Here is a 41,389-nt window from a genome sequence, read left to right as displayed (position 1 = left end):
TCACCCTCGTGAATGGTGCCTGATCTCACCTACTCGTTCACGTAGTTCTCAATCGCCGGCAGAACAACGTCGGAGAGGGTTTCGTTTCGGCGCTTGGCTTTCGCAATCGCTGCCTTCCCGAGATCCTTGGGGATGTAGATCGTGTGTGGCGCGCTGTCTGCCTGGGTTATCGCGGTGGCGATGTCGCCTTTGTCGTCACGTTCGCGGCGCAGTTTCGTGAGCAGCGCTTCGGCTGCTTTCTCCTGCTGCTTCGGTGTGCCCTTCGCGGGGACTGTGCGTGTGACCCGGCGTGGCTTACCCGCGTCGGAGGGGAGCGATAGGGACGCGCACCACCTTTGGTCCGAGGCGCGGTAGTACACAGAGCCGTCGCCGTTAACACGCTTACTCATCGCTGCCCGGAGGCCGGAGCGCGGTAAATGCGCCCTCGCCGTTGCCCCTCACAGTGTCTTACGTCCCGCGAGGCAGTCCGGGCAGACCTGTGAGCGCGGGACCTTTTCTGTTCCGCCATGGAATCCGATTCCGCCGCCGCACTTGATTGGCTGGAACATTGCTTCATTTTCATCTGGCCCATCAGGGAGGTGGTAGATCACATGCTCGGGCCCTTCAGTGCGCCAAGGAAGTCGCGGGCGCTCGGCAATCACAATTCGCATCTGCTCACTCATTTCTTACTCCCTGCCGCGTACCGTTCCAGAAACTTGCGTACTTCTTCACTGAGGTTTTCGTCACGCTCAATGGATGCTTGCATGGCCGCTTCCCACACCTTGTCCGGTATGCGGATACCACGGACCTTCATCGGGGTACGGGGGCTCATTTGTGCTTGCCCTGATTGCCCCAAGCTTCGACGCGCTGGGCGATCGCAAAGTATTTGGCAGCTTCGTTGCGGTTGGCGATCTTCCCCAGCTCGGTCGGTGCGCTCTCCGCGTATTGCAGGTAAGAGTTCCCCACGGCGCGGTAGTAGGCGGCTGATTCGTCGGTTGTTGCACTCGTTTTAGTCATGCTTGATTATCTCACACGTCGCAACGTTTGTATATACGCCACGCGGTCTATTTGGTAGCGGGAACGCCATTGTTCCCTCGGCCTCTATCGTGGGCCACCCACACCCCGTCACTGAGTACACCTGAGTGCTGGGTTCTTCTGAGGATGAGCGTTGGGTGCTTCATCACGATCACTTCCTATCTGTTGTCGGTGTTGCGGGGGAGGCCCAGAACACGGGGCCTCCCTTTGGTTTATGGGCGGTCGCCGCGTGGGTGGAATTGCTCGGTGGGCTGGCCGGGGATGGACTCCGAAGTGCAGGATTCGCCGGGCTGGGCCTTGCAATAGATGCACGGCTCGGAGCGGATGCGGAGGCGGATTATCGTTGTCATGTTGCTCACACTATCCCTATAGCAACCCTCATAGCAACCCTTATAGAAACTTATGCCGACTTATAGAAACCAGTTCCGCGTGATTCTGCGGAAGTTGGCGTAATGACGGGCCTGAAATTACCCAAGCAGGAGCCTTCTAATCTCTTGGTCGCAGGTTCGAATCCTGCCGGGGGCACATATAAACACTGGGAAGTAGGGTCAAGCCACACACTGAACATAGCAACGGTCACAGCAACGTCACCCAAAAAGTGTTCCGTTGAGCCTCAGAACTCACATCCCCAATGTTTAGCCCACAGCCTGCTCTAGCGTGTCCCGTCCCACAGGTGCAGAATCGCCTCCATGGACAACATCACCCCGAACTGTCCGCAATGTTTACACCGGTTGCAGGTCGCCGGAACCGTTGACCACCCGTACCTTGTATGCCCCGAATGTCGGATCGTGTATTTGGCCGGTACGCAGACGGGGGCTTTTAAAGAACCGTCGAACTAGTTACGCTCACGTTTGAGCAGGGGGCACTGCTCGAACGCAAAAGAACGCCCCCATTCTCCCGACAAAGGAGAATGGGGGCGTTCTGTCGTGATGCGCTATTTGGTCATTCGATCCGTGAGTGCCCGGGTCAGATCCGACCAATCGGATTCACTAACCGCATTCACCCCGATTGACCCCTCCGCGTCCCGCAGATGGTGGCCAGCTCCCCACGAAACCTGCGCGGGGGGATCTGCTCGATACTCGTACACGATGCCAGTCACGTCGCTAACCTTTCGTCGGGGTCAATCTCAATCTACTCGGAGCGTCTGACAAACGAACTCACCGAACCGCGCCCCCATTCTCCCGACAAAAAAGGAGAATGGGGGCGTTACTTGTGTGCGGCAATGTGTGTTGCCTTGCCGTGTTACGGCAGCGAGATCCCATACGTGCGCGCGATCTTCATCTGCGCGGCCCGGAACTCGCTGACGTTCAACCACGAGTCGAACAGCATCGTGTCTCCGATGTACCCGCCAAGGTACTCAGTGAGAGAGCCGCCTGAGTACCGTGCGCCGAGGAACCACGGGGCCGCAGTTGCCATGCCCGTTGTCGAACCTGACGGCGCGACGGCATGAGCGGCCACCTGCACTCCGTCGATCCACAGTTCATACTCGAACTTGTAGCCCGACCATGTGCGGCGTCCCGCGATGACGTGCGCGGTCGGTGCGGTGATAGGAGCCGACACTTCGTTGCTGCCACCAACCGCAGTCCGTGACACAATCCGCGCCGAAGTGGCGGGGTTGTCGTAACGAACCTGAATGTTCGGCGGGGTGGCGTTGGACGAGTCCCACGCAGCGAGAATTGCTTGCTCGTCTGGCGGGGTGGCATCCGAGAGGGCGACCGTGACAAACGCATAAGAGTTCCCCAGCGTGAATGCCGCCGACTTGAGCGCCTTGTTCTGTGTGAACCGGGCGGCAGGTACACCGTTGATCCCAGCCGTCTTGAACAGTGGCCCAGTGCCCGTAGCGGCAGGCGCGAGGGTTCGCCCGTTGCCCGACGAGTCAGCCACAGCCGTTATCTCCGCGTCGTTCGCCAGCCCGAGGGTGGAGAACCGCCAGTACGCCGCAAGATGCCCCAGCGCCCCAGCCAGCCCCGTCTTCGTGCCCGTGTAGGCGAGCGCTTTCGAACCGGTCATGATTCGTGCCGTTTCCACGCCGAGAGCGGGTGCGGTGAATGATCCACCGGCACCAGCCGCGTAACGAGGAATAACTTGCACACCCGATGTGAGGTCGTCAATGTCGGGTCGAATCGGTTGCCACGGAGTTTTGCGCCCCGTCTGTGGCCCGTTCGCAACCGGCAAAGATCCGACCGCGATGGCACCCCCGGAGTTCATCGGACGCTGCGAGAGCAGAAGGTTCGCCGGCGTTGTTCCCGCCGACGCTGCGCCCACGATCCGCGCGAGAACAATATCTGTTGTCGCTTCGACAAGGGGAATGCGCCCGGTGCCGTCCGTCATGGCCGTGCTGGAAGTGGATGCAACCGCATCCGAGTTGGATCGAGAGAACTCGAGCCCTGGCACGGGCACCTCACCGGACGCAACGGACTCAATCTGTGCAAGATCAATGGAGAGGATAGCCCCCCACTGTGCGTGCCAGTTCTCGTCACCGGTCACCTGGTTCGGGTCGCGGTACGTCGGGGTGAGCAGCATGTGCAGCTTCCCCGCCAGCATTGCGTCATAGTCACATGACGGCTCCCACCCGCCAAGGTCAACGTTCGCCAAAGAGAACCGGTCAAGGCGTGTCCGACCAGAGCTCGCGTCGGTGACGTACAGCGCCCCCGGTTCGAGGACACTGTTGCGCCACACGACGAGTACCCGCCCTGATGGGGTGACGATGAGCATGGGTCGCGCGATGGCGATGGTGCCCGTGGAGGACACTGGCATTCCCGTGAGCGTGTGCAGAACTTCCGACACCCAAGCGGTGCCGTTGTGCCAGAAGTGATGCAGACGATACACGGACTTGTCAGTGAGGTCGTACAACCAGCGAGCCGTGTGCGGTCGCCCCGCCTTGTCGATGACAGCACCGGCTTGGTTGATCAGTCCGGCGAGCGACCATGCGGGGTGAGCAAACGCGATAGGAGCAGTTGAGCCCGCTCCACCAGTCGTGCCGGGAGGGCAGATAGGCAGAGTGAGCGCCGCACCGTCGATGCTCGCCCATGTGGTGCCGTGGTCGGTGGACTTCACGTAGGTGATGTCGTGCGTTCCCCGGAAGTCGAGGCCCTGACGCCACACGACGAACATTCCAAGAGTGCCGTCCGGGGCAACCATGACCTGATCGTTGTACCCCGATTCGGCAGGATCGAAACCCGTACCCGAGAGCAGCTTCGAAACCCGCGTCCACGTTTTCGTCGTCGTGTTGTACCGGTTCAAGAACGAGTCGCCGTTGCCCGAGCCGCCGTTGCGGTACAGGAACAGGAGGGAACCATTCGCAGCCGAGATGAACTGCGGGTAGGTGATGCTGTCCTCGTTGGTGCCGACCATTCCCGGAGCGGTCCATGCGGTGATATTCCCCGGGGTGGTTGAACGGACGTACCGAAGCGGGAAGTTGTGCATGTTGCCCGAGACGTGAATGAAACCGTCCGAGTCGATGGCGACGGCGAGCGAGTTGTGGCCGTCGTCCACGGTCGGGGACACCATTGGGTTCGCGGGGATGTTCGCCAGTTCGTAGGGCTCCCACGCGCCGTCCGGCAAGGCACGCTTCCCGATCATGGGGCGGCGTCCTGCGTTCCACCAAACGGCGTACTGAATGCCGTCTTTCGTGGCGATGTTTGACCGGCCGAACGCAACCGAGTTCGCCTCAATAGGGTTGTAGAGGAACGTCGGAACAGCGGTGAGCGTGAGCGCTGCGCCCTTCGGAATCGTGGCATCAACCGCACTGGCAATGGTGGCAGTTAGTTGCGCTTCTGTGGGTACTGATGCTGCTGCTTCGATAGCAAGTTCAGCAGCAGCTACAGCTTCGTTCTTCGCGGCGATGGAGGGTGCAGCAGCAGCCGCAGCCTCGAGCAGGAGTGGTTGCACCCAATCGGGTACTGCGTAATCCGTCCCCGATTCAACCGGCACAACATCAACGAGCGCATCCCACGTAACCGTTGACTGGTTCGGGGTCGAAACGGTGCGCGCAATCCGGTGCTTATCCCGACGGCCACCGGGACCGTCCTGCACGATCTCCACATAAATGTCCAGTGCGACACCCTCAGGCGTAACAACCAGCAGCAGCGGTGTGAGGTCAAGATCCTTGAACTCACCATCGATGATCTTCCCGTGCTCCTGGAACGGGGCAACAATCCCACCATCCAAGGTGATGTTCGCTGTAGAGCGAACGTAAATGTCACCGTTCGCCGGCTTCCCAGTAGGACCAAGCAGCTTCGGTGGGGTAACAAGGGCAACAAAATCGACCATCAGGGCGCTCCTTTAAATGACGAAACCGCCCTGAGGCGGCATGAATAGTGGGGTAGGTCGAACAGTTACTTGATAGTTTCCGTGTGCGTCAGTGACGGACCATCGCCCGTGACAGCACCAGACGCAACAGAGGTCAGCACAGACACCAGCGCGGCAAGACCCGACACCGATGCGAGCTGCACCCAATCAACATCAAGGAGGCCGGTGACGTTACCGACGAGAACGGCAACAGCGGCTTGTGCGAACGTCTTGATAGCGCGCTCGAGAGCAGCAATAGCAAATGATTTAGTGAACATGGGAGTTCCTTTCTGTTAGTAGGCTCGGGGGCAACCCGAGAGGGCTAGGGGTTCGGTGTTCCTAGTACGTACACCGAACCCCGCTAGGTTCGCCGGGGAACAGTGTGTTCCAACAGCTCACGCTCAGCACGAGTCAACGACGGCTTCACGTCATGACCCGAATCCCACGCAAACTCAACCCGTTCAACGAACTGGAAAAACAGCTTCCGAACATCGGACAGCAACTTGTTCGTCGCCGCGAGTTCGGATGCCTGCTCATCGATGGTTGTCTGTTTCGCACGGTCGCGGTCCTGAAGGTCAGCAATAGTCGCCTTCATCGCGTTCATATCCGCGCGCAGTTCCTTCACCAGCGCATCCAACCGTTGGATCTCACCAAGACGGCGGGCAGCGATCTTGTCATCAGTCTCAACATCGGTCGCTTTTTCGCTGTTCCTCGTAGCGCGACGGTTGTTGATAATCGCGCCAAGGCCAATAACCGCAGTGACAATAAGGCTTACTAATCCGAGGTCCATTTACGGCCCCGCTTCTTCCGCTCCTGCTGCTTCCACTTCTCGCCAACAAGATCATTGACACGCCAAATGGGGAGCAGAATCAGGATGACAATGAGGCCACCTGTTGCGAGCACTTTCGGGTCATCAAGCCCGCGTGCGGCATACAGGAAAATGTACGCAGACACCATGCCGATAAGCAGCACTTTCGCTGCCTGTTCAGCCGCCCACAACCTCGGGAACCCCACACCGATGAGGCAAACGAACGCTGACACTGCGATCAGGACCGACCACCAGAACTGCCATTGCTGCCCCGCTTCTTCCTGCACGGAGCTGACGCCGTTGATAGCACCGACGATTCCGAACCACACGAAGAACAAGTCAGTGAGCGGCAACACTACCCGGAGGATATTTCGAATGCGCCAATCCTCAGGCCCAACGCCACCCTTCGCCCACACCGATGATTTAGCTATTCGCTTCAACATGCGGCCCCCTTATTTTTGTGTTCGGGCGCACTCGCATGAGTCGCAATTAGATGAGTGCTGGCATTGACCGTTGCCGAGGCACCCGGAATGACGGCAACACATCAGCTCGCCAAACGCTTGTAATGCTCATTGACGACAGCCTGAGCGAACTCTTCAACGTTGACGCCCTCGAACTTCACCGCATCAAGAGACTCACGAATGGCAGCAATCAGCGGGGTCAGATCCACCGGGGCAGCAACAGCAGCACCCTGCACATCCAGTTCACGGCGAGACACGTTCCACAGGTAACCGTTCATAATGTCGATCTCTGCACGGTTGAACGAACTCTTCTGATGGTCAGCAGGGTCACGGTTCAACAGCCGATCAAACAGGGCAGCATGTGCCGGGTCAGGGATCGCAATGAACCCATCCTCAGTGACCAACCAAATCGTGTTCGTCGTAACGTCATGGGCGAGATACATGCTTGCTCGTTTCTTCTTGATGAGAACAGGAGGTGCGGTGGTCAACGGTTTCGAGCCGCCAGAAGCAACACCCGAACCGAGCACCGACAACGGGTTATAGAACGTGTTCGGGCTTGAGGTCTTCGTGGTCTGCAAATGACCATGCGGGCCGGTAGACCAAAAACCGGTACGACCCGAGAACGCAATGGTCTGCCCACGATCAACCCGCGTGCCCACGATCACAGCGAACCCGTTACAGGCGTGCCAGCGGTAAAACCCGCCCACGTCAGCACGGACAGTGATGAACTTCCCGAACTTCTTCGTCTCACCAATGTCAACCACAACACCATCAGCAAGAGCAGGCAGCGGAGTGTTCAACGCCAACCGGTAATCGATGCCCTCATGGAACGTCCCGCCAGCAAGTGAACGCATCCCATACTGCGAACTGATCTTGCTGTCAGGGAACGGTTTCGCATACATGAGTTACCACCCGACAGCCGTGTAGTTGATGCGCTGAGTAGCGGAACCAACACCAGCACCAGCCGACGTGAGAACCTGAACGATCAAATCCGCTTTCGTGGAGCTGGCGTTAATGACCGCTTTACCAGCCGTCAGACCGTCACCAGGGGTCGCAGCAACCGAAATGAGGCCATGAGGGAACGAACCCTCAACCCACGGCTGCACAATCACCGACGATGCGTTAGGGACCGCTGTGATCGAAGCGTGCTTCATGATGATTGGCGACACACCATCCCACGCAGGACCGTCAAGAGGCGTCCCACCAACATGCTGAATGACGGTGACGCCCTTCCACCCGCTGCCGTTGTGAATCAGCGCAGAGTCAAGAGTTGTGTCATACCACTCGAGTCCTTCACGCCCGTACTCGTACGCGTTACGCTCCGCAGTTGTGCCGACTAGGCGAGTGCCAACCTCCGCAGCGAACCGCGCAACCTGAGTCGGGTTTACCCCGGGATCAGGCTCGTCCTCGTCGCGGAAAATCGGTGCGCCAGTTACTGGGTCAAAGCTTTTTGCAGCCATGCGTGGCCTCCAATAGAAAAAGCCGCCCATGTAGGACGGCCGAAAGATGAGAAAGTGTTAGCGGGTGCCAGAGAAACGCATAGCACCGGAGTAGGCATCAGAGCGCCCCCGCCACCGGTTGTCGCCGTTAGACGAATCCACGACCACGCCACCGATGTTGTCGCGCAACCACTCAGCGAACCCGGCAGGCAGTTTCACCCACCCGTTAGCGCCCTCGAGAGTTGTGAACGATGTGCCACCAGGAGCACCACCCGGTTGTGTCGCGTGAGTGTGCAAACCCATCTGCACAGACCCGGCCACGGCGAGCGCTGGCAGATAGATTTCCGCAGACGTGACCGTTGCGCCAGCCAGCGAATCCCGAAGCGCGGAACCGTAGAACCATGCGCCCCGGTTGTTAGTGGAAGCGCGCGGGTCGTCGCTATTCCAACGACCCGACCAGAAGTTACCCGACCCGATAGCCTGCACAACCATGTTCGAAAAGCTCGAACTCGGCCCGCTACTAGCAGGAGGTTGCACAACAGCAGGAGTAGCCGTCACATCACCCTGAATGATGCCCGTAGCCCAGTTGATTTCAACATCATCACCCACCGTTGGTGAATACCCGGCGCGCATCCCCAACAGGTAATCGACACCATCAACAGTGACCGTCGCTTTAGGAGTACCAACCGCTTTGATCTTCCCCATCGGGTTCAACTGTTGCGCCGGACCAGACAGGATCATCACACCGTTAGTGACCTCGATCTGCACAAACATGCCCACAGTGGGCGGGTAATACCCAACCGCCTTGATAGGCACAGTTGAAGGGCCAATGTTCACAATCGCAAACTGGCCCTCCATCCGCACAAACTCGCCCACAAAACGACCCACACTAGGGACACGCGCCAACCGGTCAACAATCAGCGAAGTGGTACTCATGACAGGTCCCGGCGTGCCTCGAGTGTGATATTCATCAACTCAGAATCGGAAAGGCTGTACTTCACAACACGGCCCTCCAACTTCCTCGAATGACCAACAACCTTGATCACATCACCCAACTCAATAAGCGGGTTGATGATGCACTGAATGGGCACCTCATACGTCTGCGAACCAATCGACTGAGACAACACAGCCTCAACCGCCTTATTCGCCTGCTCCTGCGTCTTCACCAACGGCGACGAGTAATACCGGGTGTTCTCCGGATACAAACCATCAACCGCCAAATCGCCAACCTTCACCTCAGCGACCGCATGAATCGGAGTACGATCATCCGTCTCAAACGTCCCCACAACAGCGGTATACACGTTGGCCGTGTCCACCTCATCAGCAAGATCGATGACAGTACCGTTCGCGCCAATCGTGATCTCACCCACAACAGCGCCCCACTTATCAGGGACAAGAGTGAGAGCGCCCTCAGGGTTCACAACCATCCGGCCGCCCAAGATCGACGCCAACGTTTGCACAGCATCCAACCGGCCGCCCTGCTTCGCCTCCCAAACCGTCCCCTCAGGTATCGGCTTATCCTGCGCATTCGCAACCACCGGGAACCCAGTGATCCGACGGACTTCCTCCCAACAAGAGTTCAGAGACGGCGGCGCTTCGGGGAAACGGAAACCACGACGCTCGAGCTCAACATCCAGCCCGTCCCACTCAATAGGGATGCGAGACGCCACAACCCTCGTCACCCCATTCACCGTCACCGTCTCGTCACGACCAGGAGGGTTCGCAACCACACGACCCCACCCCAACGTGATCCGCTCCGAAAACGTGCCAGACGAAACCACAAGAGTGAACAGCAACCGTGCCCGAAACGCAGACAAAGCACCCTTCGTGCCAACCGGCAACAAAGACTCACCCCTCACAGACGGGTAAACGATGGCACCCTTCCCGCCCGTCTTCACCTGCGCCTCAGAATCGGCCTCAAAAGACCACGACTCAACCGGCACATCCTTCAACACCCGGTTCGAACCATGAAACACATCAACCACCAGCCGGCGAGTGAAAGACTGGTTCAAAACCTGCTTCAGTTGCCCAGAATGTTTCCTCATGCGCCCGCCCGTCCCGCAAGGTCGTACCTGCGCAATAGATCACCGTTAGTAGCGTTATCGGCTCGCATCGCGGCATTCGACGCGTAGTAAGCCTTCAGATCCGCATTCGTCAAAGTCGGAATGAACAAACCAGGAAGTGGCGGGTCAACCTCGTCGCCCTCAATGAGATGGTCAATCTGCTCACCCCAACCGCTGGCGTAGTTCACATCCGACTCAACAATGTCCAACACACCCACGAACAACGGGGAAGGAAGCCGAATGCGGTCAAGCGCGCCAATACGGAAACACAGAACCGGAACCGTCGTCGTCGTGTAATCACCCAACAACGCCCGAACCCTATCCGCGTCCTCAATCGTGTCCGTCACCACATCCAGGTTCACACCCATCAGGCCCTTACGCTCAGTGCCAACAATCACACCAACACGACGGCCCTGCGGATGAATAACCTGACCAGCAACCGGACGCGACAACGCCCGCGTAGCCTGAGGCCGGAACATCACACGCACAGCGCCCCGAGGATCAAGCGGGTTATGCAACCACGTATCCTCAAACCTTGCCGTCACCGAAGTAGAACCCGTGACACCCAACGACAAGCCAGACGAATCGAACATCTCAGCCCAAAACGACATCTCCGCAGCCGGAATCTCATGATCAAACCGCGACAACGTACCCGCCGTCAAAGCATCCACAGCACCACGCACCTGATACGTGCGCCCACCCGACTCCCGATACACCGTCACCGACGCCGTACCCGGTGCGAAAGAGCCAAAGAACACTTCCGCACGCGGGGCCGGGTCGTCATAGAACAACGAAATGGTTGGTTCGTAAGCCACGGTTATACCTGCTTCCCGCGACGAATTGCACGCGCATTTGATTGGTCGGTCTGCTCGATACGAACATCCACGTACTTCAGGAGATCCACACCACCCTTCGGCTCGAGAATCACCCGCACCTCAGGAGAAACAGAGACAGAGGTTGAGCCAGCGCCGGCCGTTGCGTATTGAGGCGAACTCGCGTAACCGATGGTCCCGCCGCCGGCGAACCGGTTGCGGTTCAGATACGCGCCCACCTGATCCGAGTTGATCGCCTTGAGCAGTGGGCGGTACTTCTCAGCCGATGAAGCCTTGATGACTTCCTCGCCGTTCGACAGCCAAGACAGAATCGAATCCGATGTGCCCGTACCCGGCCCCCGAATCGTCCCGCCCTCCGCGTTATACGCAGCCTTCACCTGGCCCGGATCAGCACCCGTCTCCCTGATCTGCGCCTGAATAATCGCAGTCCGGTTGCGGGCAAGGTTCGCCAGGATCGCCTCAGCCGTTGCCACTTCGGTGATCTTCGCCGCCGTGTACACGTTGTCTGGGATCAGGCCAAGCTTGTCTGCGTAATCCTCCGCAGCCTGACCCGTGATGCCGAGTTGCCCCAGCATCTCGATGAGCCGAGCGCGCCCAGTCGCAAGCACGTTGTTCGCCTCAACCTGCGACCCGGTTTGATCTAGGGTTGCAGCGGATGCCTCAAGAGCAGCCCGCGCAATCCCATCAAGAGCCGCCTCGTTAGCGCGGCCCTTCTCAGAAGTGATGTCGAGCGTGGTGCCGTTGTCCTTGATGGACTGCTCCATCGTGTCGTACGACTCTTCAAGAGCACGGGCAGCATCACGAGCAGAAAGCGTTGTCGAAGCGAAACCACGAATCGCATCCGACAGTTCATCCATCGTGTCGCCGGTATCCGCCGCAGCGCCCTGCAATGTCTCGAGCGCCGCAGCGCTTTGCTCCGCAGGATCAACACTCTCCGTCTGCGCCTCGTTCATCTGAAGCTGCTTACGCTGAGCCTCAGTCAAGCTTTCCGCGTTCTCATCGATCACATCGCGGAGAACCTTGTATGCCTCAACGGTGTCAACGTTGCCGTCGTTCACCTTGTCGTAAGCAGACTTGACCCGCTCCAACGCATCCTCGTTACCGAGGGCAGCGTCAGTAACGTCATCAAGGCTTATGCCCAGCTTCTCGGCGGCGTCGAACGCGCTACCGCGACTCATCCAGAGAAAAGAATGCTCAGCAGCAAGGTTCGCCTGAACTAGTTCCTCAGTGGAATCCGTCAGAGATGCATTCTGCTTGTCGAGAGTGTCAGTGAACGCATCGACTCGAGCCTTAGCGTTCGCCTGCTCGCCCGCATAGATGGCGAGAGCGACACCAGCAGCAGCAAGCAGGAGCCCAACCGGCCCAGCCGAAGCCGTAAGTGCGGCACCGGCCTTCTGTGCACGCGGCCCCATCTCGCCAATAGCATCATTGAAGGCTGCAACCTTGGGCACGGCGAGGAAGAACGCGCCGCCAGTAAGCCCAGCCGCGGCAGTCAATGCGCCGAGGCCGAGTGCAATGAACTTCACCGGTTCGGCAGCACCGTTGTACACGTCTACCATGTTCGTGAGCGTCTGCGTCATAACCCGCAACACGTCGTTGCCCGCAGCGCCCGTCTGGATCAACGCAGTATCGAACGCCCCGCCGAGCGCTTCAACGTCACCCTTCAGGTTGTCGAGACGTTCGCGCGCCATCTGAGCGGCATAACCCGAATCGTCAACAGCCTCGGTCCACTCGCCAACACCACCAGCACCAGCCTTATACAAAGCCGTCGCGGCAGTGATCGTTTCGCGGCCGAAAATGATGCCCATAGAAGCGTTGCGGGACGCATCATCCATACCCGAATAGGCATCGGACAGTTCACCCGCAGCGTTCTTCATCCCAAGGAACTTGCCGTTGGAATCGTAGAGCTCAAGGCCGAGCTTCTCGATCTCCTTACGCGCCAGAGCAGACGGCGACGTGAGAGACGCCAACACACCACGGAGCGACGTACCAGCCTGCTCGCCAATGATGCCCTGCTGAGCAAACAGCGCCAGGACGCCCGTCGTTTCCTCAAGAGAAACACCCATCGAGTTAGCGACAGGACCAACGAACTTCAGACCGTTCGCAAGATCCTCAACGGAACCCATCGCCTTACCAGCACCAGCCGCAAGAACGTCAGCAACATGCCCCGCCTCGGAACCCTCAAGCTCGAACTGCTGAAGGGCCGTAGCGGAGATTTCAGCCGCCCTAGCCACACCCAGTTGCCCAGCCGATGCAAGGTCCAGAGAACCCGTCAGAGCGCCGCCTAGAATGTCGCTAGTGGACAGACCAGCCTTAGCCAGTTCCTCAATAGCGTTCGCAGACTCAGTAGCCGAAAACACCGTAGACGCACCAGCCTGAAGCGCCGCAGCACCCAACTGATCCATTCGCGCCGCAGTCTCAGCAGTTGACTCCGAAGTGTCAATAGTCGCCGCTTGGACATTCGACATCGCCTGATCAAACTCGGCATACTTCGCAACAGCCAAAGCCACACCAGCCGCAGCCGCAACACCAACCGCAAGAGACGCCTTACCCAGAACGTCAAACGCTTCCCGCTTCTGAGCAAGCTTCTCAGCCTCAGAACCCGTATCAGCCGTAGCCTTCCGAGCCTTCTCCATCCCCGCGAGATAATCGGCAACCTGCGCCCTAAGGGTTACGCTAACTGTCCTGTCGGCCATGAAGTATCCCTCTGTCTGTAGTTTTCGTTATGCTTCAAGGCATGACTGATACGGCCACCCGCAGCACACCCCGCGCCATCAACATCGCGGCAGGAATCTCAGCGCTCATCGCAGCGCTCGGACTGTTCCTCGGTGCGTTCAGCGACCTAGCGGAAATGGCACCGTGGATCGTTGGTATCGGTGCGTTCTTCGGCCTGATTACGTTGGCCGCTTACTTCTTCACAAAGCGCTAAACGCCGTGCTTTCGAACGGGGAAAATCAACCCGTTCATGTTCGCGTCGTCGCCCTCAGCAGTTCGCCACGCAGCCTCCGCGTCGAGCTGAGCCTTACGCGCCCAATCCACAACCGGAGCCTCAGCGACGAACCGTAACGGGTTGTCGTACTCGTTCGGATCAGCACCAGGATCAGTCGCCTCCGACATGAGAAAACCGTGCGGCCCAACATCATCCGCGAACCGCTTATACGCGGTCAGCAACGCAACCTGTTCTTCATCCCACTCAGGCTCTCGATACTCGAGCGACCGAACGACATGCCCGCCACTGTCGCGTTCGTACTCAACGAGAGTGCGCGGCTCCCAACCATCCAAACGGCGGGGAGCCACACGCAACTCAAATGCGAGCGCTAGTTTTTCTCGGAGCGCGCTGCTGCCCCGAATGCTTTTCCCAACGTGTCGAGCTTCTTCTTCGGCAGGAAAACGTTCAGCCCCCACACGCCGTTACGAATCTCAGTAACCTCATGCCCTGACACGCTTGAACGCAGCTCGCGGTACTCATCAGCCGTCAGGGGAACCTCATCGTCACCCTCAAGCCGAACACCGTACGAACGGCCGGACTCATCGACGTACGTTGCTGCCTCATCGGTCGCCGCATCAAAGTTGAAGCCGTGGCTCTGATCCACCAGATTGTCCGTACGCGGCAGGTGGCGAGCAGCAATGTCAGCCCAAGCATCACCAGGCAACTGCGTGAACCGCAAAGTAATCATGCCCTCACCCGCACGCGCCTGAAGCTCATCCAAAGCCTCACGCGCCTCATCAGCCGGCGACTTCGCGCCCAGACGCTCATCCCCATCATCAGCCGCAATAATCGCCTCAAGCCGTGCCTTCTCAGCAACAAGCTCAGCAATCAGCAGAACAGGAACATCGACATACGGGCGTGCAGCACGAGCCGCCGCCATCTTCTCCGCAAACGTAGACATCAAAAACCTTTCACCGTTTCACCGTTATTCACCGTTGGGGTAGAACCTGCCGGGGCGACGGTGAGGCACCCCGGCAGGAGTTTGTTACTGGTTACGCGGCGAGAACGGCCTCAACAATGGGGCCACTGATAGCGGCCTGCTGCGTGAGGTTCGACTTGCCAGTACCGAGGATCTGGCCGCGAATCTGCGGACCAACCGTTGCGGGAACAACCTGAACAGGCTGACCAGCAGCAGCAAGAACACTGTTCGAGATGCCCTCACGGATAACGAAATAACCAGACTTCGACTTCGCGGGAGGGGTCGGCTTCAGAACAACAGCAGCCGACTTCGGAGTAGTCGAGTTCACGTACTTCATGCCAGAACCGAACGTCTGAGTAAGCGTGTCCAGCGACTCAAGCGGCGACTCAAGAGCAAGACGCTCATCAAGAGTCGTAGCCTGCGAACCAGTCAGTGGCCACCCATCCGACGTGAACGAGTGAGTGATGCGGGCCGAGCTTGTCGCGCCGATCTCGGTGGAAGCCTTCGGAGCGAGCACGTCAGCGATGGTTTCAACCCACCAAATAACCGTGTTGCCCTTCTGGTCGAGCGCGGGTGGAACTGTATCAACTACATCGGGCATAGTTGCTTCCTTTCTTCTCCCCGGAAATCGGGGCTCGATAACCCCCTGGGAGACAGAGGGAGACTTAAATGACGAAAGCCCCCACGCAATGTGAGGGCTTCCGAGTTCTAGGGGTTACGCAGGGTCAGACGACCACGACACTTCCGCGACGTGATAACACAGAGGCGGTGACACATCACGGTCAACCTGAATCGGAGTCGGGGACGAATACTCGAGACGGCTACTGTGCTCACCCGGAACAGTCGGCGTCACACCAAACCCGCCAACCACCAAACGCTTCTTCACAGCCTCAGCAATCGCCGCACACTGCTCATACGTCGAACCCACAGAATGAATCACAAACCGTGGATGCTGCGTCGCATTCGGACCAGCAAGACGTGTCGACTCATCAGTACCATCCATCGGATGAATCACCACATACGGGACAGAAGTATTCGTCGCCAAAGTCACAAACGTCTTCGTGGCGAGCGCCGGGACAGCCTGGATCTCAGCCTTCAACCACGCCGTATGCTGCCTCACAGAATGTCACCGATAGCCATACCGAGGCCCTTCTCGAAATCAGGAATGTTCTCCTGCAAAGCCGCGTGACCGTAACCACGGGGAGGGTGATATGTGGTGCCGAACTCGGAAATGTTGGCGAGCTGCGCGGAAGGATTCGACCGGTTAGCGCCAATCTCCGACGTGATCACACTCGTACCGAAAACCGTGTCGCCTTTGATCTCGTAATCAATCGTTGGGGCAACCTGACTAAGCCCCTCAGAGCCAGACAGCTTCTTGCTCCAACCGTCCTTGACGTAACGCGAAGTCACCTCGACGGCCTTGCGGATACCCTTCTTCGCCTCACGCGGAGCTTCAGCAATATCCGCCGTCAAACGGTCGAACTCGGCATAGTCGAACGAGAACCCATCAGCCATCAGGACACCTCTTCCAACGGGAACCTGCGCGCCGTAGCGAACGTCTGATGATGCCCACCCTCAACACGGAACTTGCGACCCACAAGAGCAGGATCATTCACACAATCCGTGATCGTCACAACATGCCCCTCACGCACATCCCCGGAAGTATCAACAGGGACAGACAGGGTTGCACGTTGCGCGATAAGCATTTGGCCAGCAGCCTCAACAGTCTGCACAGCCGTAGCCGCGAACCGCAGACGGCACGGGCCTTCATACGAAACAGCCTCAACGGTCACGTACTCAAACGTGTCCTCATCGAAAACCGTCTCAGTGCCACCCGTGATCCGGCATGCGTCGATCATCAACGACTCAGCAGCGTCACGGAAACTGGGAAGCGCCGCCTGGACATCTCCACCGAGGCTCACACGCCACCACCCTCAAAAATCGGAGTGCCGGCGATGTCAACACCACACGAGCAATACAGCGCCGCGAACATCAGCGAACACCACGGAAGATGCACCGTCGATGAACCAATCATGTCCACCGAAAACGCGCCCCCGTTGGCCTCAACGAGCCCAAGCAGCGCCCACCACTCATCAAGGATCGACACACGACCCTTACCCGACTGGTACGTGCGCGACGACGACGCATCATCAACCGAAATGGTCACCTGCGTGGCATCATCCGGCTTCCGAACATGCGCCACGACAGCCTGCCGCACCACATAATCGAGAACCTTCTCACCGGGAACGGCGGCATCAAGCTTCAGCCGCCGATCCTCAATGAGCATCAGCGCGTCCTCAATCCACATCTGCCACTGCTGCTCAGTGACAGAACCAGGAACGGGGGCGGCCTGCCCAAGAGCAACCGCAATCATGTTGGGAGTCACAGACATGACCGCCCCCTTTCACTATTTACTTATCGGATTTCTTCGGACGGCCAGGAGAACGCTTCGGCTCAGCATCGGGGGTCACCCAACCGAGGCCGAAACGCTCATCCTTCGAGTCGTCAACCGAGACGACAATGCCGGTTTCTTCGTTACGGAACCTAGACATTCGCCACCTTGTCAACGATGGTGCTGAAGCCGTCAAGGTCCATGACGCCCCAGCCGTAAACGATCTCCGCACGAAGCGCAATCTGGTTCTTGCGCTTCAGGTCACCCTGACCATCGGGGTCACCGAAGCGGATCAGCTCGACCGGGATCGACTTCTGGACACCCCAACGGAGCAGCGACCAGTCACCAAGGATCGCCTTGACGCCAGTGTTCGCCGTAGCCTCAGGAACACCCGAAACAGTGGTGGACGAGTACGCCTGAAGACCCTCGAACGAGGTGATGCTTCCACCGAAACCAAGCTCAGGGAACTTCTTGCGACCGTCAGCGTAACGAGCGGTCGCAATGTTCCATGCGTAGGTCGGGTCGAACGCGATACCACTGGGCAGGTAACCGTCAGCGATAACCAGACCAGCGGCCTGCTCAATGACGAGATCCGGGGTGCCAGCGGTAGCCGTGGTCAGCTCAATCGAGTTCGTTGTGGTGCCGATACGGTCACCAGCAACAATCGACGGAATCGCAGCGCCGGTCAGCGGGTTAATGCCGTGGAACACGCCAAGGTCAAGCGCGCGAGCCAGAGCAAGCCCACCCTCAGAAGCGAGCGTGGAGAGAACACCGAGCTGGTATTCCTCATCAGCCCACTGAACTTCCTCGTTGAACCGCATCGTGACCTGCACCTTGTGGGGCGAAACGGTCTTGGTGCCGAACGTCGCGTTGGTAGACGCCTTGTCAGCGCCCTCACCGACGTACTCAGCGCGCGGGCGACCCGTGAGGGTCATGTGGGTTGTCTCACCGAACTTCTGAGGCTCAGCGCCCGACAGAGCCGCAACAGCGGAACCCGTCAGAGTCTTCGAGAACAGACCCTCAGCAATGTTCTTCGGGAGGGTCAGATTGGATGTGGCAAGAATAGCCATTGGTCAATTTCCTTCTGTTTAGTCGCTCGAGCCGAACAGGTTCTTAGCGAACTCAGAGTCGCTATTCAGCTGTGGCTTAGGCGAGTTGCCTTCGGTGGGGACGTGCAGCCCGTTGCTGCCCTTCTCTCCCCGGAACGCAATAAGTGACTCGGCGTAAGCGGCCAGATCCTCAGGAGACGAACTCGCAGGACCAGCCAGAATCGCTTCAGGGATGCCATGCTCATTCGCCACAGTCGCGCGGTTAGCGCGGGCCTCAAGCTCAGCCGCACGCTTCTCAGCAGCAGCAAGCCGTTCGTTGGCCTTTTCCTCAGCGGTCTTAGTCGCTTCCTCGATCTCCGCGAGCCGCTGTGCAGCAGTCTCGTTAGCCTTCGCCTTCGCAGCATTTTCCTTAGCGCGAGCTTCATGCTTACGCGCCTCAGCCTTCCAGTCGATCTCCTTCGGCTGCTCAGCCTCAGAACCTTCCGGCGCTTCTACGATTGCGTCAGTAATTACGGATTCACTCATTGCTTACTCCCATGCGGGTTTCCCTCAGCCATGCGGCCTCAGTGGATTTATCGGATATGCCCATGCGGGCGATGAACCCACCAGGACGGCGGGAAAATTGGTTAGTAATAGGTGTCGAGATAGTCACGAAGATCCGCACGCTGAGCAGCAGTGCGGCTACGGCGTGACGCCTTGTACTGCATCACTGACGCCTCTTCGCCAACATCGGTCTTGAAGACTGGTTGAGCAGTGCAATGACAGTTCGGATGAGTGGCAAACGTCGCGGTAGCCTGCCGATACACAGCGCCACGATCAGCGAGCATCCTGCATAGTTTGCAGCCGCCGTTAGTGATGCGTCGCCAGCCAGCCGACTCAGGATCGTTCCGCCGATTCGTCAGAATCGTGTCCCGATACGGATTCGCAACCTCAGGCTGCACGACCTCCGTCAACCGGGCAGACGCAGTAAGCAAATCGTCCGGGTCAAGGAACAACGGCGCAGTAGACCACGCAACAGCGCGACGAATCTGCACCGTCCGATCCTCAACCACAACATCAGACGCAAACCGCGACCGAACACCAGCCAACTCACGCTGATCCTCATAAAAATCAGCCGCGAGGGTTGCTGAGCCCAGCGCGTAATAACCGATCAGCTCAGGCACACCATCCAGCAACGCGGCGCGACGAACCTCAGCCGAACCACGAACACGCGACAGCAAATCCACTGCCGTGTCCACAGCCTCACCAGTCAGAAGCTCAAGCGCCGCCTTCGACTCACGCGGCGTCGTCACTAGGGACCACAGCGGCCGGCTTCAGAGCAGCAAGTACCGCACGCCCAGACGCCTTACGCCTCTCAGCCATAGCCCGACGAATCTGCTGCTCATCCAGACCCAGAAGCTCAAGACCAACCTCAGTCTCGGCAAGCCACGGGACAGCACCAATCTGCTTAGCACCAGCATCCGCAGCAGCAGCCTTCGACAGATACAGCGGCGAACGCCACTTAGCCTCAATGCTCGCCCATTCCTTCGGGACAGAACTAAGACCGTTCTGGATAGCCAGAGCCCGAGCAGTCGAACGACGGATCGAAACCGACCAATCCTCCGTAGCGCCCTCAGCCTCAGCAATCAGATTGTCCCGGCCAGCGATATACGAACCCTCACTCGTCGGGTTTGCCATGTCAGTCAGGGCAAAATCGGCATCCGGCAGATCAGTCTCACGGGCAGACAGTTTCGCCAGAGCATTCAAGTCCGACAGGTGCGAATCAGGAGACGTAGCATCAACCTGCTTCACATCGGCGCGCGGGTTAGTCGCATCCTCATCATCAGGAAGACCAAACGACCGAGCCAACGCAATCTGCCACGCAGCCTTAGGCGAACCATCAGGATTCTTGAACACCGACTCGTCAGCGCCCAACAGGATCAGCTTCGGAATCGTGTAGATATCCATGTGCGCTTCGAGGCGCACCAGGGCGCGCAAAGCAGCATCCTGGTAACCCATCAGCGGGCGCGTAATGCGCGACTTACCCATGCGACGAGACGAACGTGGCTGGTACACCAAAGGCTCAGCAGGAACACCGAACCCATGCGACCGCTTATCGACGGCCCATCCGCTCGAGTCCTTATTCGCGCTGATAGTTACGCCATCCAGGTACAGGATGAAACCCGTGATCTTGTCCTCATCACGAGCCGTAACCGACAGCAAGCTATCGAGCCCACGACGACGGTTATTCCAATCGCCAGTAGCGTTCAGGCCCGACTTCGCGTGAACCAAAGCAGCCGGCTCGCCATTGCTGGTATCGCCCGCCGTCGTGATCAAGTAAGAGACACCATGAATGAGGGAGTCCTTGAGCCCCGCCGCGATCTCCGAATAGAAGAAGTTGCTATCAGCAAGCTCAGTCATGCCCAGCGAATCAACGTCGCCGCCAGTCCACACCATGCGCTCAAGATGAGTACGACGCGCCAAACCGTCAACACCCTTAGCAGCCCACCCCAGGGCAAGCCCCAACTTCGCATACTGCGGAGGGATGACCGTGCCAACCTGCTTGATCGCCCGCTTGCCGTCGTAATACGACGAACGCAGAAGATTCCGTGGAGCCTTCGCGTTCAACTGCTCAATAAGCAGATTCAGGGTTGCAGTTTCATCTTCTGAGAGTCCAGCGATGCGGAGAGATTCACTCACATCACCACCGCCGTCCTTGTGCTAGTACGCCTCGTAGGACGCAATACGTTGTCGTTTTGAGCGCCCCAAAGGGCAAGAGTGCCTGCCACGATGGGGGTTATATCTGATGCAGCATCCTTGCGATTCCATGCCCAACCGCCCTGAAGGGGGCGCTGGCGGGCAACCGAGAGCGCAACGTTGACCTGCGACTGATCTGTGTGGAACAAGGTCTTGTCCTTCACGCCGTCGTAGAACTTGGCACAAGCGATAGCCATGTCACGCCCTTCAGCCCCAGCAAGAGTTACGAGAATGTCCGTACCGATCAGGTAGTGGCGGTCGCGGCGCTTCTCTACGAGCCCGGACATTTCATCCACCACCACCGCGTGCAGCGGGTTCTTCGCCGCCCTAGCAACCACCCAAGGGATCACCCAGTCAACATCCCGATGCTCTTCGTCCATCTCAACGTGCCAACGACCGTCAGCGCGCAACCCAGCAAGAGATACACACGCATTACTGCGGTTCGGGGGCACATCAATACCGAGCGTGAGACGATCAATGGGCATGGAAGTCACATCCGCAACCGCATCCCAGTCCTCTTCACTGATAACCCGGTGGTGAGAATCGGCATCCCAAATGCCCATACCCTCACGGAGAAACGAATCCTCGGAAAGCTGCTTACGCATCCGCTGGATCGCCTCGAGCGGCGTCCGGTGAGGGAAGGAAGGGTTTGCCTTCTTTTGCTGCTCAAGATCATCAGGGTTTGCGTCCTTATCGGCGCTGAACTCGATATAAAGCGTGTCGCCCTTGCCTGAGCCTGCCTCAAGCGCCTCGAGGCGCATCCGGCTGAACACCTCGCCAGGGTCAATCGGCCTAGGTGGGGTGCCGGCGAAGATCGCCAAAGCGTTCGGGGCTGCGTTCATCGCGGGGAGCATGTCGTCAAGTGCGCGCTCGGTAAGAATCTGAGCCTCATCGAAAACTTCGATGTCAACCTTTGCGAAACCACGGCCAAAGCCAGTCTCGCGCGCACCGAACATGATCCGCGAACCGTTGCGGAACATGATCTCTTCGGAGCCGGAAGCCGTGAAAACCTGCTCCACAAAGGGCGCGATCTTCCGGCGACGCGCCATGCCCTGCATTGACTTGAACGTTTCCTTAGCCGTCTTCAGCCGGTGGGCCGTCCACAGCACGGTCATGCCCGGGGAGAGCAGGCAAAGCGCGAAGATAATCGCACCCAGTAGGTAGGTCTTGCCCGTCTGTCGGCTAATAGAGAGCGCAACCCCACCCACGGTCGCGGCATACTTTCCGTCTGGCCTCTTGGCCAGGATTGCGCGCCCCGCGCCGTCCTGCCAGCCATCGAAAACGAGTCCGAGATCCTTGCACTTGTCACGCACAGAAGGCCAGCCAGTAGTGGCAACGTCTTTCGGGAGGATCAAGTGACGAGCGGTATCAGATAGCCTCTGCGTCCCACTCTTCGTCAGGGGTGCGGCCTTCGCCATCTTCAGTCGCCTCCTGCTTAGCCTTCACGTCCAAAGCCTCGATCTCCTTGCCAATCTCCTGAAGGCGACGAGTCAAAGCCGCTAAGTCACGCGGTGGGCAATTCGGGTCCTGCACAGTCGAAGCAACACGACGACGCATCGCAACCAGAAGTTCGCGGTGATCGCCATCCTCGGCAGCCTCAACAATGGATCGCTGCGCAGCCGGCTTAGACCGCTCATCAGCAGCAACAGCCCTCAAAGGGTTCTTACGTGGAGCCACGAGAACACCTCCAAAGGGCGAAAAGGGGGGGATGGGTTGGTACAAAGTGCTTGGTACAAACCGACAGCAAAGTGGAAAAAATGCCAAAACTGTACACCGCCTACACCCGGAGGGGCTATAGGTGAGTCTTGGGGGTGGCTTCCCCCTGGGTATGTATCAATACATGAGTTGCTACAAACACTCTGTATCAATACACTCGTTAGTACAGTCAGTCGAGTGCGCCGCTGCGTCGAATGATCGGCGCGACGAGGCGAGCCCGCTTAGTTGAGTTGCACGAACGTTTGTCTTCGATGCGCTGCCTTGATATTGGACAGCGCATCTTCACCGCCTTTGGCTAGCGGGATGACGTGATCGATAACGAACGACAGAGGGTCCATGTGGTGCGCGTCGTACAGGATGGGCTTGCCGCATAGGTGGCAGGCGGCACCAGTTGCCTTGATGCGGGCGCGGTGCCTGTCACGCTTCGAGCTGCTGCGTTGGGGCTTGCTCATCCGTACACCTCGGTTGCGTTGATGCGGGCCAGGTCGAAGCGCTTGTGGCAAGGCACGCATCGCGGCTGGTAGTGGGATGGTTCGAGACTGAAGGCGATGCCTAGGGTGCGCGGCGCTGTACTCAGCCGCTCGTTCGGGTCTTCATGGTCGTATGACCAGTGGTAGGCGCGGGTGCCACAGTCGATGCATGAGTGCTCACTGGCTGAACCGTGGAGGTTCCTTACTCTGCTGTGAACTGCGGTGTAGTCAACGTCATCAGATAAGTGGCTGGCTTTCGTGCCGCATGTGTTCTTGTCGCCTGTGCGCCTTAGCTCGCCAATGCTTACCATCCGGGCTTGTCCGCAGTCGCAGGCGCACAACCAGTAGTTGCCCTCGGGCCTCTTTGCCACGAGTGTCCCGAAGCGCTGTCCGGTTAGATCCGCACGGGGGAAAGACGGTTCGCGTTCGCCGCGTGATACAAGAACGCGCGTGGCCTCCAGCGTTCCATAACGGTAGAGGCGGTGGTAATGCATGGGGCATAGCGTTGCGTATTTGCTTCGCGGGGCCTTGTCGCATTCGCCTGCTGTGCATGTTTCATATTGCGCCTTTGGCTGCTGGATAAGCGGCTTGCCGTGGAGCTTTCGCTGGTAGTGCAGATTGCACATTCCGAGAGCGGAGGAAGCGGTGTTGCACTTCTCCACGTTGCAGGTACGCTTGTTCATAACGACTCCTTTACCGAGTTGTTCACGCCCCTGACTGTTAGCGCAGTGCAGGGGTTCTTCTATGTCTCAGCCTAGCGACGGCGTATGACACTCACCTCTCGAGCAGGTCCTCAATGACATACGCGCGTTCTTCTGCCCTGGTCCTGCCTGCTTGTTGTATCGCAGCTATGAACAGGTCGCTGGTCGCGTCGTCCCATGAACTAACAGCGGCAGCAATGGCGTTGTCGCGTTGGTCGCGTTCGTCCCAGTAGTTGTCTTCGTACTCTTGTTCACGCCAGTCAGTCATCGTCGCCATCCCAGAGTGAGTCGTCGTAGCAGAGACAGCCGCAGCATGAGCAGCATCCACAGTCCAGCGATTCGTCGTCGTAGTATTCGTCGTCGTCTTCCTGTTCCTCAGATTCTGAGGTCCATACGATTTCGCTACTCATACGTCTTCACCTACATGTTCAGCGTTGCCTTCGAGCCATTCGCCTTCGTCTTCAAATAACATGTCGCACTTCGCTTTCGCTGTGGGCGGTTCAGGGTTTAGTTGCGCTCGTCGGGTATGCCGTCGTGTAGCGCGCCGCAGAGGTCGAGTAGGATCTCGCGTTGGTCGTCGCTGCATGTTTGCGCGAGTTGTTGGATGACGATGTAGGCGTAACCTATCCGCCAGTCGAGTGACGCGATTTGTTCTTGGTGCTCGAGTTCTCGATGGCGCACCCAGTCGAGTGCGCCGTCTATTTGTCTTGCTGCTTTGCCTGTTTCGGGAAGCATCTCAATGCGCCGCCTTCAGTTAGCGTTACGTTTTCCCGTTCACCCGCACTCGCCTCGGTTCTGCCCGTGATGAGGCAATCAGTATTCGAGGGTTTGGGTGAACGGAAGTTGTTGGTCACAGCACTTTGAGGTTGTTCCACTCGTTGTTGGCTGTGGTGAACGACAACATGCCCGATTCGGACTGTTCGCCTTTCGCGTTGGTGAACCAGGATGAGCCGCGATCTGATGCGGGGCCGACCATGATCCATCGTGCGTCACCGGACTGTTGCACTCTGAGCGAGTGGAAGTGGCCGGCGATGAGGATGCGTGCTTCAGCGACGGGCATTCGACCGTGGCTCTGGCCTTTCCACCAGTCTCCGATGCGATCCGGTGAGCCTGCTTGGTGGCCGTGGACTACACCTATGTCGGTGCCTGATGTTTGGAAGTAAAGCGATTCCATGTACGGTTCGGGCACTTGGATGGTGACGTGTCCGAACGCTTCAGGGTTGAGTGTGAGCGCGTTCCTGAGCATCTTGGCAACGGCTAGTCCGTAGTCGGCGTGTACGTCGCCTGCTGGCGATTTGGGGCCGAGTCGGTGTGCGCCGTGGTTGGAGCTGACGGCTGCGTATCGGAGCGAGTTGGTGTGTGGTGCGAGCATTTGCAGGCCGCGTTGCATCGCGTAGGCCGCTTCGACAACCTGGTCGGGTAGTGACAGGTCGTTGGTGGCGAGTTGTGAGCTGGTCGAGTAGATGTTCTCGATGATGTCGCCGGCGTCCACGATGCACACTTCACGCGGGCGGAACTCTTTGATGAAGTCTTGCGCTTTACCGAACGAGTTGAGGATCTGCTCGTGCGTTTCAGCCGAACCGCCATTCCAGTCAACCTTGCCGAATTGAAAGTCGGTGGGCACGATGACGAATGACTCGTCAGCGTACGCAACAGGCTGGGGGATGTACGTGAAGCTCTTGATGGCTTCAACGACGTCTGAGGTGGACACCATGCGACCGCCAGCAATGGCAACCTTGGGCCGTACATTGTTGAGCTTGTTCCAGAACCCGCCGTTGGGGTTCGATGTCCAACCCCAGGTGAACGTCACATCGTCGGGGTTCTGGCCTTTGGAGCGGATGAAGTTGCAGTAGTCGTCGTAACCCCAGGCGGTTTCACTGAAGCGCACGTAGGAGGCTGAACCGTCTGCGTTGTGCTCTTCTGATTCGCCGCCGTTGGTGTCGAGTGGCTTCACCGGTTGCGGTGTTGCGATGCCGAGTTTCTTGCGGTGGCGTCGTGGGGCTGATTCGTCCTTGTCCCATTTGTCACCGATGGCGACGTTGGACAGTTCCGAGTTGAGGTCTGCGACGTATGCAGGATCATCGAGCAGGGACACAGCAGCCTCCATCGTGGGATTGAAAAAAGCCCCGTGCGAGTGGGGCCAGGCTGCGTTTTTTGCCCGCCGAAGCGGTATGTGGTTTTGTGTGCAGGCCGGACGTACGTGGGGCAGAGTCCGTTTAAAGCGCCTTTTCACCCCTGGCATACCTGCGTTGCTCGTTCTCTTGCACCTGTGGTGAGCTACCACTTCATGAAGGACCCAACAGCCCCGGCAAGTTAGTTGCGGTCGGCAGCCGAGTGTCCTATTGCGTAACCCAAGGACTCCACTGCTTGCCCGGATGTACGAGTCACGGGGCTTGGTGGGTGTTGTCGGGTTCGCTGTGGGGATGAGTGGCGCTGCGCCGCAAGTGTGAATGATTTTGGGCACAAAAAAAGGGCCAGCATCCGTAGACACTGACCCTTTCTCTGTGAGTTCGTACCGTTTTGTTGCAGCACGAAACAACGTGGCTCCATTATTGCACACACTTGTGGTTAATTGCAACACAAGACACAACATTTATGGCGATTCTTTTTTATCCGGCCTGTTTGTCGCGCAACTCGTCCATCAGCTCACCGATGGCTTCCGTCCCATCCCACACGTTCATGCAGCGGCGACAGAGGGCTTGTGCGGTGCCCATTGGGTCGGACTCCCGATACTCGACAACTACCGGGTACGGGATCTCATTGTCCTCAGCGTCCAAAAAAGTGACCCCTCCACAGATTGTGCAGGGGTCTTTGATGGGGACTGGTTTGAGCGGGTCCAATACGTTGCGTATCTGGTCCGCCCAACCTCGCATCTGTCTCGCATAGAACGCGGCAGATTCCCCTTCCCCGAATGCTGTATGCCATTCCAGCAGCGACGTGCGCAAGTCTTTCGACGGGCGAATGCCGAGCGCGTGGCACCAGGACTTGATTGCTGAACCCATCTTCATGGCTTCGAACAACGCGGCACTGTTGAGCAGCAAGCCGGTTTTGGACTTCCCGCCTCCGCCTGAGTCACGGCTGAGGGATGACCCGACTGCTGTTGCCAACTGGTCGAGCAGTGGCGGGAGTTCCGCCGTGTGCATTCGGACGATTGCGCCGGCTTCGTCCTTGATTTGATGGTTGTAAACGACGGGGTTCGTCAGTGCTGCAACCGCGTCAGTGAGTTCAGTCATGTTGTGCCTCCTTGATGATCCATTCCACGGCGTGCGCAATTTCGCGGTCGATGTGCTGCTGCTCGATGCAGTGCGCTTCGGATGCTGGGCCGCCGAATGCGCAGTCGAAGCAGGACTTGTATTCCGCAGTAGTGAGATCGTCAGTCACGTTTCTCCCCAATCTGATCGAGGTCATGCATGAGGCCTTCGAATGTGCCCGCTTTAGCTGCTGCTGCACCGACTCGCTTTATCTCGCGGTCGATGTACCACGCAGCTTTTTTCAGGTCCTCGATTTCCTTGTTCGGGTCTTTCGCTCCTGCCCTGGCGATGTACTTGACCGCATTGCCGCGACAGAAGTTCAGGTGCTCGGTTAGCTGGATGACTTCGACGGGGAACCTTGTGTAGTGCGGCGGGTTGATTGGGTCAGTCATGCAGAAGCCTTTCTCCGTAGTACCGATAGTTGGGCTGTTTCGGCTTGTCCCCGAAATCGCTCTTATCCCCTCGTCGCATGAGCACACCCAACAGTTGCGCGCCGTAGATGTGGAGGAAGATTAGGAGAATTGAGGCGGTGAATAGGCCGGAAATGTAGCGGGTCATGAGGTGTACCCCCAGCCGGGAAGCGACCGGTATTCAACGGGTCGCCCATCCCGAGAGGCGCGGTCGATGCCGTATTGCATCCCACGGCTGATACCGAGGTCGTAGTAAACAACGGTCTTCTCGGCAAGGTCGCCCCAGATGAGGCCCGCTTCGATCCCCAGTGTTCGTTCCTCGGGAATGGTGTCGTCCAGTACGCCGGGTTGCGTATAGAGCAGGTGCGAGGCGATGGGTGCTTCACCGCGCGTAAGGCAGTCGTGCAGTGCAGCCCGCGCGTATGTTTCGTGTCGTTCAACGTCGCCCGCGTACGGGGACTCAACGATTACCTTCAGCATGATTCTCCTTGGGTGGTCGGGTCTTTCCAAATGAGCAGGCAGCACCCGAATGGTGGGCGCTCGTTGGGGCCGATGGCTGTTTGACCCGGTTTGATGAACCGCATGCGTCCGGGCAGGAACTCAACAGTCAGGGGCGAACCGGGCTTGTCGCGGAACGGTTCAACGTGGTCCTGCCACCAGCGCTGTTCAACACGATTCGCGGGGAGCAGCATGACGATGCCGCGCGTGGTCGGGTATTCCTTCCACGCCTTTTCCAACCAGTCGCCCAGCCCGCTATACGGCGGGTTGCACCACACACGCTCACCAGCCCATGACTGTTCAAGCCCGTTGTCAGCGCGAGTAAAGAACCGTTCGCATTTGGTGTTGTGCGCAGCAGCGGCAACGTCGAGAGTGAAGCCACCGAAGCGCTCATTCCACGGGTTGAAGTTGTCCGGGTGCGTGCCTCTGTCATCCACCTCATCGAGCACGCCGTTCGCGCTGGTCTGCTGCGGGTGGTTCTGCGCTTTGAATCCGAGCAGCATCACGCAACCTCTTTCTGTTCTGACCGCAGCAGCAGATGCGAGGGCATCGGCTCGCCGGGGTTGTCTTTCCGCCAATCGGATCTCGCGTTGTATATCGGCTTGCACGCTCTGCATCCGAGGGCATCCCGCTTTCGCCCCCTCTTGTCGGTACCGGTAACCCGCTTCAACATCTCTGGCGAGTGGCCATTGGCGCACTGTCCCATCGGCCAGTCGAGGCCGTGAACCCTCCGCGCGTTCTCGAAGTTGGGCAGCATACGCAAGTGGTCGGGGTTGACGCAGCGCCGCTCTTTGCAGAGATGGTCAAGCGTCATCCCAAGCGGAACCTGGCCATGCACGCCAGCCCATGCCGCTCTATGCCCGAGTACGACGTGTCTTTTGCCGCCGTCCTGCCATCCGACCTGCGAGTAGCCGTGCGATGCGGTTGAGTATCGACTGATCCAGCAGCCATTGGGCTGCTTATCGACGTTAGTAAGTGCCCGTTCAGATACGCGTTCGGGAACTGGTACTGAGTTCCAGCGTTCGGGGCTTCGGAAGTTACTAGGCGTGTCCGGGGTAGAATCCATGACAGCCCTCCAATCGGTAGTGACGATCTGGTGGGTTAGTCCCCGTCCGGTGTTGGTAGCACCTCGCGGGGACGTTCTAATTTTACCGCACAATCGGTTAAAACTGGTCGCACCCACGGTCAAAATGGGGTAGAATCTGCGCCCGTTGTGGGCCATGAATCCGAGGTGGGCGCACTGAAGTTGCCGGAAGCGGCCCAAGGCTCGTCAGCGGGCTTCTGTGGCTCCTGAGACCGTGCTCTGCCACCGTCAACACGGGCACCATTCACGGATACCTTCGCGGTGTGGCGTGTCTGGCCTTCTTTGTCCTGCCATTCGTCCACTTCGACCCCGAGCATCCCCGAGAACTTGCCCGTGTGACCCTCGCTGAGTCCGTGTGCGTCGTTGAACCAGAGCGTGTACCGTTTCGTGCCTTCGCTACCGTCACGTTTCTTGAACGACTCGGTGACTTCTGCCCCCTTGCCGTTGTAGAAAACGCGGGAGATTGTTCCTTCGATGTTGATGAATGCCATTAGTTTGTCTCCTTGATTTCGATGCTTACGGTTGGTCGGTATTCGTCGGATAGTTCGGTTATGAGCGAGCGGCACGAGTAGACGTTGACGTTGCGCGGATTGCCCCAAGTGCCGTCCTTTAGTCGCTGCTGACGGTCGGCGGTGATATCCCACGGGTTCTCCCACTTGCCCCGTCTCCACCGAAATACGAGAGAAGCGGCAGTCAACTGGTACTGCTTGCCGTTGTCCTCGTACCGGGGCAGGTTGTCGGGGTCAAACTCGATGTAGACCGTGCGAGTTATGACCGCTGCCAGCTTTTCTGTGATGGTTGGCATCAACTTGCCTTTCGTGTGTATTTCTTCGTCGGGTGGTATCCGGTGACCGCATCAACAAGTTCGTTGATCTGCTTCGGTGTGCCCGGTTCGGTGTCAGGGTCAGCGCGTCCGTAGAACTCGCGTACCCGTTCGTTGTGTTCGGTGAGCATGTGACGGTGTGCAGGGTGCCCGAACGATTCCCGCCATGTTCTTTGGACGGCTGCGAGTCGTTCGTGCTCGAGAGCTTTGGTGATGTGGCCGGATGACAGGTAGGCGGCTAGGGTGTCCACTAGGGCACCTCTCGAATCACGTTTCCGATTTGTGCAGCGATACGCCACGCCTCATGCGCCTCAACCGAGTGGGGCAAATCAGCGAACTGTGTCGCCTGTTGCCGTGCAGCCGTCAGCGCGTCCATAACATCCGGTGACAGCATTTCGTCCTCAGGCCATTCACCAATCAGCCCCCGTGCCTTAGCCGCTCGAATGTCTGTCGCCAGTCGCAACTTCACCCGTGGAATGTTCTTCGTGATGTGCGCCGGCATGAGGTAGTCGGTTGACTCTCTCCTGTGCAGGGACATGGCCGCTTTAGCCAGCCCGTACGGCAGGTGACCTAACACGTCATGCCACGCTTCGACTGTTTCCGGTGCGACGGTTCGGTTGTCGATCATGGATGCGATGGTGAGCAGTTTCGCGGTTTCTGTTTTGTTCACTGGTCAATCTCCAATTGCGCTTCTTGTTGCGCGAAGTATTCGACGGTTGAGAGGTTGCGTTGCGCGGCGGTTGGTTTCGGTTGGCGTTCCTCAAGTCGCCGGTTTGCGTCAAGCCGTAGCTGGTCGTACTTGGCTCTGAACTTCGGCATGGACAGGATGTTGGTTTTCCAGAAGGGGTCTTCCTGGCACCAGCGGATGAGTCGGGCTGCATGGTCGAACTCGCGTCCGTCCTTGTCGAGCAGCAGCCGTGCCTCTGTCAGCCACTTGTCGTTGATGGTTGGTGGCTTGGACCCGTTGGCCACAATCAGCGATTGCAATAACTCACACAGCTCTCGGATGTCGTCACGAACCTCGTTCGCTGACGTTGTGAGGTGTGTGGAGTTAGGAGATAGGAGTAAGGAGTTAGGAGTAAGGAGTGAGGGGTCAAAATCGGAACCCTTTACCGAACCCTTTCCGAAACCCTTTGAAACCAACTCGGAAGGGTTTACTGACTGTTTCGTTAGGATTTCCTGAACCTCAGGAACACCAAACGCCTTCCATTCCGGATACCTTTCGTGGAGCCTGTTCAACTCGTGAACAATCACCCCGCGAAGGGTTGGCGAGACTGCTTTGCCGTAAGCGGTGACCATTGCCTTAGCCACGTTCGGTTTGTGCAGTAGCCCGTCGTGTTTCAGGAATGACCGGATAAGGATTTCTTCTGATTCGTCGTCGTAAACCACGAACAACGCAGCAGCTAACTCGTCACCAGCAGCACGAACAGACGCAGCAGTAGCGCCTTGGGATACGCCAGCGATACGGGCAGGTCGCCAATCGGCAACACCCGCATACGAAAGCGTCGGGGTGGACAGCAGGTGTAGATACAAGTGCTGTGCGGGGACACTCAACGACCGCCATTCGTCGTCACCCCACATGTCCAGACGAATAGCGGCATGTTCTCTCGCCATTACGCGACTTCGATTCCGAGAGCGGCCCGAGCTTCGGTCAGCGTGATCGGCTTATCCGAGCGGAGCGCACTAGCGGCCCACTCCATATCGTCACGACACCCGCGCCCGTCGAAGTCAGTCCAATCCCACTGTTCTCGCCACGCATTGCCGTACTCGATGAGAACCTGAGCCACAACTTCCGCGTTCATGACAACACCCCCTCCCTGATTTCCTTGAGCACGAGAGCCCAAAGGCCCTCGCTCATGCCATCGCGGATGCGCTCAAGCGCCGTCACCGCTGCTTCGACTTCGGCTTCCTCGTGTGGACGCAACTCGGTGCCGTCCGGTACGTCGTAGTAGGCGTCAGCGGTACTCATGCCAACATCCCCTCAAACAGCGTTTGCTGCGACAGTCGCTTGACCATCAGTTCGCAGTAGCGTTCTTCAAGTTCAACCCCGATGACCTTGCGCCCCAGGTTGCGAGCAGCCAGCAAGGTTGCACCAGAGCCCGCGAACGGATCGGCTACAACTCCGGTCGTTTTGGCGACCAGCGCTTCCATCAGCCCAACAGGCTTGGGGGTCGGGTGGTCGGGGCGATCCTTCGAGTTCGACATGAGGCCATGCGAGCGGAGGATGTTTGATCCGCGCTCACCGACGAAACCGGTTCCGAGAACGTAAATCTCTTCCTCGGTCGGTCCCCACGGAAGCGTCAAGTCGCCCATGCCGTGATACATGCGATCCCAGATCAGACGCGCTCTTGTCTCGACGGGGCGCGTGACGTTCCATCGGCCGAACACGAGAGCGGGGCCTTTACCCCAGAGCGCCAGTGCGGCATCCCGAACAATCGGCGTATCGTCTCCCGCCACTGAGCGCCCAACCTTCTGAGTGCCCTTGATGCGGTTGAAGTTGGATTCGTACGCCATCCCATAAGGGGGATCGGTTACGAGCACATCGGCATCAAGCCATGCGGTGATCTTGAGGCAGTCCCCGTGGTAAAGAGTGACAAAATCGTCTTCGTAGTACGGAACTGGGGATGGTCTTTCGGGTACACTCATAACTGAGTCCACGTCCTTTGTCTTAGTCGGCAGGATGTGGGCTGAATCCTCAGTTGTTTCCGCAACTGGGGATTCCTTTTTGCCCATCATCATCCTACCAGTTATCGAAACTTTGTTCGGGGCTTATACCCCGTTTCGTGTGCACATGCGCCCTGCCTGTTAGCACATCCGTTCACCTACGGGCGGCTGGTGGTTGCGAGTTGCCCCTGAACCTCAATGAGTGCGTCGGGCAAAGGTCGCCTACTGCGGATATCCAGCGCCATCCCATGCGTTGCGGCTGAACACCACTCGTCTCGGAGGGCAGCCACTCGAGGAAGGATGCGCAGGCCTCTTCGTCACAACTGAGTCGAGTAAATGTGCTCATGTCTCCTCCTTTCGGGTACTAAAAAAGCGCCTACCCTGTGTGGGATAGTCGCTTCAGGTTCAATGTCATCCACCGCCGCGCAATACGTGCCCGCCATCAGTTGCGCCTCGATTTGGTGGCGTGTTGTGCGGATGGCGGGGAGGTCATGCCAAGACACGCGCGTTGGCTTCGAACACTGCACGCGCGAACCCCATCGGTGTTGCTGATCGGAAGTTCATACGCTCAGGCCCTGGTGGTGCTTTGTGGATACGGTCGTCAGGTTCACCCAACGATTCGTCCCGTTGCGGTGCCGGCATCCTGAACCCGCCACCAGTCCAGAGGCAGGTCTTCTTCGTGTAATTGTCGGCCGGTTCGAATGCGGTGAAGTCGTGCGGGTGGAACGTGTGCTGTGGTTTACCGAAGATGGAAGACAACACGCTCACCGGGTTCTCAACGAAATACGGTGCACCGCTGAGCTCGCCCAACGTGCGGCACTGCTCAGCGACAATCGCCGCCTTCGACTGGAACTGTGCATCAGCGGCCCGTTTGGATGCGAACCACCGTGAACCACTCACAGCCATGTCGGTGCAAGGCGGGAAGCCGGCGACGAAAGCGACGTTGCCTGAGCGGATCACTTCGCCCAGTACGGTGAACGCTTCATCGATGGTGTTCGCCAGGCGGGTGACTGTTGCGCCGTTGGGCAGAACCTCCGTTGACGTTTCCCCATGCTGCGGGTCAACGAGTATTGCGTCGTAGCCGGCGTCCGTCCAGGGTTTCACGAGTGCGCCTGTTAGATCGCACAACGAAATGACTATGTTTCTCATGCCGATCTCTCCAGCCGTGCGCGTTGTTTGGGACTGAGCCCGCCGTAGAACCCGTCGTAGATTTCGTTTCTCAACGCGAAATCGAGGCAAGCGGCAACCGCAGTGCAGCTCCCGCAGATCTTCGCCGCCGCGTTGTAATTGCCACCGTTACCTTCGAGCACGAACAAGTCGGGGTCAGTTTGGGCACAGTTCGCGTCGTCAAGCCACGCTTCACGGTCGGTGATCATGCGGCTTCCTCCCTGTCTGGATCGATGGTGTAAAGGAACAGCTCGGTTCGAGCCCGCGCCTTTGTGGTGTGGAACTTTTCGATGCGGCTGCTGTAGATGCGCCAATCGTCCTCATACGCAACCTTGTTCAACGCGTCCTCAACGAGCTTCGTTAGGTTCGTGTTGTCTGCCCGTCTCCTTGTGCCCAAATAGAAATGGGTGTCGAGCCGGAACGTTGCATCTAGTGGGTAATCGGCAACCTCAGTGGCAATGAACTCGGCACGCACTTTGTCGGTGTGGTTCTTCGTGTTCTCTGGGGTGTACGTGCCGTAGCGGGTTACGCGTGCTCGAGCCTGTGTGTACGGGTCGCCAGGGATGACGACGTGGGCGACAAGGGTTCGTTCGCTACTCACGATGACTCTGTGTCGTTCTCGTGGGCGCCGACTTTGGCTGCCTGCCTCTTCTGGCATGCAGCAAAGTTCGAGCAGTAGAGTCCCGGTTCATGGTCAGACGAGAACTGGCCGGTGCCTTCTCGTCCACACTTCCTGCACGCGCTCATGAAATCTCCTTCACTTCTTCCGGGAACGCCCAGTAATCAACCCCGTCATCGAAGAGGATGCGGAGTTGACCGTTGGGGTGCGTTTCGAGTACCTGTGCAACATGTGAGTCCTTCACGTCGCCACCGAACGCGTTCGTGTAGATGACGCGCACAATCTCGCGGATCATGACAGTTCGGCTTTGCGAGCGTCTTTCGCGGCGAGGATGGTGGTGTTCGTTGCGACGTTCTGTGCAACGGCTTCCTTCCATAAGCCAGCGAGTGCGGTGATGTCGGCTGCGTCTTTGAGCGATGCGACCCAATCAGCGACGGCTTCAGCGGGGAGAGCGGGGGATGTTGCGGGAGTGGAGGGTGCGTCCGGCAGCGGTTTGACCGTGAAGTTGCGCCGCTTGCCTCGAGACACCGTGAGCGCAATCGTCAGCGGCTTATCGATGTGGCTCATACTCGAGATCTCGATGCCGCCAACGACATCTTTTCCGAACCGAATATCAGGGTTGCGAACGAGGGTGAGTCTGCGTCCCGTGTATGCGGATGCTTCAGGTCCCCATGCGCTGACCATGAGCCTGCGCATACTCTTTGACGGGCGATAGGTTCGGCCAGGGAACTCCTGAAGATGCACGAACACAGGTTGCTCACCCGTGCCCGCTTCAACGCCCGTGATAGTCACCGTGCGAGGTGAAGCAATCAGATCCTCAGCGTTTACCTGCTGGCTGTTCGGTTCGATTGACTGCGAGAGATCCATTAGGAAGCCTTCTTTCTGTTTTGGTGAGTGATGCGGCGGCAGGCTTTGCACTGACGGCTACCACTGACGACATTTATGTAGAGGTTGTCTCCAGAGAGCGGGTGGCCCCGGAAGCACTCGGTTATGCCCTTGCGGGGGCGCACACCGCGTGCCGCCCGCTCCGCCCGGTCTTTGGCGTTCGTTTTCTCGCTGTTCGCCTGCTCCCGCTCCCGCCTGCATCGGCGGCAACCCCTTTGCCCCGTACTGGGCGTTACGTAGAGATTTGGTCCCGAAAGCGGGTGCCCGTTCTGGCACTCGGTTTTGCGGGCGTTAGCTGCCGATATACCGACCCCGCGAAGAACGTTTTCGGCCGGGGTTACCGGCTCTAGGTGGCCAGGGTTCACGCAAGAGGTGTTGCGGCAGAGGTGGTCAATGTGGAGGCCGGCAGGAATCGGGATAACGAAATGCGTGTATGACCAGCGGTGCGCATATACCTCCCGATTCTCGGTCGTATTGCCCGCGTAGAAGATCCCGTATCCGGCGCTATTCACGGCCCCTCGCCATTCCCAGCAGCCGTTGCTTACTCTGGCGAACTTCTCCGTGAAGCGTTCTTCAGGGGGCCTTACCTTTGGCTCGGGGTGTTTCATCTCAGATCCTCATCTCCTCGAGTTCGATAGGCCGTTCGGTGTCAGGCATGCCGGTTGTGGCTGCCTCATAGTTGGCGATCATGGTGGCGGCTGATTCCTCGAAGGATCTGGCCGCCTCGATGATGGCTTCTTGCCATCGCGGGTCGGGGTAGACGCGTTTGACCCAGAGCTTCATTCCGCCGCAGTAGCTGACGTAATCAAGCCATTCGCGTCCTGAGATAAGGAGCCCTGCTTGGCACTGCCCAATGTTCTCGGCTGGTACTTCATCGGCCAGGATCGTGGCGAGATGCTTCTTCTGCGCCCGGCTTTTCACTTCGATCAGACCGTTCTCGCCTACAACCCCATCGGGTGAATAGCCGATGCGGAACCCGTCAAACTCGCGCACCATGAACCCGACTTCGGTAGCAGGTGCGAAGTTCTCGCTGTAGATGTCTCGAGCTATGGGTTCCTCAATGTGGCCGTCTTCCATGTCGGCTGACGAGTAGCTGGGCTCCGTGTATCCGGTTATCCGCTCGGCAACCAACTGATAAGCCATTGCGCGGGTCTTATCGTTTAGCGCTGGCTTGATGGTCTTCGGGGTGATGAACTGGCCCACGACTGAGGCGGTGATGATGCCTTGTCGTGCGGCGTGCCACTCCGGGCTTCCCTGCTCCAACGTCTCGTAAACAGTGACCGTCATGCCCCCGCCACCTCATATTCCGCTGCGTCTCTCGCGTCGTCGCCAACTACTGCCAGATCGTCGTCATGGTCAACGATTTCGGGGCGGGTGAATCCCCAAGCGTTGTACCCTTCGTAGGCGCTCACAGTCCCAGCCCTTCTCGAATTTCAGCGGTCAACGTGTCGTATTGGATGACCACTTGTGAGTTGCCGCTGCGGTCGATTCCGTTGGCTTCCATGTACCGTTCGAGGCGGTCGCGTTCGGTTTGCAGATTCGAGATTCGTAACTGTGCAGCTACTGCGTCACGTCCGAGGTCGTAGCCGGTGGTGAATGCGTCTTGTTCGTCGTAGCTGGTTGGTACGTCGCGGTTGTGGGGGATGGCTTCGTAGCGTTCCCAGGCGGCGAGTGCGTCGTTGCTTGTTGCGCGTGTCCTGACTGTTTGCTGTCTGAGGTCGCGTCGTTTCATTTCGGCTGCGAGGTTGTCGAAGTCGCCCATGAGTGTTCCTTCTTTTCGGAATTGGTCGAGTGTTTTGTTGATGAGGTCGCGTCGTGGATCGATGCCGGGAACGTTGAAGTCAGACACGTTGCCGCTCCTTCCAAACGTCAAGCACCCAGAGGATGGCTGACCCGATTACGGCGAGGATCATGGGCGGCAACCAGATGTAGAGGACGCCGGCGAGTAGGGCGAGTAGGAACCAGAAGCCCGGGTAAGTGTTCATGCGAACATCCCCGCAATGGTGACGATGGCGAATATGACCACACCGAGGCTGACTAGTCCGACAGCGAATGCGAGTGCGCTGCTACCTTCGTCGGGTACACCGTCGCGTTCCATGCGATCCAGGCGTCCGAGGTAAAGGTTGTCGCGCCATTCCTGCTCGGTCATGCGTTTCGCCTTCCGCTTGAGTACTGCGCGAACGCTTCTCGAATGTCTTCCAGTTCGTGACGGTTGGCGATCTGGTAGATGGTGTTCGGTGCACGCTTCAACTGTTTGGCGATTTCGAGTGCTGGGCGACCGAACGAAAGCAACCATCTGGTTTCAGAAACGATGTACTCGGTTTGAGGCCTCATGATGCGTGCTCCGTTTCGGTGTCGTTTGCGTATGCGGCGCGAACCTTTTTGACCCACGCTTCGTGTAGTGATTTCGCGGCGTATGTTTCGCCCCGCTCGCCGTCCTGATCCCGCAGACCCTCGACCGTCACGCCTTCATCAATGAAGATCAGCGTTTCGGCCATCTGCCGGTTAGCGACCCCGGAGAAGCAGAGGATGGTGGAAACTTCGACGGCACCGATGCGGGTCTTCTTCACCGGGATGGGTATGTACTGCGCGTATTCGAATGACATTTGGATCTCCTTTGATTCGTGGGGTGGATTGGTTTGGAGGGCGGCGCGATGAGTTCGGGTCGGATCGCGTCGCCCCTGTGCCCCTGCCGGAGTTCGCATCCGGGCATTCCTGAAATCGACACAGGGGCTAACTGCCTCGTGACCGCTTAGCCCTCACCGGGTACCCATATGCGGGCCGTCTACAGTCATGTGTTTCGTGTCACCGTCGATGGATTTGCCCGAACCTTCGGACTGGCCCTAAACGGTGATGCCTGGATCTGCTGTGGAATTGTGACCGGGTGTTGTATTGATCGCCGTGGTTAGGGGGGTCAACATCCGGAGGCGTTGAGTCGTTTTTGGGTGCGACAATCACCGCCCACCACTAGGTGGGCAAGATCAGTGAGGGTTACTCGCCTGTGCGGTCGGGTTCCTCGAAGTCGAACTCGGGAAGATCATCGAGCCACTTGGTTATGTAGTCGTCGTAGGCTTTGTCGAGCTGACGCGGGTTATCGGGGAGCATTAGGCGACCTCGAAACCAACGACGCGGGCGTAGAGGCCCAGAACTCGGAGCGCCTGTGCATCGCTGCGGGCATCTTCAAGCTGGGATGCGGTGCCGGGTGTGTAGATGATGACCGGGAACCACTTGCCCGTTCCGGCTTCCTGGGTTTCAACGGCGCTCATGCTGCAACCCCGTCCCCTGCGTAGTACCTCAAGCGGCGCGCCCTTTCGCATGTCAGGCACGTGCGGCGATTCCGATACACGCGAGTGTTATCCGCATCAAATGGGTGCCCGCGCTTGCAGCAAACCTTGGAGGCATTGTTGTGGGTGCCGTGGGCGATCGAGTCATGCGTGTTATCGCTCTTCGACCCGTACGCAAGGTTGGCAACGGCGTTATTGGCCGGGTTGCCGTCTAGGTGGCGCACCTGCTCAGCGGTGGGCTCTCCCAAGAACGTGAGTGCCACTATCCGATGAAGCTTGAGGTACCTTCTCTTGCCGCCGATGGTGAACGTCAGTTGCAGGTATCCGCCACGTCGCATTTGCGTTGGCTTCAAAATACGCAGATCACCGTCGCATCTGGAGCGCACTCGTCCGAGGCTGCTGACCTCATATCGGTCAGGCCGGAGCGGGAATGGACGCCATTCTTCTGCGCCGGTCACGCGGCTGCGCTCCGGTGTGCGGCTTCAGCCTTTTCCCGAGCGATGCGCTCAAGGGCGTGCATGAGAATGACGGCGGCTTTGCGGCATGCCTCTTTGGAGGGGCCGGCTGAGGTGGCGGCGTTCATGACGCTGCCTTTGCGAGCTCTCGGAGCCATTCGGAGTAATCGGCTCCGAGAGCTTCGCTGATTTTGGCGAGTTCGGTTAGGCGGAAGTCGTCGTGTCCGTCGAGCTTGCGCCTAAGGGTGGTACGGGGGATTCCCGTAGTTGAGGACAGTTGGGAGTCGGTGAAGTTCGCTCTTCTTCGGGCGTCCGCAACCAGCCCAAGGGCTGTGTGAGTGATTGCTTGAGTGACCATATGGACACTGTAGCGACAAATATGTCACTCCACAACCACCAAACTGGAAAAGTTTGGGAGGTTGGGAAGCGGGCACCATAATGACAGAATGGACACTCGCAAAAAGGAGGTGGACGACGCCTACAACAAAGCCGTCGTTCAGCTACTACGGAATGAACGCGACCGACTCAAGTTGACTAACCAAGTCATCGAAGAGCGGTCTGGTATCAACCTGCGCACAATCAACCGGTTGATGAACAATCAAAGCCCGCTAACGATCCCTCAGTACATCGCTTTGGCAAAGGCCCTGGAAGTCAACGACCCCGGAAGGTTCTGGGACAAGGCTGTAGCTGCCGCTGAAGAGGTTGACGCCGCTGATGCCTAACCCGGACGCGGCCCTCATTGCTGCCCCCAGATGCACCGCATGGGGCTCGCCCCCCAGATCGGCGTGCGCTTCACCCCCTGCCGCCTTGAGTAGCGTGACGATTCCGTGCGCGTGATTCCCCATGTTTTTCGTATCCCCGTTCGAATGTGCGTCACCCTCGACGCCTTCTGTTAGGTACATATATACATGCCCCCTCGGACAGTAAATGCAGGACAGCCCCCGAATCGTCCCACCCGCTGTGTGCTCTACCTTAGGCAGTCGGTATCACGAGAAGACTCAATTTCTCTCGAGCTCCAAGAACACGAGGGAAGGCAGTATGCTACGCGCTGCGGGTACGAGGTGGTCGCCGTGGAGTCAGATCCTGGCATCAGCGGCAGGACGTTCAACCGCCCTGCGGTGACCCGCGTGATGGCGATGCTCGAAGCCGGCGAAGCGGAAGTCATTGTGCTTTGGAAGTGGTCGCGCCTTAGTCGCTCACGCCTTGACTGGGCTGTTGCTGCGGACCGCGTTTCCCTTGCTGGCGGGCGTATTGAGTCAGCAACGGAGCCGATTGATGCCTCTACTTCGACGGGTCGTTTTGCTCGCGGGATGATGACCGAAATGGCCGCGTTTGAGTCGGAGCGGATTGGGGATACGTGGAGGGAGGCTCATGCGCGGCGTCTTCGTAATGGGTTGCCTATCAATGGGAAGCCCCGGTTTGGGTATGTGTATGACCGTGAAACTGGTTTTTCGCCCGATCCCGTAACAGCCCCAGTTTTGGGGGAGTGTTACGCGCGGTACACCGCTGGCGAATCTGTGTATTCCCTCATTCAGTGGTTGAACCTTGGCCCAACGCGGCCTGTCGGCGGGTATGGGGTGAAGAGCGGTGACGGCCTGTGGTCAGATCGGACTTTGCGGCGCGTCATGGATTCAGGCTTCGCGGCCGGGTTCATCAACAGCGGGGGCGAGCTGGTGCCGGGTGTGCACGAACCGATCATTTCTGCGGAGCAGTGGGATGCGTACCGGGAGGCGCGCACACGCAGGCGGTCGATGCGTCGAACGGAAAGGTCGGAGTACGTCTTCAGCGGCCTTGTGTGGTGCCACTGCGGGTCGAAGATGCACGCAGGACAGTTCGGTGCAGTGCGCACACCTAAATACCGCTGTAAGGACGCTCACGACAAGCGCACTCACGCGGGTGGCTACGTCACAGAGACGGTCATTGAAGAGGCGGTGCTGGGCTTCCTGGCGGAGTGGGAGCCTATGGTCCTCGAGGAAGCGGGGGGAGTGGCCGTCACCCCTAAAGCGCGCAAGGTCCAAGCCTTGAGCATTGACCGTCGCTTGGCGTCTCTCGCGGGGAAGATGGATGCCCTTGCCGAACGCCTCATCGATCCGGGCATCCCGCACGCGACTTATGTGCGGCTGCGGGACAAGTATGAGTCTGAGCGGAAGGCGCTCGAAGACGCACGCTTGACAGCTGTCGTGCAGGAGCGGGTGGAGGTCGGCGCGATCATCCCGGCCTTACTTGAGAATTGGGGGGACATGCTAGTTACAGAGCGGCGCGAGATTTTGCGCGCCCTGATTACTGGCATCGAGGTGTGGCCCGGTCGCCCGAAATCGCGGGTCGTTGTCCACCCTCGCGAGTAGGTGAGATCAGGGCCTATTCACCCT

63 protein-coding genes are annotated in these 41,389 nt (G+C 58.5%); 3 read left to right on the top strand and 60 right to left on the bottom strand.

Annotation, left to right across the window (positions count from 1 at the left end; all coding sequences use genetic code 11):
* Positions 1-29: 29 nt before the first annotated feature.
* The 14 genes from AC1C2N_RS16170 to AC1C2N_RS16105 form a co-directional block, all read right to left on the bottom strand.
* Positions 30-389, bottom strand: a complete 360-nt coding sequence (locus AC1C2N_RS16170; protein ID WP_495434586.1) for a hypothetical protein — start codon at positions 387-389, stop codon at positions 30-32.
* Between the two features lie 48 nt (positions 390-437).
* Positions 438-662 carry a hypothetical protein gene (locus AC1C2N_RS16165; RefSeq protein WP_495434585.1) on the bottom strand — a complete coding sequence of 75 codons (225 nt, stop codon included), beginning with the start codon at positions 660-662 and terminating at the stop codon, positions 438-440.
* A gap of 145 nt (positions 663-807) precedes the next feature.
* Positions 808-996 (bottom strand): hypothetical protein, encoded by a 189-nt coding sequence (locus AC1C2N_RS16160; protein WP_495434584.1) that lies wholly within the window; start codon positions 994-996, stop codon positions 808-810.
* Positions 997-1,226: 230 nt separating this feature from the next.
* Positions 1,227-1,364, bottom strand: coding sequence for a zinc finger domain-containing protein (locus tag AC1C2N_RS16155; protein WP_495434583.1), 138 nt, complete (start codon positions 1,362-1,364; stop codon positions 1,227-1,229).
* Positions 1,365-2,256: 892 nt separating this feature from the next.
* Positions 2,257-5,286, bottom strand: a complete 3,030-nt coding sequence (locus AC1C2N_RS16150; RefSeq protein ID WP_495434582.1) for a BNR repeat-containing protein — start codon at positions 5,284-5,286, stop codon at positions 2,257-2,259.
* Between the two features lie 65 nt (positions 5,287-5,351).
* On the bottom strand, positions 5,352-5,582 hold the full coding sequence (locus AC1C2N_RS16145) for a holin (protein WP_495434581.1): 231 nt from the start codon (positions 5,580-5,582) through the stop codon (positions 5,352-5,354).
* 83 nt (positions 5,583-5,665) lie between these two features.
* On the bottom strand, positions 5,666-6,094 hold the full coding sequence (locus AC1C2N_RS16140) for a hypothetical protein (protein ID WP_495434580.1): 429 nt from the start codon (positions 6,092-6,094) through the stop codon (positions 5,666-5,668).
* Positions 6,079-6,555, bottom strand: coding sequence for a hypothetical protein (locus tag AC1C2N_RS16135; protein WP_495434579.1), 477 nt, complete (start codon positions 6,553-6,555; stop codon positions 6,079-6,081). Before AC1C2N_RS16135 ends, AC1C2N_RS16140 begins: the two co-directional genes overlap by 16 nt.
* 101 nt (positions 6,556-6,656) lie before the next feature.
* Positions 6,657-7,475, bottom strand: coding sequence for a M23 family metallopeptidase (locus AC1C2N_RS16130; protein ID WP_495434578.1), 819 nt, complete (start codon positions 7,473-7,475; stop codon positions 6,657-6,659).
* A gap of 3 nt (positions 7,476-7,478) precedes the next feature.
* Positions 7,479-8,033, bottom strand: a complete 555-nt coding sequence (locus AC1C2N_RS16125; RefSeq protein ID WP_495434577.1) for a hypothetical protein — start codon at positions 8,031-8,033, stop codon at positions 7,479-7,481.
* Between the two features lie 57 nt (positions 8,034-8,090).
* A complete protein-coding gene (locus AC1C2N_RS16120; RefSeq protein WP_495434576.1) occupies positions 8,091-8,948 on the bottom strand; it encodes a hypothetical protein in 858 nt (285 codons plus the stop codon).
* The gene (locus AC1C2N_RS16115; protein ID WP_495434575.1) at positions 8,945-10,057 is read right to left on the bottom strand and encodes a hypothetical protein; all 1,113 of its coding nucleotides are present in this window, start codon (positions 10,055-10,057) and stop codon (positions 8,945-8,947) included. Before AC1C2N_RS16115 ends, AC1C2N_RS16120 begins: the two co-directional genes overlap by 4 nt.
* The gene (locus AC1C2N_RS16110) at positions 10,054-10,890 is read right to left on the bottom strand and encodes a hypothetical protein (RefSeq protein ID WP_495434574.1); all 837 of its coding nucleotides are present in this window, start codon (positions 10,888-10,890) and stop codon (positions 10,054-10,056) included. The genes AC1C2N_RS16115 and AC1C2N_RS16110 overlap by 4 nt, the downstream gene beginning before the upstream one ends.
* A gap of 2 nt (positions 10,891-10,892) precedes the next feature.
* On the bottom strand, positions 10,893-13,604 hold the full coding sequence (locus AC1C2N_RS16105; RefSeq protein ID WP_495434573.1) for a phage tail tape measure protein: 2,712 nt from the start codon (positions 13,602-13,604) through the stop codon (positions 10,893-10,895).
* Between the two features lie 41 nt (positions 13,605-13,645).
* Between AC1C2N_RS16105 and AC1C2N_RS16100 the strand changes: the two genes are divergently transcribed.
* A complete protein-coding gene (locus tag AC1C2N_RS16100) occupies positions 13,646-13,837 on the top strand; it encodes a hypothetical protein (RefSeq protein WP_495434572.1) in 192 nt (63 codons plus the stop codon).
* Here the strand turns inward: AC1C2N_RS16100 and AC1C2N_RS16095 are convergent.
* The 46 genes from AC1C2N_RS16095 to AC1C2N_RS15870 all read right to left on the bottom strand — a co-directional run bounded on the left by AC1C2N_RS16095 (position 13,834) and on the right by AC1C2N_RS15870 (position 39,023).
* A complete protein-coding gene (locus AC1C2N_RS16095; RefSeq protein WP_495434571.1) occupies positions 13,834-14,025 on the bottom strand; it encodes a hypothetical protein in 192 nt (63 codons plus the stop codon). The genes AC1C2N_RS16100 and AC1C2N_RS16095 overlap by 4 nt on opposite strands.
* 200 nt (positions 14,026-14,225) lie before the next feature.
* Complete coding sequence (locus AC1C2N_RS16090; RefSeq protein ID WP_495434570.1) at positions 14,226-14,798, bottom strand: hypothetical protein; 573 nt, start codon at positions 14,796-14,798, stop codon at positions 14,226-14,228.
* A gap of 91 nt (positions 14,799-14,889) precedes the next feature.
* Positions 14,890-15,417 (bottom strand): phage tail tube protein, encoded by a 528-nt coding sequence (locus tag AC1C2N_RS16085; protein WP_495434569.1) that lies wholly within the window; start codon positions 15,415-15,417, stop codon positions 14,890-14,892.
* Between the two features lie 515 nt (positions 15,418-15,932).
* On the bottom strand, positions 15,933-16,331 hold the full coding sequence (locus AC1C2N_RS16080) for a hypothetical protein (RefSeq protein WP_495434568.1): 399 nt from the start codon (positions 16,329-16,331) through the stop codon (positions 15,933-15,935).
* Positions 16,331-16,738, bottom strand: coding sequence for a DUF6093 family protein (locus AC1C2N_RS16075; protein ID WP_495434567.1), 408 nt, complete (start codon positions 16,736-16,738; stop codon positions 16,331-16,333). Before AC1C2N_RS16075 ends, AC1C2N_RS16080 begins: the two co-directional genes overlap by 1 nt.
* A complete protein-coding gene (locus AC1C2N_RS16070) occupies positions 16,735-17,190 on the bottom strand; it encodes a hypothetical protein (RefSeq protein WP_495434566.1) in 456 nt (151 codons plus the stop codon). Before AC1C2N_RS16070 ends, AC1C2N_RS16075 begins: the two co-directional genes overlap by 4 nt.
* Before the next feature lie 37 nt (positions 17,191-17,227).
* A complete protein-coding gene (locus AC1C2N_RS16065) occupies positions 17,228-17,368 on the bottom strand; it encodes a hypothetical protein (protein ID WP_495434565.1) in 141 nt (46 codons plus the stop codon).
* Positions 17,361-18,278: a phage major capsid protein gene (locus AC1C2N_RS16060; protein WP_495434564.1), complete on the bottom strand. Its 918-nt coding sequence runs from the start codon at positions 18,276-18,278 to the stop codon at positions 17,361-17,363. Before AC1C2N_RS16060 ends, AC1C2N_RS16065 begins: the two co-directional genes overlap by 8 nt.
* Positions 18,279-18,296: 18 nt before the next feature.
* Complete coding sequence (locus tag AC1C2N_RS16055) at positions 18,297-18,782, bottom strand: hypothetical protein (protein ID WP_495434563.1); 486 nt, start codon at positions 18,780-18,782, stop codon at positions 18,297-18,299.
* 101 nt (positions 18,783-18,883) lie between these two features.
* Complete coding sequence (locus AC1C2N_RS16050) at positions 18,884-19,549, bottom strand: VG15 protein (protein WP_495434562.1); 666 nt, start codon at positions 19,547-19,549, stop codon at positions 18,884-18,886.
* Positions 19,533-20,936: a phage portal protein gene (locus tag AC1C2N_RS16045; protein WP_495434561.1), complete on the bottom strand. Its 1,404-nt coding sequence runs from the start codon at positions 20,934-20,936 to the stop codon at positions 19,533-19,535. The genes AC1C2N_RS16050 and AC1C2N_RS16045 overlap by 17 nt, the downstream gene beginning before the upstream one ends.
* Complete coding sequence (locus AC1C2N_RS16040; RefSeq protein ID WP_495434560.1) at positions 20,933-22,348, bottom strand: terminase large subunit domain-containing protein; 1,416 nt, start codon at positions 22,346-22,348, stop codon at positions 20,933-20,935. Before AC1C2N_RS16040 ends, AC1C2N_RS16045 begins: the two co-directional genes overlap by 4 nt.
* A gap of 13 nt (positions 22,349-22,361) precedes the next feature.
* A complete protein-coding gene (locus AC1C2N_RS16035) occupies positions 22,362-22,670 on the bottom strand; it encodes a hypothetical protein (protein ID WP_495434559.1) in 309 nt (102 codons plus the stop codon).
* Positions 22,671-22,930: 260 nt separating this feature from the next.
* Positions 22,931-23,161: an HNH endonuclease gene (locus AC1C2N_RS16030; protein ID WP_495434558.1), complete on the bottom strand. Its 231-nt coding sequence runs from the start codon at positions 23,159-23,161 to the stop codon at positions 22,931-22,933.
* Positions 23,158-23,862 carry a hypothetical protein gene (locus tag AC1C2N_RS16025; RefSeq protein WP_495434557.1) on the bottom strand — a complete coding sequence of 235 codons (705 nt, stop codon included), beginning with the start codon at positions 23,860-23,862 and terminating at the stop codon, positions 23,158-23,160. The genes AC1C2N_RS16030 and AC1C2N_RS16025 overlap by 4 nt, the downstream gene beginning before the upstream one ends.
* Positions 23,863-23,953: 91 nt before the next feature.
* Positions 23,954-24,148, bottom strand: a complete 195-nt coding sequence (locus AC1C2N_RS16020) for a hypothetical protein (RefSeq protein ID WP_495434556.1) — start codon at positions 24,146-24,148, stop codon at positions 23,954-23,956.
* A gap of 239 nt (positions 24,149-24,387) precedes the next feature.
* A complete protein-coding gene (locus tag AC1C2N_RS16015) occupies positions 24,388-24,615 on the bottom strand; it encodes a hypothetical protein (RefSeq protein ID WP_495434555.1) in 228 nt (75 codons plus the stop codon).
* Between the two features lie 115 nt (positions 24,616-24,730).
* Positions 24,731-25,975: a hypothetical protein gene (locus AC1C2N_RS16010; protein ID WP_495434554.1), complete on the bottom strand. Its 1,245-nt coding sequence runs from the start codon at positions 25,973-25,975 to the stop codon at positions 24,731-24,733.
* 514 nt (positions 25,976-26,489) lie between these two features.
* Complete coding sequence (locus AC1C2N_RS16005) at positions 26,490-27,113, bottom strand: DUF7341 domain-containing protein (protein WP_495434553.1); 624 nt, start codon at positions 27,111-27,113, stop codon at positions 26,490-26,492.
* Positions 27,106-27,261, bottom strand: coding sequence for a hypothetical protein (locus AC1C2N_RS16000; protein WP_495434552.1), 156 nt, complete (start codon positions 27,259-27,261; stop codon positions 27,106-27,108). Before AC1C2N_RS16000 ends, AC1C2N_RS16005 begins: the two co-directional genes overlap by 8 nt.
* Positions 27,254-27,523, bottom strand: coding sequence for a DUF3310 domain-containing protein (locus AC1C2N_RS15995; RefSeq protein WP_495434551.1), 270 nt, complete (start codon positions 27,521-27,523; stop codon positions 27,254-27,256). The genes AC1C2N_RS16000 and AC1C2N_RS15995 overlap by 8 nt, the downstream gene beginning before the upstream one ends.
* Positions 27,524-27,685: 162 nt before the next feature.
* A complete protein-coding gene (locus AC1C2N_RS15990; protein ID WP_495434550.1) occupies positions 27,686-28,021 on the bottom strand; it encodes a DUF7768 domain-containing protein in 336 nt (111 codons plus the stop codon).
* Positions 28,015-28,656: a DNA N-6-adenine-methyltransferase gene (locus tag AC1C2N_RS15985; RefSeq protein ID WP_495434549.1), complete on the bottom strand. Its 642-nt coding sequence runs from the start codon at positions 28,654-28,656 to the stop codon at positions 28,015-28,017. Before AC1C2N_RS15985 ends, AC1C2N_RS15990 begins: the two co-directional genes overlap by 7 nt.
* The gene (locus AC1C2N_RS15980; RefSeq protein WP_495434548.1) at positions 28,542-29,105 is read right to left on the bottom strand and encodes an HNH endonuclease signature motif containing protein; all 564 of its coding nucleotides are present in this window, start codon (positions 29,103-29,105) and stop codon (positions 28,542-28,544) included. The genes AC1C2N_RS15985 and AC1C2N_RS15980 overlap by 115 nt, the downstream gene beginning before the upstream one ends.
* A gap of 119 nt (positions 29,106-29,224) precedes the next feature.
* A complete protein-coding gene (locus AC1C2N_RS15975; protein WP_495434547.1) occupies positions 29,225-29,614 on the bottom strand; it encodes a hypothetical protein in 390 nt (129 codons plus the stop codon).
* Complete coding sequence (locus tag AC1C2N_RS15970) at positions 29,614-29,928, bottom strand: hypothetical protein (protein WP_495434546.1); 315 nt, start codon at positions 29,926-29,928, stop codon at positions 29,614-29,616. Before AC1C2N_RS15970 ends, AC1C2N_RS15975 begins: the two co-directional genes overlap by 1 nt.
* Entirely contained in the window at positions 29,928-30,197 is a 270-nt protein-coding gene (locus AC1C2N_RS15965; protein ID WP_495434545.1) for a hypothetical protein, read from the bottom strand. Before AC1C2N_RS15965 ends, AC1C2N_RS15970 begins: the two co-directional genes overlap by 1 nt.
* The gene (locus AC1C2N_RS15960; RefSeq protein WP_495434544.1) at positions 30,197-30,616 is read right to left on the bottom strand and encodes a hypothetical protein; all 420 of its coding nucleotides are present in this window, start codon (positions 30,614-30,616) and stop codon (positions 30,197-30,199) included. Before AC1C2N_RS15960 ends, AC1C2N_RS15965 begins: the two co-directional genes overlap by 1 nt.
* Positions 30,613-31,560 (bottom strand): phage replication protein O, encoded by a 948-nt coding sequence (locus AC1C2N_RS15955; protein ID WP_495434543.1) that lies wholly within the window; start codon positions 31,558-31,560, stop codon positions 30,613-30,615. Before AC1C2N_RS15955 ends, AC1C2N_RS15960 begins: the two co-directional genes overlap by 4 nt.
* Positions 31,560-31,748, bottom strand: a complete 189-nt coding sequence (locus AC1C2N_RS15950) for a hypothetical protein (protein ID WP_495434542.1) — start codon at positions 31,746-31,748, stop codon at positions 31,560-31,562. Before AC1C2N_RS15950 ends, AC1C2N_RS15955 begins: the two co-directional genes overlap by 1 nt.
* Positions 31,745-31,915, bottom strand: a complete 171-nt coding sequence (locus tag AC1C2N_RS15945) for a hypothetical protein (RefSeq protein WP_495434541.1) — start codon at positions 31,913-31,915, stop codon at positions 31,745-31,747. The genes AC1C2N_RS15950 and AC1C2N_RS15945 overlap by 4 nt, the downstream gene beginning before the upstream one ends.
* Positions 31,912-32,685, bottom strand: coding sequence for a DNA-methyltransferase (locus AC1C2N_RS15940; protein ID WP_495434540.1), 774 nt, complete (start codon positions 32,683-32,685; stop codon positions 31,912-31,914). Before AC1C2N_RS15940 ends, AC1C2N_RS15945 begins: the two co-directional genes overlap by 4 nt.
* 414 nt (positions 32,686-33,099) lie before the next feature.
* Entirely contained in the window at positions 33,100-33,714 is a 615-nt protein-coding gene (locus AC1C2N_RS15935; RefSeq protein ID WP_495434539.1) for a hypothetical protein, read from the bottom strand.
* Between the two features lie 41 nt (positions 33,715-33,755).
* Positions 33,756-33,986: a WhiB family transcriptional regulator gene (locus AC1C2N_RS15930; RefSeq protein ID WP_495434538.1), complete on the bottom strand. Its 231-nt coding sequence runs from the start codon at positions 33,984-33,986 to the stop codon at positions 33,756-33,758.
* The gene (locus AC1C2N_RS15925) at positions 33,983-34,378 is read right to left on the bottom strand and encodes a RusA family crossover junction endodeoxyribonuclease (RefSeq protein ID WP_495434537.1); all 396 of its coding nucleotides are present in this window, start codon (positions 34,376-34,378) and stop codon (positions 33,983-33,985) included. Before AC1C2N_RS15925 ends, AC1C2N_RS15930 begins: the two co-directional genes overlap by 4 nt.
* A 142-nt stretch (positions 34,379-34,520) precedes the next feature.
* On the bottom strand, positions 34,521-34,691 hold the full coding sequence (locus AC1C2N_RS15920; RefSeq protein ID WP_495434536.1) for a hypothetical protein: 171 nt from the start codon (positions 34,689-34,691) through the stop codon (positions 34,521-34,523).
* Positions 34,688-35,263: a hypothetical protein gene (locus AC1C2N_RS15915; RefSeq protein WP_495434535.1), complete on the bottom strand. Its 576-nt coding sequence runs from the start codon at positions 35,261-35,263 to the stop codon at positions 34,688-34,690. Before AC1C2N_RS15915 ends, AC1C2N_RS15920 begins: the two co-directional genes overlap by 4 nt.
* On the bottom strand, positions 35,263-35,889 hold the full coding sequence (locus AC1C2N_RS15910; RefSeq protein WP_495434534.1) for an HNH endonuclease signature motif containing protein: 627 nt from the start codon (positions 35,887-35,889) through the stop codon (positions 35,263-35,265). The genes AC1C2N_RS15915 and AC1C2N_RS15910 overlap by 1 nt, the downstream gene beginning before the upstream one ends.
* Before the next feature lies 1 nt (position 35,890).
* Entirely contained in the window at positions 35,891-36,568 is a 678-nt protein-coding gene (locus AC1C2N_RS15905) for a lambda exonuclease family protein (protein ID WP_495434533.1), read from the bottom strand.
* Between the two features lie 121 nt (positions 36,569-36,689).
* Complete coding sequence (locus AC1C2N_RS15900) at positions 36,690-37,130, bottom strand: hypothetical protein (protein ID WP_495434532.1); 441 nt, start codon at positions 37,128-37,130, stop codon at positions 36,690-36,692.
* A complete protein-coding gene (locus AC1C2N_RS15895; RefSeq protein WP_495434531.1) occupies positions 37,123-37,266 on the bottom strand; it encodes a hypothetical protein in 144 nt (47 codons plus the stop codon). The genes AC1C2N_RS15900 and AC1C2N_RS15895 overlap by 8 nt, the downstream gene beginning before the upstream one ends.
* Positions 37,263-37,430 (bottom strand): hypothetical protein, encoded by a 168-nt coding sequence (locus AC1C2N_RS15890; RefSeq protein WP_495434530.1) that lies wholly within the window; start codon positions 37,428-37,430, stop codon positions 37,263-37,265. Before AC1C2N_RS15890 ends, AC1C2N_RS15895 begins: the two co-directional genes overlap by 4 nt.
* Positions 37,427-37,615, bottom strand: coding sequence for a hypothetical protein (locus AC1C2N_RS15885; RefSeq protein WP_495434529.1), 189 nt, complete (start codon positions 37,613-37,615; stop codon positions 37,427-37,429). The genes AC1C2N_RS15890 and AC1C2N_RS15885 overlap by 4 nt, the downstream gene beginning before the upstream one ends.
* Positions 37,612-37,887, bottom strand: a complete 276-nt coding sequence (locus AC1C2N_RS15880) for a hypothetical protein (protein WP_495434528.1) — start codon at positions 37,885-37,887, stop codon at positions 37,612-37,614. The genes AC1C2N_RS15885 and AC1C2N_RS15880 overlap by 4 nt, the downstream gene beginning before the upstream one ends.
* Positions 37,888-38,385: 498 nt before the next feature.
* Positions 38,386-38,547, bottom strand: a complete 162-nt coding sequence (locus AC1C2N_RS15875; RefSeq protein ID WP_495434527.1) for a hypothetical protein — start codon at positions 38,545-38,547, stop codon at positions 38,386-38,388.
* On the bottom strand, positions 38,544-39,023 hold the full coding sequence (locus AC1C2N_RS15870) for an HNH endonuclease (protein ID WP_495434526.1): 480 nt from the start codon (positions 39,021-39,023) through the stop codon (positions 38,544-38,546). Before AC1C2N_RS15870 ends, AC1C2N_RS15875 begins: the two co-directional genes overlap by 4 nt.
* A gap of 443 nt (positions 39,024-39,466) precedes the next feature.
* Between AC1C2N_RS15870 and AC1C2N_RS15865 the strand changes: the two genes are divergently transcribed.
* The gene (locus AC1C2N_RS15865) at positions 39,467-39,742 is read left to right on the top strand and encodes a helix-turn-helix domain-containing protein (protein WP_495434525.1); all 276 of its coding nucleotides are present in this window, start codon (positions 39,467-39,469) and stop codon (positions 39,740-39,742) included.
* Between the two features lie 186 nt (positions 39,743-39,928).
* Entirely contained in the window at positions 39,929-41,365 is a 1,437-nt protein-coding gene (locus tag AC1C2N_RS15860; protein WP_495434524.1) for a recombinase family protein, read from the top strand.
* The last annotated feature ends 24 nt before the right edge of the window (positions 41,366-41,389 follow it).

It is taken from the genome of Mycetocola sp. Y791 (assembly GCF_059445325.1).
Note: the sequence above shows the minus strand (reverse complement) of the source record. Positions and strands in the feature narration are given on the sequence as shown.

What these genes read in the sequence shown, in the direction of transcription:
- AC1C2N_RS16170 (WP_495434586.1), bottom strand. Translation starts at nt 389, where the DNA reads ATGAGTAAGCGTGTTAACGGCGACGGCTCTGTGTACTACCGCGCCTCG.
- AC1C2N_RS16165 (WP_495434585.1), bottom strand. Translation starts at nt 662, where the DNA reads ATGAGTGAGCAGATGCGAATTGTGATTGCCGAGCGCCCGCGACTTCCT.
- AC1C2N_RS16160 (WP_495434584.1), bottom strand. Translation starts at nt 996, where the DNA reads ATGACTAAAACGAGTGCAACAACCGACGAATCAGCCGCCTACTACCGC.
- AC1C2N_RS16155 (WP_495434583.1), bottom strand. Translation starts at nt 1,364, where the DNA reads ATGACAACGATAATCCGCCTCCGCATCCGCTCCGAGCCGTGCATCTAT.
- AC1C2N_RS16150 (WP_495434582.1), bottom strand. Translation starts at nt 5,286, where the DNA reads ATGGTCGATTTTGTTGCCCTTGTTACCCCACCGAAGCTGCTTGGTCCT.
- AC1C2N_RS16145 (WP_495434581.1), bottom strand. Translation starts at nt 5,582, where the DNA reads ATGTTCACTAAATCATTTGCTATTGCTGCTCTCGAGCGCGCTATCAAG.
- AC1C2N_RS16140 (WP_495434580.1), bottom strand. Translation starts at nt 6,094, where the DNA reads ATGGACCTCGGATTAGTAAGCCTTATTGTCACTGCGGTTATTGGCCTT.
- AC1C2N_RS16135 (WP_495434579.1), bottom strand. Translation starts at nt 6,555, where the DNA reads ATGTTGAAGCGAATAGCTAAATCATCGGTGTGGGCGAAGGGTGGCGTT.
- AC1C2N_RS16130 (WP_495434578.1), bottom strand. Translation starts at nt 7,475, where the DNA reads ATGTATGCGAAACCGTTCCCTGACAGCAAGATCAGTTCGCAGTATGGG.
- AC1C2N_RS16125 (WP_495434577.1), bottom strand. Translation starts at nt 8,033, where the DNA reads ATGGCTGCAAAAAGCTTTGACCCAGTAACTGGCGCACCGATTTTCCGC.
- AC1C2N_RS16120 (WP_495434576.1), bottom strand. Translation starts at nt 8,948, where the DNA reads ATGAGTACCACTTCGCTGATTGTTGACCGGTTGGCGCGTGTCCCTAGT.
- AC1C2N_RS16115 (WP_495434575.1), bottom strand. Translation starts at nt 10,057, where the DNA reads ATGAGGAAACATTCTGGGCAACTGAAGCAGGTTTTGAACCAGTCTTTC.
- AC1C2N_RS16105 (WP_495434573.1), bottom strand. Translation starts at nt 13,604, where the DNA reads ATGGCCGACAGGACAGTTAGCGTAACCCTTAGGGCGCAGGTTGCCGAT.
- AC1C2N_RS16100 (WP_495434572.1), top strand. Translation starts at nt 13,646, where the DNA reads ATGACTGATACGGCCACCCGCAGCACACCCCGCGCCATCAACATCGCG.
- AC1C2N_RS16095 (WP_495434571.1), bottom strand. Translation starts at nt 14,025, where the DNA reads ATGTCGGAGGCGACTGATCCTGGTGCTGATCCGAACGAGTACGACAAC.
- AC1C2N_RS16090 (WP_495434570.1), bottom strand. Translation starts at nt 14,798, where the DNA reads ATGTCTACGTTTGCGGAGAAGATGGCGGCGGCTCGTGCTGCACGCCCG.
- AC1C2N_RS16085 (WP_495434569.1), bottom strand. Translation starts at nt 15,417, where the DNA reads ATGCCCGATGTAGTTGATACAGTTCCACCCGCGCTCGACCAGAAGGGC.
- AC1C2N_RS16080 (WP_495434568.1), bottom strand. Translation starts at nt 16,331, where the DNA reads ATGGCTGATGGGTTCTCGTTCGACTATGCCGAGTTCGACCGTTTGACG.
- AC1C2N_RS16070 (WP_495434566.1), bottom strand. Translation starts at nt 17,190, where the DNA reads ATGATTGCGGTTGCTCTTGGGCAGGCCGCCCCCGTTCCTGGTTCTGTC.
- AC1C2N_RS16065 (WP_495434565.1), bottom strand. Translation starts at nt 17,368, where the DNA reads ATGTCTAGGTTCCGTAACGAAGAAACCGGCATTGTCGTCTCGGTTGAC.
- AC1C2N_RS16060 (WP_495434564.1), bottom strand. Translation starts at nt 18,278, where the DNA reads ATGGCTATTCTTGCCACATCCAATCTGACCCTCCCGAAGAACATTGCT.
- AC1C2N_RS16055 (WP_495434563.1), bottom strand. Translation starts at nt 18,782, where the DNA reads ATGAGTGAATCCGTAATTACTGACGCAATCGTAGAAGCGCCGGAAGGT.
- AC1C2N_RS16030 (WP_495434558.1), bottom strand. Translation starts at nt 23,161, where the DNA reads ATGAGCAAGCCCCAACGCAGCAGCTCGAAGCGTGACAGGCACCGCGCC.
- AC1C2N_RS16025 (WP_495434557.1), bottom strand. Translation starts at nt 23,862, where the DNA reads ATGAACAAGCGTACCTGCAACGTGGAGAAGTGCAACACCGCTTCCTCC.
- AC1C2N_RS16020 (WP_495434556.1), bottom strand. Translation starts at nt 24,148, where the DNA reads ATGACTGACTGGCGTGAACAAGAGTACGAAGACAACTACTGGGACGAA.
- AC1C2N_RS16015 (WP_495434555.1), bottom strand. Translation starts at nt 24,615, where the DNA reads ATGCTTCCCGAAACAGGCAAAGCAGCAAGACAAATAGACGGCGCACTC.
- AC1C2N_RS16005 (WP_495434553.1), bottom strand. Translation starts at nt 27,113, where the DNA reads ATGACTGAACTCACTGACGCGGTTGCAGCACTGACGAACCCCGTCGTT.
- AC1C2N_RS15995 (WP_495434551.1), bottom strand. Translation starts at nt 27,523, where the DNA reads ATGACTGACCCAATCAACCCGCCGCACTACACAAGGTTCCCCGTCGAA.
- AC1C2N_RS15990 (WP_495434550.1), bottom strand. Translation starts at nt 28,021, where the DNA reads ATGCTGAAGGTAATCGTTGAGTCCCCGTACGCGGGCGACGTTGAACGA.
- AC1C2N_RS15985 (WP_495434549.1), bottom strand. Translation starts at nt 28,656, where the DNA reads ATGCAGAGCGTGCAAGCCGATATACAACGCGAGATCCGATTGGCGGAA.
- AC1C2N_RS15980 (WP_495434548.1), bottom strand. Translation starts at nt 29,105, where the DNA reads ATGGATTCTACCCCGGACACGCCTAGTAACTTCCGAAGCCCCGAACGC.
- AC1C2N_RS15975 (WP_495434547.1), bottom strand. Translation starts at nt 29,614, where the DNA reads ATGGCATTCATCAACATCGAAGGAACAATCTCCCGCGTTTTCTACAAC.
- AC1C2N_RS15970 (WP_495434546.1), bottom strand. Translation starts at nt 29,928, where the DNA reads ATGCCAACCATCACAGAAAAGCTGGCAGCGGTCATAACTCGCACGGTC.
- AC1C2N_RS15955 (WP_495434543.1), bottom strand. Translation starts at nt 31,560, where the DNA reads ATGGCGAGAGAACATGCCGCTATTCGTCTGGACATGTGGGGTGACGAC.
- AC1C2N_RS15950 (WP_495434542.1), bottom strand. Translation starts at nt 31,748, where the DNA reads ATGAACGCGGAAGTTGTGGCTCAGGTTCTCATCGAGTACGGCAATGCG.
- AC1C2N_RS15945 (WP_495434541.1), bottom strand. Translation starts at nt 31,915, where the DNA reads ATGAGTACCGCTGACGCCTACTACGACGTACCGGACGGCACCGAGTTG.
- AC1C2N_RS15940 (WP_495434540.1), bottom strand. Translation starts at nt 32,685, where the DNA reads ATGATGATGGGCAAAAAGGAATCCCCAGTTGCGGAAACAACTGAGGAT.
- AC1C2N_RS15930 (WP_495434538.1), bottom strand. Translation starts at nt 33,986, where the DNA reads ATGATCACCGACCGTGAAGCGTGGCTTGACGACGCGAACTGTGCCCAA.
- AC1C2N_RS15920 (WP_495434536.1), bottom strand. Translation starts at nt 34,691, where the DNA reads ATGATCCGCGAGATTGTGCGCGTCATCTACACGAACGCGTTCGGTGGC.
- AC1C2N_RS15915 (WP_495434535.1), bottom strand. Translation starts at nt 35,263, where the DNA reads ATGGATCTCTCGCAGTCAATCGAACCGAACAGCCAGCAGGTAAACGCT.
- AC1C2N_RS15910 (WP_495434534.1), bottom strand. Translation starts at nt 35,889, where the DNA reads ATGAAACACCCCGAGCCAAAGGTAAGGCCCCCTGAAGAACGCTTCACG.
- AC1C2N_RS15905 (WP_495434533.1), bottom strand. Translation starts at nt 36,568, where the DNA reads ATGACGGTCACTGTTTACGAGACGTTGGAGCAGGGAAGCCCGGAGTGG.
- AC1C2N_RS15895 (WP_495434531.1), bottom strand. Translation starts at nt 37,266, where the DNA reads ATGAACACTTACCCGGGCTTCTGGTTCCTACTCGCCCTACTCGCCGGC.
- AC1C2N_RS15890 (WP_495434530.1), bottom strand. Translation starts at nt 37,430, where the DNA reads ATGACCGAGCAGGAATGGCGCGACAACCTTTACCTCGGACGCCTGGAT.
- AC1C2N_RS15885 (WP_495434529.1), bottom strand. Translation starts at nt 37,615, where the DNA reads ATGAGGCCTCAAACCGAGTACATCGTTTCTGAAACCAGATGGTTGCTT.
- AC1C2N_RS15880 (WP_495434528.1), bottom strand. Translation starts at nt 37,887, where the DNA reads ATGTCATTCGAATACGCGCAGTACATACCCATCCCGGTGAAGAAGACC.
- AC1C2N_RS15875 (WP_495434527.1), bottom strand. Translation starts at nt 38,547, where the DNA reads ATGAGCGCCGTTGAAACCCAGGAAGCCGGAACGGGCAAGTGGTTCCCG.
- AC1C2N_RS15865 (WP_495434525.1), top strand. Translation starts at nt 39,467, where the DNA reads ATGGACACTCGCAAAAAGGAGGTGGACGACGCCTACAACAAAGCCGTC.
- AC1C2N_RS15860 (WP_495434524.1), top strand. Translation starts at nt 39,929, where the DNA reads ATGCCCCCTCGGACAGTAAATGCAGGACAGCCCCCGAATCGTCCCACC.